The 53,189-nt window shown below is 69.1% G+C and carries 69 protein-coding genes (1 of these 69 only partly in view); 28 read left to right on the top strand and 41 right to left on the bottom strand.

The genetic code is table 11. The features are described 5' to 3' along the window. Both FLW16_RS06785 and FLW16_RS06790 read left to right on the top strand, forming a co-directional pair. On the top strand, positions 1-234 hold the end of the coding sequence (locus tag FLW16_RS06785) for a hypothetical protein (RefSeq protein ID WP_142558749.1). It extends 312 nt beyond the left edge of the window; only the last 234 of its 546 coding nucleotides appear in the window; the start codon falls outside the window, past its left edge; the stop codon is at positions 232-234. Then, positions 231-422 (top strand): hypothetical protein, encoded by a 192-nt coding sequence (locus FLW16_RS06790; protein WP_142558751.1) that lies wholly within the window; start codon positions 231-233, stop codon positions 420-422. The genes FLW16_RS06785 and FLW16_RS06790 overlap by 4 nt, the downstream gene beginning before the upstream one ends. A 300-nt stretch (positions 423-722) precedes the next feature. Here the strand turns inward: FLW16_RS06790 and FLW16_RS06795 are convergent, their stop codons facing one another. The 5 genes from FLW16_RS06795 to FLW16_RS06810 form a co-directional block, all read right to left on the bottom strand. After that, positions 723-1,517 (bottom strand): hypothetical protein, encoded by a 795-nt coding sequence (locus tag FLW16_RS06795; RefSeq protein ID WP_142558753.1) that lies wholly within the window; start codon positions 1,515-1,517, stop codon positions 723-725. Between the two features lie 71 nt (positions 1,518-1,588). Beyond that, a complete protein-coding gene (locus FLW16_RS43470; RefSeq protein WP_185949284.1) occupies positions 1,589-1,762 on the bottom strand; it encodes a hypothetical protein in 174 nt (57 codons plus the stop codon). Then, positions 1,759-2,733: a glycosyltransferase family 4 protein gene (locus FLW16_RS06800; protein ID WP_142558755.1), complete on the bottom strand. Its 975-nt coding sequence runs from the start codon at positions 2,731-2,733 to the stop codon at positions 1,759-1,761. Before FLW16_RS06800 ends, FLW16_RS43470 begins: the two co-directional genes overlap by 4 nt. Next, a complete protein-coding gene (locus FLW16_RS06805) occupies positions 2,730-3,716 on the bottom strand; it encodes an NAD(P)-dependent oxidoreductase (protein ID WP_142558757.1) in 987 nt (328 codons plus the stop codon). Before FLW16_RS06805 ends, FLW16_RS06800 begins: the two co-directional genes overlap by 4 nt. 16 nt (positions 3,717-3,732) lie before the next feature. Then, a complete protein-coding gene (locus FLW16_RS06810) occupies positions 3,733-4,329 on the bottom strand; it encodes a sigma-70 family RNA polymerase sigma factor (protein ID WP_142558759.1) in 597 nt (198 codons plus the stop codon). Between the two features lie 203 nt (positions 4,330-4,532). Between FLW16_RS06810 and FLW16_RS06815 the strand changes: the two genes are divergently transcribed. Both FLW16_RS06815 and FLW16_RS06820 read left to right on the top strand, forming a co-directional pair. Further along, entirely contained in the window at positions 4,533-4,868 is a 336-nt protein-coding gene (locus FLW16_RS06815; protein ID WP_142558761.1) for a hypothetical protein, read from the top strand. A 212-nt stretch (positions 4,869-5,080) separates the two neighbouring features. Then, on the top strand, positions 5,081-5,392 hold the full coding sequence (locus FLW16_RS06820; protein ID WP_142558763.1) for a hypothetical protein: 312 nt from the start codon (positions 5,081-5,083) through the stop codon (positions 5,390-5,392). A gap of 21 nt (positions 5,393-5,413) precedes the next feature. On the opposite strand, the gene FLW16_RS43475 is transcribed toward FLW16_RS06820, so the two are convergent. Beyond that, positions 5,414-5,578, bottom strand: a complete 165-nt coding sequence (locus FLW16_RS43475; RefSeq protein WP_185949285.1) for a hypothetical protein — start codon at positions 5,576-5,578, stop codon at positions 5,414-5,416. A gap of 85 nt (positions 5,579-5,663) precedes the next feature. Here FLW16_RS43475 and FLW16_RS06825 point away from each other — a divergent pair, with 85 nt between their 5' ends. After that, entirely contained in the window at positions 5,664-5,945 is a 282-nt protein-coding gene (locus FLW16_RS06825) for a hypothetical protein (protein ID WP_142558765.1), read from the top strand. Between the two features lie 61 nt (positions 5,946-6,006). Here FLW16_RS06825 and FLW16_RS06830 read toward each other — a convergent pair whose 3' ends face one another. From FLW16_RS06830 to FLW16_RS06890, 19 genes are all read right to left on the bottom strand, one after another. Further along, positions 6,007-6,675, bottom strand: a complete 669-nt coding sequence (locus FLW16_RS06830) for a hypothetical protein (protein ID WP_142558766.1) — start codon at positions 6,673-6,675, stop codon at positions 6,007-6,009. Positions 6,676-6,685: 10 nt separating this feature from the next. After that, the gene (locus tag FLW16_RS06835) at positions 6,686-7,261 is read right to left on the bottom strand and encodes a recombinase family protein (RefSeq protein ID WP_142558768.1); all 576 of its coding nucleotides are present in this window, start codon (positions 7,259-7,261) and stop codon (positions 6,686-6,688) included. Between the two features lie 67 nt (positions 7,262-7,328). Continuing rightward, a complete protein-coding gene (locus FLW16_RS06840) occupies positions 7,329-8,309 on the bottom strand; it encodes a tyrosine-type recombinase/integrase (protein ID WP_142558771.1) in 981 nt (326 codons plus the stop codon). 76 nt (positions 8,310-8,385) lie between these two features. Beyond that, complete coding sequence (locus FLW16_RS06845) at positions 8,386-8,568, bottom strand: hypothetical protein (protein WP_142558773.1); 183 nt, start codon at positions 8,566-8,568, stop codon at positions 8,386-8,388. 480 nt (positions 8,569-9,048) lie between these two features. Continuing rightward, positions 9,049-9,426 (bottom strand): RNase adapter RapZ, encoded by a 378-nt coding sequence (locus FLW16_RS06850; RefSeq protein WP_142558775.1) that lies wholly within the window; start codon positions 9,424-9,426, stop codon positions 9,049-9,051. Next, entirely contained in the window at positions 9,426-9,575 is a 150-nt protein-coding gene (locus FLW16_RS43480; RefSeq protein WP_185949286.1) for a hypothetical protein, read from the bottom strand. The genes FLW16_RS06850 and FLW16_RS43480 overlap by 1 nt, the downstream gene beginning before the upstream one ends. A 66-nt stretch (positions 9,576-9,641) precedes the next feature. Further along, positions 9,642-9,935 (bottom strand): HU family DNA-binding protein, encoded by a 294-nt coding sequence (locus FLW16_RS06855; RefSeq protein WP_142558777.1) that lies wholly within the window; start codon positions 9,933-9,935, stop codon positions 9,642-9,644. 106 nt (positions 9,936-10,041) lie between these two features. Beyond that, complete coding sequence (locus FLW16_RS43485; RefSeq protein ID WP_185949287.1) at positions 10,042-10,185, bottom strand: hypothetical protein; 144 nt, start codon at positions 10,183-10,185, stop codon at positions 10,042-10,044. Between the two features lie 64 nt (positions 10,186-10,249). After that, on the bottom strand, positions 10,250-10,420 hold the full coding sequence (locus tag FLW16_RS43490) for a hypothetical protein (RefSeq protein WP_185949288.1): 171 nt from the start codon (positions 10,418-10,420) through the stop codon (positions 10,250-10,252). 33 nt (positions 10,421-10,453) lie between these two features. Further along, on the bottom strand, positions 10,454-10,594 hold the full coding sequence (locus FLW16_RS43495; protein WP_185949289.1) for a hypothetical protein: 141 nt from the start codon (positions 10,592-10,594) through the stop codon (positions 10,454-10,456). Between the two features lie 150 nt (positions 10,595-10,744). Further along, a complete protein-coding gene (locus FLW16_RS06860) occupies positions 10,745-10,963 on the bottom strand; it encodes a hypothetical protein (protein ID WP_142558779.1) in 219 nt (72 codons plus the stop codon). 163 nt (positions 10,964-11,126) lie between these two features. Beyond that, positions 11,127-13,109 carry an FtsK/SpoIIIE domain-containing protein gene (locus FLW16_RS06865; RefSeq protein WP_142558781.1) on the bottom strand — a complete coding sequence of 661 codons (1,983 nt, stop codon included), beginning with the start codon at positions 13,107-13,109 and terminating at the stop codon, positions 11,127-11,129. Next, a complete protein-coding gene (locus tag FLW16_RS06870; RefSeq protein WP_142558783.1) occupies positions 13,106-13,336 on the bottom strand; it encodes a hypothetical protein in 231 nt (76 codons plus the stop codon). The genes FLW16_RS06865 and FLW16_RS06870 overlap by 4 nt, the downstream gene beginning before the upstream one ends. Then, positions 13,336-14,577, bottom strand: coding sequence for a hypothetical protein (locus FLW16_RS06875; RefSeq protein WP_142558785.1), 1,242 nt, complete (start codon positions 14,575-14,577; stop codon positions 13,336-13,338). The genes FLW16_RS06870 and FLW16_RS06875 overlap by 1 nt, the downstream gene beginning before the upstream one ends. Further along, positions 14,574-14,774 (bottom strand): hypothetical protein, encoded by a 201-nt coding sequence (locus FLW16_RS06880; RefSeq protein ID WP_142558787.1) that lies wholly within the window; start codon positions 14,772-14,774, stop codon positions 14,574-14,576. Before FLW16_RS06880 ends, FLW16_RS06875 begins: the two co-directional genes overlap by 4 nt. Positions 14,775-14,930: 156 nt before the next feature. Then, the gene (locus tag FLW16_RS45000) at positions 14,931-15,065 is read right to left on the bottom strand and encodes a hypothetical protein (RefSeq protein ID WP_260614965.1); all 135 of its coding nucleotides are present in this window, start codon (positions 15,063-15,065) and stop codon (positions 14,931-14,933) included. Further along, positions 15,062-15,199 (bottom strand): hypothetical protein, encoded by a 138-nt coding sequence (locus FLW16_RS43500; protein WP_185949290.1) that lies wholly within the window; start codon positions 15,197-15,199, stop codon positions 15,062-15,064. The genes FLW16_RS45000 and FLW16_RS43500 overlap by 4 nt, the downstream gene beginning before the upstream one ends. Further along, positions 15,196-15,408, bottom strand: coding sequence for a hypothetical protein (locus FLW16_RS06885; protein WP_142558789.1), 213 nt, complete (start codon positions 15,406-15,408; stop codon positions 15,196-15,198). Before FLW16_RS06885 ends, FLW16_RS43500 begins: the two co-directional genes overlap by 4 nt. 57 nt (positions 15,409-15,465) lie before the next feature. Next, entirely contained in the window at positions 15,466-15,705 is a 240-nt protein-coding gene (locus tag FLW16_RS06890; RefSeq protein WP_142558791.1) for a helix-turn-helix domain-containing protein, read from the bottom strand. 225 nt (positions 15,706-15,930) lie between these two features. On the opposite strand from FLW16_RS06890, the gene FLW16_RS06895 reads away from it, so the two are divergent. The 5 genes from FLW16_RS06895 to FLW16_RS06915 all read left to right on the top strand — a co-directional run bounded on the left by FLW16_RS06895 (position 15,931) and on the right by FLW16_RS06915 (position 18,981). Continuing rightward, positions 15,931-16,113: a hypothetical protein gene (locus FLW16_RS06895; RefSeq protein ID WP_142558793.1), complete on the top strand. Its 183-nt coding sequence runs from the start codon at positions 15,931-15,933 to the stop codon at positions 16,111-16,113. Then, positions 16,110-16,682, top strand: coding sequence for a DUF6879 family protein (locus FLW16_RS06900; RefSeq protein WP_142558795.1), 573 nt, complete (start codon positions 16,110-16,112; stop codon positions 16,680-16,682). The genes FLW16_RS06895 and FLW16_RS06900 overlap by 4 nt, the downstream gene beginning before the upstream one ends. A gap of 58 nt (positions 16,683-16,740) precedes the next feature. Then, on the top strand, positions 16,741-17,595 hold the full coding sequence (locus FLW16_RS06905) for a helix-turn-helix transcriptional regulator (RefSeq protein WP_142558797.1): 855 nt from the start codon (positions 16,741-16,743) through the stop codon (positions 17,593-17,595). Beyond that, positions 17,588-17,983, top strand: coding sequence for an NUDIX hydrolase (locus tag FLW16_RS06910; RefSeq protein WP_142558799.1), 396 nt, complete (start codon positions 17,588-17,590; stop codon positions 17,981-17,983). Before FLW16_RS06905 ends, FLW16_RS06910 begins: the two co-directional genes overlap by 8 nt. 215 nt (positions 17,984-18,198) lie before the next feature. After that, on the top strand, positions 18,199-18,981 hold the full coding sequence (locus tag FLW16_RS06915; protein WP_142558801.1) for a phage antirepressor KilAC domain-containing protein: 783 nt from the start codon (positions 18,199-18,201) through the stop codon (positions 18,979-18,981). A gap of 90 nt (positions 18,982-19,071) precedes the next feature. On the opposite strand, the gene FLW16_RS06920 is transcribed toward FLW16_RS06915, so the two are convergent. After that, positions 19,072-19,380: a hypothetical protein gene (locus tag FLW16_RS06920; RefSeq protein WP_142558803.1), complete on the bottom strand. Its 309-nt coding sequence runs from the start codon at positions 19,378-19,380 to the stop codon at positions 19,072-19,074. Positions 19,381-19,565: 185 nt separating this feature from the next. On the opposite strand from FLW16_RS06920, the gene FLW16_RS06925 reads away from it, so the two are divergent. Continuing rightward, complete coding sequence (locus tag FLW16_RS06925) at positions 19,566-22,325, top strand: ComEC/Rec2 family competence protein (protein WP_260614967.1); 2,760 nt, start codon at positions 19,566-19,568, stop codon at positions 22,323-22,325. A gap of 145 nt (positions 22,326-22,470) precedes the next feature. On the opposite strand, the gene FLW16_RS06935 is transcribed toward FLW16_RS06925, so the two are convergent. Then, positions 22,471-23,319 (bottom strand): helix-turn-helix transcriptional regulator, encoded by an 849-nt coding sequence (locus FLW16_RS06935; RefSeq protein ID WP_142558805.1) that lies wholly within the window; start codon positions 23,317-23,319, stop codon positions 22,471-22,473. A gap of 145 nt (positions 23,320-23,464) precedes the next feature. On the opposite strand from FLW16_RS06935, the gene FLW16_RS06940 reads away from it, so the two are divergent. From FLW16_RS06940 to holA, 4 genes are all read left to right on the top strand, one after another. Further along, positions 23,465-23,731 carry an Atu4866 domain-containing protein gene (locus FLW16_RS06940; protein ID WP_142558807.1) on the top strand — a complete coding sequence of 89 codons (267 nt, stop codon included), beginning with the start codon at positions 23,465-23,467 and terminating at the stop codon, positions 23,729-23,731. Positions 23,732-23,829: 98 nt separating this feature from the next. Then, a complete protein-coding gene (locus tag FLW16_RS06945; protein WP_142558809.1) occupies positions 23,830-24,588 on the top strand; it encodes an SDR family NAD(P)-dependent oxidoreductase in 759 nt (252 codons plus the stop codon). Positions 24,589-24,696: 108 nt separating this feature from the next. Continuing rightward, positions 24,697-25,464, top strand: a complete 768-nt coding sequence (locus FLW16_RS06950; protein ID WP_142558811.1) for an SDR family NAD(P)-dependent oxidoreductase — start codon at positions 24,697-24,699, stop codon at positions 25,462-25,464. Positions 25,465-25,602: 138 nt separating this feature from the next. Next, complete coding sequence (gene holA / locus FLW16_RS06955) at positions 25,603-26,568, top strand: DNA polymerase III subunit delta (RefSeq protein WP_142558813.1); 966 nt, start codon at positions 25,603-25,605, stop codon at positions 26,566-26,568. 18 nt (positions 26,569-26,586) lie between these two features. Here holA and FLW16_RS06960 read toward each other — a convergent pair whose 3' ends face one another. Next, complete coding sequence (locus tag FLW16_RS06960) at positions 26,587-27,084, bottom strand: MarR family winged helix-turn-helix transcriptional regulator (RefSeq protein WP_221890930.1); 498 nt, start codon at positions 27,082-27,084, stop codon at positions 26,587-26,589. Between the two features lie 66 nt (positions 27,085-27,150). On the opposite strand from FLW16_RS06960, the gene FLW16_RS06965 reads away from it, so the two are divergent. Beyond that, positions 27,151-28,359, top strand: a complete 1,209-nt coding sequence (locus tag FLW16_RS06965) for an MFS transporter (protein ID WP_142558815.1) — start codon at positions 27,151-27,153, stop codon at positions 28,357-28,359. A gap of 76 nt (positions 28,360-28,435) precedes the next feature. Here FLW16_RS06965 and rpsT read toward each other — a convergent pair whose 3' ends face one another. Together rpsT and FLW16_RS06975 are read right to left on the bottom strand one after the other, a co-directional pair. Beyond that, positions 28,436-28,708 carry a 30S ribosomal protein S20 gene (gene rpsT, locus FLW16_RS06970; RefSeq protein WP_142558817.1) on the bottom strand — a complete coding sequence of 91 codons (273 nt, stop codon included), beginning with the start codon at positions 28,706-28,708 and terminating at the stop codon, positions 28,436-28,438. A 138-nt stretch (positions 28,709-28,846) separates the two neighbouring features. Continuing rightward, positions 28,847-29,923 (bottom strand): hypothetical protein, encoded by a 1,077-nt coding sequence (locus FLW16_RS06975; RefSeq protein ID WP_260614968.1) that lies wholly within the window; start codon positions 29,921-29,923, stop codon positions 28,847-28,849. A gap of 119 nt (positions 29,924-30,042) precedes the next feature. Here FLW16_RS06975 and lepA point away from each other — a divergent pair, with 119 nt between their 5' ends. Beyond that, on the top strand, positions 30,043-31,866 hold the full coding sequence (gene lepA / locus FLW16_RS06980) for a translation elongation factor 4 (RefSeq protein WP_260614969.1): 1,824 nt from the start codon (positions 30,043-30,045) through the stop codon (positions 31,864-31,866). Between the two features lie 68 nt (positions 31,867-31,934). Next, positions 31,935-32,582, top strand: coding sequence for an MOSC domain-containing protein (locus FLW16_RS06985; protein WP_142558821.1), 648 nt, complete (start codon positions 31,935-31,937; stop codon positions 32,580-32,582). Between the two features lie 183 nt (positions 32,583-32,765). Here FLW16_RS06985 and FLW16_RS06990 read toward each other — a convergent pair whose 3' ends face one another. After that, entirely contained in the window at positions 32,766-33,878 is a 1,113-nt protein-coding gene (locus FLW16_RS06990) for a glycoside hydrolase family 18 protein (RefSeq protein WP_221890931.1), read from the bottom strand. Positions 33,879-35,967: 2,089 nt separating this feature from the next. Here FLW16_RS06990 and FLW16_RS06995 point away from each other — a divergent pair. Beyond that, positions 35,968-37,308, top strand: a complete 1,341-nt coding sequence (locus FLW16_RS06995; protein WP_142558823.1) for a PIN-like domain-containing protein — start codon at positions 35,968-35,970, stop codon at positions 37,306-37,308. A 253-nt stretch (positions 37,309-37,561) separates the two neighbouring features. Here FLW16_RS06995 and FLW16_RS07000 read toward each other — a convergent pair whose 3' ends face one another. Both FLW16_RS07000 and FLW16_RS07005 read right to left on the bottom strand, forming a co-directional pair. Next, a complete protein-coding gene (locus tag FLW16_RS07000; protein ID WP_142558825.1) occupies positions 37,562-37,750 on the bottom strand; it encodes a hypothetical protein in 189 nt (62 codons plus the stop codon). 124 nt (positions 37,751-37,874) lie between these two features. Beyond that, the gene (locus FLW16_RS07005) at positions 37,875-38,216 is read right to left on the bottom strand and encodes a hypothetical protein (protein ID WP_142558827.1); all 342 of its coding nucleotides are present in this window, start codon (positions 38,214-38,216) and stop codon (positions 37,875-37,877) included. Positions 38,217-38,347: 131 nt separating this feature from the next. On the opposite strand from FLW16_RS07005, the gene FLW16_RS07010 reads away from it, so the two are divergent. Then, positions 38,348-38,617 carry a GntR family transcriptional regulator gene (locus FLW16_RS07010; protein WP_076437814.1) on the top strand — a complete coding sequence of 90 codons (270 nt, stop codon included), beginning with the start codon at positions 38,348-38,350 and terminating at the stop codon, positions 38,615-38,617. A 203-nt stretch (positions 38,618-38,820) separates the two neighbouring features. On the opposite strand, the gene FLW16_RS07015 is transcribed toward FLW16_RS07010, so the two are convergent. The 4 genes from FLW16_RS07015 to FLW16_RS43510 form a co-directional block, all read right to left on the bottom strand. Continuing rightward, the gene (locus FLW16_RS07015; protein ID WP_185949293.1) at positions 38,821-40,218 is read right to left on the bottom strand and encodes a replication initiator; all 1,398 of its coding nucleotides are present in this window, start codon (positions 40,216-40,218) and stop codon (positions 38,821-38,823) included. Next, positions 40,215-40,370 (bottom strand): hypothetical protein, encoded by a 156-nt coding sequence (locus FLW16_RS43505; protein WP_185949294.1) that lies wholly within the window; start codon positions 40,368-40,370, stop codon positions 40,215-40,217. The genes FLW16_RS07015 and FLW16_RS43505 overlap by 4 nt, the downstream gene beginning before the upstream one ends. A gap of 515 nt (positions 40,371-40,885) precedes the next feature. Further along, positions 40,886-42,397: a recombinase family protein gene (locus tag FLW16_RS07020; RefSeq protein ID WP_142558829.1), complete on the bottom strand. Its 1,512-nt coding sequence runs from the start codon at positions 42,395-42,397 to the stop codon at positions 40,886-40,888. Between the two features lie 36 nt (positions 42,398-42,433). Further along, the gene (locus FLW16_RS43510) at positions 42,434-42,574 is read right to left on the bottom strand and encodes a hypothetical protein (protein WP_185949295.1); all 141 of its coding nucleotides are present in this window, start codon (positions 42,572-42,574) and stop codon (positions 42,434-42,436) included. A 112-nt stretch (positions 42,575-42,686) separates the two neighbouring features. On the opposite strand from FLW16_RS43510, the gene hemW reads away from it, so the two are divergent. After that, the gene (hemW, locus tag FLW16_RS07025) at positions 42,687-43,907 is read left to right on the top strand and encodes a radical SAM family heme chaperone HemW (protein ID WP_142558831.1); all 1,221 of its coding nucleotides are present in this window, start codon (positions 42,687-42,689) and stop codon (positions 43,905-43,907) included. Here the strand turns inward: hemW and FLW16_RS07030 are convergent. Together FLW16_RS07030 and FLW16_RS07035 are read right to left on the bottom strand one after the other, a co-directional pair. Continuing rightward, positions 43,904-44,710: a DUF3097 domain-containing protein gene (locus FLW16_RS07030; protein WP_142558833.1), complete on the bottom strand. Its 807-nt coding sequence runs from the start codon at positions 44,708-44,710 to the stop codon at positions 43,904-43,906. The genes hemW and FLW16_RS07030 overlap by 4 nt on opposite strands. A gap of 18 nt (positions 44,711-44,728) precedes the next feature. Further along, complete coding sequence (locus FLW16_RS07035; RefSeq protein ID WP_142558836.1) at positions 44,729-45,385, bottom strand: hypothetical protein; 657 nt, start codon at positions 45,383-45,385, stop codon at positions 44,729-44,731. A gap of 156 nt (positions 45,386-45,541) precedes the next feature. Between FLW16_RS07035 and hrcA the strand changes: the two genes are divergently transcribed. From hrcA to FLW16_RS07050, 3 genes are read left to right on the top strand one after another with little or no spacing between them, the layout of a single operon-like run. Then, positions 45,542-46,555 (top strand): heat-inducible transcriptional repressor HrcA, encoded by a 1,014-nt coding sequence (hrcA, locus tag FLW16_RS07040; protein ID WP_142558838.1) that lies wholly within the window; start codon positions 45,542-45,544, stop codon positions 46,553-46,555. Further along, positions 46,556-47,692, top strand: a complete 1,137-nt coding sequence (dnaJ, locus tag FLW16_RS07045) for a molecular chaperone DnaJ (RefSeq protein WP_142558840.1) — start codon at positions 46,556-46,558, stop codon at positions 47,690-47,692. Positions 47,693-47,701: 9 nt separating this feature from the next. Continuing rightward, positions 47,702-48,436, top strand: coding sequence for a 16S rRNA (uracil(1498)-N(3))-methyltransferase (locus tag FLW16_RS07050; protein ID WP_142558843.1), 735 nt, complete (start codon positions 47,702-47,704; stop codon positions 48,434-48,436). An 87-nt stretch (positions 48,437-48,523) separates the two neighbouring features. On the opposite strand, the gene FLW16_RS07055 is transcribed toward FLW16_RS07050, so the two are convergent. Both FLW16_RS07055 and FLW16_RS07060 read right to left on the bottom strand, forming a co-directional pair. Further along, complete coding sequence (locus FLW16_RS07055) at positions 48,524-49,192, bottom strand: hypothetical protein (RefSeq protein WP_142558845.1); 669 nt, start codon at positions 49,190-49,192, stop codon at positions 48,524-48,526. Next, a complete protein-coding gene (locus FLW16_RS07060; protein WP_111697223.1) occupies positions 49,189-49,668 on the bottom strand; it encodes a SigE family RNA polymerase sigma factor in 480 nt (159 codons plus the stop codon). Before FLW16_RS07060 ends, FLW16_RS07055 begins: the two co-directional genes overlap by 4 nt. Positions 49,669-49,912: 244 nt before the next feature. On the opposite strand from FLW16_RS07060, the gene FLW16_RS07065 reads away from it, so the two are divergent. Genes FLW16_RS07065 through FLW16_RS07080 form a run of 4 tightly spaced genes read left to right on the top strand, consistent with a single transcriptional unit; the run spans position 49,913 to position 53,128 of the window. After that, complete coding sequence (locus FLW16_RS07065; RefSeq protein WP_260614971.1) at positions 49,913-50,257, top strand: histidine triad nucleotide-binding protein; 345 nt, start codon at positions 49,913-49,915, stop codon at positions 50,255-50,257. 54 nt (positions 50,258-50,311) lie between these two features. Next, positions 50,312-51,334 (top strand): PhoH family protein, encoded by a 1,023-nt coding sequence (locus FLW16_RS07070; RefSeq protein WP_142558849.1) that lies wholly within the window; start codon positions 50,312-50,314, stop codon positions 51,332-51,334. A gap of 28 nt (positions 51,335-51,362) precedes the next feature. Beyond that, the gene (ybeY, locus tag FLW16_RS07075; protein ID WP_142558852.1) at positions 51,363-51,836 is read left to right on the top strand and encodes an rRNA maturation RNase YbeY; all 474 of its coding nucleotides are present in this window, start codon (positions 51,363-51,365) and stop codon (positions 51,834-51,836) included. Beyond that, entirely contained in the window at positions 51,833-53,128 is a 1,296-nt protein-coding gene (locus FLW16_RS07080; RefSeq protein WP_142558854.1) for a hemolysin family protein, read from the top strand. Before ybeY ends, FLW16_RS07080 begins: the two co-directional genes overlap by 4 nt. Positions 53,129-53,189: the final 61 nt, after the last annotated feature.

The following is a 53,189-nucleotide window of genomic DNA, read 5'->3' on the forward strand; positions in this document are numbered from 1 at the left end:
CAGGCCGCTTTGCGGGAGTTGGAGGCGGAGCGGCCGATCAGGCAGGCGGCGGAGCCGCAGGTGACCACCAGGGCAGCGCCGCGCATGCTGGCGGCACGAGGGAAGGCTGCGGCGCCGGACATTCACGCGATCCTCCGGGCGGACATGGAGCAGCGGATGGACCGCGACGCGGTTGAGGAACGCGCCCAGAGGGTGGAGCAGGTTCGGATGGAGAAGATGGGGAGGCAGCGGTGAGCGACGGCGAGCAGCGAGAGACGCTCCGGATCGATGTAGGGGCGTACGCGCGGGAGCTGGAGAAGCAGCGCAACGACCTGCTGCACGAGGCCACTCAGTTGCGCGTGGCGGTGGACCAGCTCATGGCGGAACGGGACGAGCTGCGGCGGCAGTTGGCTGAGGTCAAGGGCGAACCCGCCGCCGCCTGAGTACCATCGGATTGAGGACGCCCGCCTCTGCCACTGGGAAACCGTGGCACCCGCTGTACGGCGGCTGGGAGCGCAGCCCGTTCGAGCCGGGCCGGGCGACGGGCAGTTGTTGAAGGCTCTGCCTTAACAAAACGCTGATGGTGGGGCGACGGCTCGACGTCGGATGCGTACGACCGACGTTCTGGGGTTCGACTCCCCAGGTTCCGCGTAGCCAGCGCACTGCGCTGACGTCTGGAAGTGAGCGCCGGGAGATCCCGCCGGACGGCGGGGCCCGGCGCTCGCGCTTTCGCTTCCTGTGCTTCAGCCGAGGTTGGCGGCGAGTTCCCGGTACCGGTCGAGCAGCCCGGACGCGTCCAGCTCCTTGTGCTGGTGGTAGAACGACCAGTGCGACACCACCGCCGAGTCAACGATGATGTTCGCCATCCCCGCCTGCTTCGGCCGGTGCACGCTGTGCCAGAACTCCTCCTCCGCCCCAAGGTGGCCGGGCGGATCGAGCACCGTGTAGTCGGAGCCCATGGTGGCGAAGCACGACACGGAGAACTGCTGCCGCTCGGCCAACGTCACGGTGTGGTGCATGAACAGGTCCTCCACCGTCCCCGCCTCCACCTTGGACAGCAGCAACTCGTGCAGCTTCACAGCGAAGCCGCCGTCCGCCCACCCCACCGAGTCCATGCAGTACGGCAACTGCACCGACTGCCACCCGTCACCCGAGCAGGGGATACGCCGCTGCTGCTGGAGATGCCACGACACGACGGCGTTGTTGATGATGAGCCCAAACGCGCACAACACGCTGTCCCGCAAGGCGACCTTCGTCCGGGCCAGGTTGGCGATGGCATCGGGGTGCACGTACACGATGTCGTCGTCGAACCTCACATAAACCGCCTCGGGGTCGGTCATGTACCGGTAGGCGTACATGGTGTTTTTCTGCTTAGGGTGCTGGCGAGGGCAGCCCTCCGGCCGCTCCAACACCTTCACCCAGTCGTAGGTGGCGGCGAGCTCATGCGCGTAGGCCAGGTCATCCTCCTGCCCGCTCGGGTCGCAATTCGCGTACAGCCACCACTCGTCCACCACCCCCGCCGCGTGGTCCCGCTTCATGTACTCCGCGAGGATGCTCACGGTGCGGCGTCGGCCGTAGGGAGTCCAAGTAATCACCGGGTGGTTGTCGATCACGGCCAGTTCCCTTCAGCCTTAAGAATGCGAGTCGCGTCGTCACAGTCGATCTCCTCGGCGCCGCAGATCGGGCGGCACCAATCGCAGGTGGCGTAGTGCAGCACCAGGTCATCCGACCAGCCGGTTGCCTCGCGGAACGCGGCCAGCAGCGCCGCTTCCTGCTCTGTCATGGCGTCAACGCCTCCTCCCACAGCGGGGCTATGGCCTCGGTCGTGTGCTCCCGCGCCAGTTCGCGGGCCGCCTTCCCCATCCGCTGGCGCAGGTCGTCGTCGCACAACTCGCGGAGGTAGGCGTCCCACTCGTGGTCCTGTCTCACGAGGAACCCCGTCTCGCCGTGGCGGACGAAACGCCGGTACGGCTCGATGTCGGAGGCGATGATGGGGATCCCCAGCGCCGCCGCCTCAAGGGCCTTCGTCGGGGCCTTCGCCCTGTTGAACGCCGTGCTCCTGTACGGCGCCACCCACACGTCGAAGTCGACCGCCGCGAGGTACGCGTCAGGGTCGTGGATGGGCGGCGTGCACCGCACCCGCGAGTGCTGCAACCGCGCCTCGCGGATCGCCTCGGCCGGCAGGCCCAGCGTGTGCACCTCGACATCGGCACGGCGATCCAGCAGCCGGCGCAGCGGACGCACAGCAAGGGACAGCTCGGCGAGGGTGGACGGCGTGCCAGCCCACCCCACCGTCAGCCGCCCCTCACGGGCGGGCATCGGGCGGTCGAGCAGGTAGGCGGGGACACCGTTGGGCACCACCCGCACGTCGTCATGCAGCGGGGCCAGGACCTCCGCCAACCGCTCCGAGCAGACGGTGACACGGCAGGCCGCGGCGATGTTGTCGCGGATGCGCTGCTGCACCTCAGGCTGATTGAAGAACCGCCCGTTCGGCGCGCCCAGCTCCACGCTGAACAGGTCGTCGTCCAGGTCGTACACAATGTGCCGCCCCTGGCGTGCCCACTCCTGCCAGCTGCCGGTGGGGCCGGGCATGCACGTCCGCTGCGCGAGGACGGTGTCGGCGTCGTCCCACTCGGCCGTGTACCGCACGTCATGCCCCACCGCGTGGCCGCGAGTGGCGAGCTCCTTGAACGGCTCCACGATCCGCCACCACGCGCACCCAGCGCGGTCGGCCTGCCAGCCGAAGAGCCTCACGCGACCGCCTTGGCGTAGGCGGGGAGCCAGTTGCGGGCGTACCACTCCACCGTCAACGCGACACCCTCATGCAGGGGAACGAACTGGTCGGCGTCCAGGCCGATCTGCGCGAGCGTGGTGACGTTCGCGGACACCACAGCGTTGGGCACCTCACCGGGCCGCATCGGCAGATGCTTGATCTCCACAGGGTCGCGGCCGGTCAGGCGCGCCGCCTGCACGGCGACCAGGCGGGCGATGTCGTTCACCGTCACACTGTCCGCGGGGCCCACCTCGATGGGCTTCGCGGGTGCCTTGATGGACGCCCTGGTCTGCTCCAACGCGGTCACGAAGGCCTTGGCGACGTCGGTGACGTACACGCAGTCGCTGATCTGGGTGCCGTCGCCGTACACCTCGATCGGCGTCCCGGTCAGGGCGCGGCACGCCATCGCCGGGAGGATCTTCCTCACCTTCGAGGAGCCGTACGGGGCGGCCACTGACTGCCGGGGCCCGTAGGCATTGACCGGCCGCACGATGCTGATGCGCCCACCGCGGTAGGCGTTGAACATCCGGGCCCAATCCTCCGCCGCCGTCTTGCTGATGGTGTACGACCCGGCGCCGTGGTCACGCATCCAGTGGTTCCCCACGCCGGCGTACACGACCGGGAGCCCGTACTGCGCCGCGGCCTCGAAGACGTTCAGCGACCCGAGGATGTTCGTCTCCGCTGACGGTCGGGGGTTGCCGATCGTCTCCTGCGTCCCCAGCACCGCGGCGAGGTGGATGATGCCATCCACATGCGCCGCCAACTCCGTGACGGCGGTGGAGTCTCGGACGTCGCCGAGCATCACCGTGATGGCGTCCCGGTCGTACGAGTCGAGGCCGAACATGATCTGCGGGTCGATGCGGCCCTGGTGGTCGAACACGGTCACCTGATGCCCTCGGGCGACCAGGGCCTCGATGATGTGGCCGCCGATGAAACCGGCGCCGCCGGTCAGTCCAACACGCACAGTGGGTTCCTCGTTTCTACGCGGTGAGGCGCTCGGGCTGGTTGAGGTGTTCGGCGGCCAGGGTGAGGAGTTGCCACACGCGGGTGCGGGACAGCCCGAAGTCGGCGGCGATCTCCGTGCGGGTGTAGCCGTCGAGGAGCTTGCGGGCGATGTCCGGCAGCCGGGGGTCCACCTGGGCGAGTTGCCGGATCAGTGCCTCAGCGTGGATTTGGGAGTGGGCGGCGTCGATGGGCGACGCCGGGTCCCGGGGGTCGCGCTGCTCATTCGGGTGCCAATCGCCGGACCTGTTGTCGATGCTGCTGAGGTTGGCCTGGCAGCCGCCCAGGGTTTCGGACAGGGAGATGACGGTGGGGCGTTCCCCGCGGCCGGTGCGCTGCCTCAGCCCATCGATCAGGCGGTGCCGGATCCGCACCGCGAGGTACCGGTCCAATGCCCACCGGTCAGGGTCGTAGGACTGGAGTGCCTGCCAGAGGGCGAGCATCCCGTCGGAGATGACGTCGTCCCAGTCAGCGGAGCCGGGTTGCACGAGACGGCGGGCGAGGGAGTGGACGAGTGGGGTGTGCCCGGTGATGGCGGAGTCCATCGTGGCGTGGCAGGGGCAGGGCCCGCTCATGGGTGTGTCTTCTGGTGCATGTAGCCCTTCCCCCGGGGCTAGGTGGCGATTACCTCCAAGTATGTCGATTACATACAAGAAAGACCATTTGAACCGGACCTTTTCTGTAGGTATGCGACAGGAGTTTCATGGACACGCCGAAGCGGCACCACCCGGCGGACACGTCGGCCCACCTGCTCTCGGCTCGCCACGGGATGTGACCAGTGGACCTGGCCGCCATCCCGTGGGTGCAGGGCTCCCTCGTGTCCATCGCCCTCGCCCTCATCTTCGGCGGGGTCGGCATGGTCTTCAAAGGCATGCTGATCCCGCGACGCAACCACGCTGAACTCGTCGCCATCCTCGAAAAACGCATCACGGAGAAGACCGAGGAAGCGCGCGAGTACAAGGCGGCATGGCTCGCCGCGGAGGCCGCAAGACATGAGCAGGACAACCAGTTCGCCGAACTTATGGAGTTCGGCCGTACTACCGACGCCTTCATCCGCTCCCTGGCTTTTGCCGCAGGTCAGCCTGATGAAGGTCCGCGCCATGTGGAGGCGTAGACGGCCGGGCAAATGCAAGCCGCGGCCGGAGGATGCGCCCGCGCTGGACGAGGCACGCAGAGCCCGTGAGGCCAGTGAGGAACGCCTGGCCGCGGTGCGGGAGCGCTGGCCGGAGGTGGCGCAGGTCGCGGCGTCGCTTCGGCGGCATCGGGAACGGAACGGGTTCGCCGAACTCGTCACCAAGGCGTTGGGGGGCGGCGATGGTGACTCAGATGCTGGGTAGCGTCCTGATCGTTTGCACGGCTGTCCTCGCGGACGCCTGCACGCTCGTTTATGGGTTTGGGTTCCGCTGGTGGCGGGACTCGACCGGCCGGCACCTGTTCTCGTTCATGGCGTCGATCGGGCTCGTGGCTTCGTTGTGGGCGGTGCGCCTACTCGCTGGGGACACGCCGTGGTTCGCGGGGGCTCGTCTTGCGGCGTTCGGCCTGGTGCCGTGGGTCCTTGGCTGGCGTCTGCTGATCATCCTGCGGGCGTTGCCGCAGGAGCGGCAGCGGCGAAGACTCTCCCGCGGGGACGGTGCGTAGGGCGTTTGTCGGTGCTGCCGCTTATGCTCGGCGCGGGTCCTGCTCGGTCCCACCGGAAGCGCCGTCTCCCGTCGCGCGAGGCGGTGAGGCGGCGCTTTCCTCATGTCCCCAGTCCCGGCGCCGGCGCTGCTCCCGCACCCGGCGGACGAGCAGATCGGCGAGGCGGTCGTCAGCGGTCTCCCTCATGCCGCCCATGGTGACGCCCCCGCGTGGGGCCACGCCACCCGCTCCGTAGGATCACCCCCGAACCACCAACACCCCGGGGGACCGCATGGCCGACTACGACTTCAAGCCCGAACTCATCGCAGCCCAACGCGACTTCCTCACCGCCGAGGCCCGCGTCGCCGAAATCAACGCACTGATGCCAAGGCCTACCGCCATCGCCGCCGGCGAGGCGAGCATCCCCGACGAGCTACGCCAGGCCCGCGAGCAGGCGTGGGCGGAGCAGGACCGCGCCATCGCCGTCCTGTACGACCAGCAGGCGTGGGAGGGCATCCCGCAGGCGGAGCGGTTCAAGGCGCGCATGCAGCTCAAGCAGGCCGCGAAGTCCTGACAACGCGAAGCGCCCCCATCCTGCGTCGTGCAGGGTGGGGGCGCTTTCGCCATGCCCGGGATCAGACGGCCGGCGGCTCGAGTATGTCCTTCGTCCAGTACGGCTCGAGGTTCACGAACAGCGTGAGCCAGTCGGCGCCGTACGGCCAGCGCGCCACAGCGCCATCCTCCACGAGATGAAGCAAGGTCCGGGACGGCGGACTCGATCCGATCTCGAGCGGGACCGACCATGGGTCAACGGTCACCGGGAGCATGACCGGCTTCATTCCAGCTCGAGAGCACGGAGCCAGGAACGAGACGCCAGAGGCCCGCTCCACACGTATCGGCTCATGCCAGGAGAGCGTCCCGTCTTCGTCGGCCTGGTTCTGCTCGAGGTCGACGTCCGCCCGGAACGGCCCGTACAGCTCAGACAGCCTCGAGGCGTTGCGCTCGCGGTCCGCATCACGGCCAGGCCCACCCTCGAGGCTGGGCCCGCCGACGCGAATCACGGCGAAGACGCCGGCCACCAAACCCGCATGCACTCGAGCGAGGGCGGCGACCTGCTCCATCGGCCACTGCTGCGGCGGGGACATGTGGACTTGGCCGATCGCGTCGATGTACCACTGCTCGAGGTCGCGGGGATCGTCTGCGGTCGAGATCCAGTCCTGCACCTTCGCCAGGGTGGCGGTTGCGTCAACGTCGCGGATGATGCGCTTGAGGGCGTCACGGGCGAGGGATTCGTGGACTGACATGAGGGCTCCGTCAGGGGCGCTGAAGCGCTCGGTAGATGGCGGGTCGGCTCACGCCGAAGGTGTCGGCGATCTCCTGGACGGTGTGCATCCGCTTGCCGTCGTCGCCTCGAGCTTCGTACATCATCCGGGCCTGGGCGGTACGGGTCGGGGTCATCTTGGTTCGCCGGCCGCCGACGCGTCCTCGAGCTCGAGCGGCCTCGAGCCCGTCGAGCGTGCGCTCCACGATCATGTCGTGCTCAAACTCCGCGTAGGCGGCGATGATCCGGAAGAACAGCCGGCCTGCGGGGGTAGAGGTGTCGATGCCCTGGCCGATCACGCGGAAGTGAACGTCTCGAGCCTTGAGGACCTCGAGCACGATTTCGTGGAGTTGCTTCGCGGACCGGGCCAACCGGTCCAGCTTCGTGATGACGAACGTGTCGCCGGGGCGAAGCACGAGAAGCGCGGTGTCCAACTCGGGCCGGCGCTCGAGCTTGCCCGACATCTTGTCGATGAAGATCTGCTCGCATCCGGCGGCAGCGAGTGCGTCCCGTTGGGCCTCCGGGTGTTGATCCCGTCGAGAGACGCGGCCGTACCCGATCAGTGCCATGTGTCCACCCGGTGATTGTGTATCGGAAACGTTGCTGGCGTTACGTAGTTTTCGTCCACGGGTTTCGTTACAGGTCGCTCCTGGGGATTCGCCCTCGCGACTGTGCCGTCTCAGATTCGATCGTTTCCGTACGGCGCATGTAGCGGTCAGACGTCGCCGGCGTCCCCGACCCGATCGCGTCCCGCAGTTGAGCGATCGGCGCGACGCTCTCCTCGGCCAGAGCAGCAGTGGTCTGCCGTAGCGACTGCGGCGTCACACGCTCAGGCTGCTCGAGACCAGCCTCCCGGGCGATCCGCTGCACCAGGCCGAAGAGATAGCGGCGATCCACCCGGCGCCCCGTCGCCGTGGCGAACAGCGGACCCTCGAGCTCTGCAACCGGCACGCCGGCATCCCGGGCCCGATCCTCGAGATAGCGGTCAACCGCGGCGGCTGTGGCGGCGGGCAGCCTGCGCGCCCGCCCTCGCCGGTTCTGCGCTGCGAGCCGCACAACGCGGAACCCTCGCTCCGTCTCGAGCGAGGACACATCGAGATCGGGCACGTCCGACACTCGAGGGCCGACAGTCAACGCGAGCCGGATCACAGCGGATGTCCGCAGGGCTGCCTGCCCATAGTCGGCGTCCGCCCAGGCAACCATTGCTCGAGCCTCATCCGCGCTCAAGCAGGCCGCCTCGAGGTAAGCACCGCCGCGGCGAGGGCGGTCGGTCGCGGCAAAGCTCGAGGCCGTGATCGCGCCGTTACTGGCCAGGTAGCCGTACCAGTTGGAGACGGCGGCCAGCTTCGCCGCCACCGTCGTGGGCTTGCTGTTGCGGGGCGGCACCTCGAGCCACCGCGCCCACAGGTTGCCATCCCCTCGAGTCGCGGCCAGCGGATCGATCCCTGCGGCGGCCGCGAACGCCAGCCACTGAGAGAGGTGAACGCGGTACGCCCGGCGGGTCGCCGCTGAGCGGAACGACAGCAGCCACTCCATCGTCAGCCGCTGGATCCGGTCCGGTAGCGGGGAGGGCAGCTCGAGGTCTCCGGCGGCCGCGCGCTCGAGTGCGTGGGTCACGGTGCTCCTTCTTGGTCGCGGGAATCGGCATTCTCATAGCCCAGCCCGACGCGGGGCACGGAATGGTGAACTGACTTCACGCGCCGAGCTTGCCGAGATCGATCAGGGCCGTCGTCTCGTAGGCGAAGTCGAGCAGGCGGGGGTCGTTCTCGTAGGCGTAGAACGCGGCGACGATCCCACGGAGTAGGCCCGCCTGCTGGGCGGGGGTGAACTTCGCGAGCTCGGTCGCGGCCTGCTCATGGTGAGCGTCAGTGATCACGGGGTGTTCCTCTCAGAGAGGCGTCCCGCCCACCCGAGGCGAGCGGGACGCGGGGGGTCAGCGGGCGATCACGACCGCTATCTGTCCGGTGCCGTTGCATGGACCGCATGGACGCTGCTCGCGGCTGCCTTCGTTTCGAGTGAGGACCGATGCCTGGCCGGTCCCGTTGCACTGGCCGCAGACTCGTGTTTCGCGCTTCATCTTGGTTCCCTTTCGTTGGTTGTCCCGCCCACCGTGGCGGACGGGACGCAGGGGCGGGGGGACTTCAGGGGGCAGGACTGTGGACTGCGTCAGGTGACGGTGATGTTGAAGTTGATCTGCCGGCCGCACCGACACTTGATGCCCATGAGGTACGAACCGGCTTCCGTACCGGCGGGCACGGTCACGGAATGGTCCCGCCCGCATTCGCACCTCACGCCGTGGGTAACCGGAGATGTCGTCTTCCTGGTAGCCATGACGGTGCTCCTTCGTGTGGTGGGGTTACTTCTGGATGACGGGGCGGTGGACGTCCCGGTGGGTGACGGTCGCCTTGACGCCGTCGCTGCGGAGCGTGGCCGCGATCTCTTCGGAGATGGCGACGGACCTGTGACGGCCGCCGACGCAGCCGACCGCTACGGTGACCGGCGCGCGGGTCTGCGCGTGGAGGTCGGCCGCGAGGACGGCTGTGTTGTGGATCAGGCGGGCGGCTCCTGGGGTGGTGAGGACGTGCTGGCGCACTGCCTCGTCCAGGCCGGTCAGTTCGCGCATGGCGGGGTCCGCGTGGGGGTTGCGGAGGTGGCGGCGGGCGTCAACGGTGAGGTCCGCCTCGGGGGCGGGGCCGTGCCCGTACCCGAAGCTGGTGACGTGGACCTGGCCCATTAGCTTGCCCGTCTCCGCATGTCGGCCAGGATCTCGGCGCCCTGACCCTCGGTGACCTTGTTGCCGTCCTGGTCCACCGGCCCGTCGTAGCCGGAGTCGCGCAGGGCCTTGAGCTTCTGGTAGGCGGGGTCGTCGTCGAACAGGCCCATCGTGGGGATCCTCTCTCGGTGGGGGTTGGGCGGGCGGCCCGCGGTGGCCGCCCGCACGGGGGATGGTCAGGCGTCGGCGGGCACCCGGCCGTTGACGGCGGTCTTGAACGCGCCCGCCGGCTTGAACACGGGGACGTCCTTCGCCGCCACCTCGACCGGGTCGCCGGTCTGCGGGTTGCGGGCCGTGCGGGCGGGCTTGTGGACCCGCTCGAAGGTGCCGAAGCCGTGCAGGGTCACGGTGTCCCCGGCGGCGGTCGCTGCGACGATCGCGCCGAGCGTGGTGTTGACGATGTCCAGCGCGGTCGTCTTGGACAGGTTGTGGGCCTCGGCGATGGCGGCGGCGAGCTCGGGCTTGTTCATGTGTTCTCCCTTGTCGGAGTTGGGGTGGAGCTGACCTGCTCCGGCAGTCCCCGCCCGAACGGGCGGGCGGGAACCCGCAACGGTCAGGCACATCCGCTTTCGCGGGTCACCTAACCCGGTACTTGAACACGGATGTGGCGTTGCCCTGGGCGGCCGCGGCCTCCGCCTCCTTCTTGGAAGTGGTCGTCTGCACGGTCACCCAGCCGGAGCAACTGGGCTGGTACATCTGCACCTGGTACGTCTTGGCCATGTCCTTGTCCTTGTCTCTCGTGATCGGTTGGGGTCGGGGGTGGCAGCGCAACCGCAACGACCGCTCACCGCCTCCCGTGACGCCGGTCGAGCAGCTTGAAGTACGCCTCGCTGCCGAACTCGGGGCACTCGCACGGCGCCTTCGTGCACAGGGCGCACCGCACCTGCGTGAGGTCCTTCTTGCCGGTCGCGTAGTCACCGAGGTCCGGCGACACACGCACGCTGTTCCTGGGCATCAGGGGTCTCCTCCGTGGTTGGTGGCGGGGTGGTTAGCGCTTCTTCTTGCGCAGCGACGCGGCCGGGCTGATCTCGGTCCAGGGGACGACGCAGACGTGCTTGAGGTGGTTGTTGTGGCCGACCTTGCAGTGTTTGCAGGTGAACAGGGTGACGCTGACGTTGATCTTCGGCATGACGGTCTCCTTCTCGGGTTAGCGGTTGCTGGTGGCCGCGGCGACCCACGACGGCTCGTGGTGGTCGGGGTGCTGGCAGTTGCGGGTCTCGCACTCCGGGCACATGTCCGGATCGTTGATCAGGCCCATCACGGGGCTCCCTTCGGGTGGTTAGTCCTCGCCGCGGCCGATGATCTTCGCGCCGGCGCGGCGCTTGCGGCCCGTCCCCTTGCAGCGCCAGCAGTCGCCGTACGCGCCCTCGAACGAGGTGGAGTAGAGCTGCTTGTTGCCCTTGCATCGGCCGCAGGCGATGTAGGGGTGGAGCGCGCAGGAGATCAGGTAGGCACCACCCCAGAGGGCGAGGCCGATGATGATGACGAGGACTGTCATCAGTGCTCCATTTCGGTCGATTTGTCCGGGTCGAGAGGGGGTCGAGAACTTGAGGGCGAGGGTCGAGAATCTGGGGTTTCAGGTCGAGAACTTGAGCCCCCGTCCAGAGTTCTTGAGGGGTCTCTCGACACCGCTGACCTGCACTCTTGAGGGGCTCGACGGGTCAGCGGCGCCTCTCAAGAGCAGCCACCAGATCGGCCCTGGTGTAGCCGTTCCGGGACCGCTTCGTGCCGTCGCTGTCGGCCAGCCACAACGCGGTCGGAGTGACCTCTGGCTGGCACTCCCGAAGCCGCCGGGCGAGCTCCACATCGTCGAGGCCGGCGAACTCGGGAACCTTGTGGACGCGAGGCAGCAGGTCCTGAGTCCACATGCGGTCGGCCTCGCCCATCGCTTCCAGGCACGCCCGCAGTAGGCGCCGCTGCGGGGAGTCCTCCGACAGCGGCAGCGTGCCGGCCTCCGCCCGCAGCTTGTATGCAACGCGGGTCAGGCGGGTCACGTCGTCGTCGTCGAGGTATCCGGTGCGTCCGGTGATTGGGCGGGACCCCTCGGCGTACAGCAGGCCTGAGCCGCGCTGCAAGGGATCGATGAGCTGGGCGTTGTATCCACGCTTGGCCCACCCCTGGCCGAGGATCATGTCGGACGCCTGCGGCGTCGTGCAGCGCATGGCGAGGCGGATCGAGAACAGGTCGCGCCAGCCGGTGTCGACAACATCCGAGCCGGGCCGCTGCGTGGCAGCAGAGGAGTAGATGCCGACGAATCGTCCTCGCGAGGTTAGGTCACGACCCGCGTCCTCAATCTTCTTGCCGAGCTCTGACTTGGTGAAATACGCCAGTTCATCGATGTGGAAGACCAGCATTGACCAGCCGAGATCCTGCGCGAGGGCTTTGGTCAGCTTCTTCACCCTCAGTTTCTGGAGTTCCGCGCCGCGGCGTTCCATCTCCTCGCGCGCCTCGTTGATCAGGTCGAGCACGGCCTGAGGGTCGGGGCGGAGCACTGCACGATCGGCGAGGTCCTCGTAATCGAGCAGGTCAACACCCTTTCCATCAACCAGCCACAGCTTGACGTGCGGGTCCAAGGCGGCGAAGCAAAGCAGGATGTTGCAGGCCACGGACTTACCCGCCTCCGGCTCGCCCCCCACCAGCCACGACCTGCCGGGCATGGAGAACCCCATCTGCTCCCCGCGGACGCTCAGGCCGAGCGGAACCCGCTCAGTCCACACGTCAACGGCGGTGGTGCGGCCCTTGAGGTCGCAGTCGACCTTCGGCGCAGACAGCGGGTCGCGGTCCGGGGACCACAAGCGGACACGTCCCTCGTGGTCGTCCACTGGGTCCATGTACAGGCGGGAGATCCCCACCCCTGCTGATGCCGCCAGCTTGGGCCGCTTGGGCAGGGCCTCGTCGTAGGTCGTCCCGTCGGGGAGCTCGACCACGCACGTCCACGCAGGCGGGTTGTTCTCTCTCATCACACCCGGTGCCACGACCCGCACCTCGTCGATCGTCTTGGCGAGCTTCCCGGCGACGAAGAGACGGCGGACGGCCTTGCTGTTCGGGTGGGTGCCGATCGCGCGGCGCGTGTCGTCACCGTCGGTGGCCTTCGCCGCGGCGATGGACTCGACGATCCCGCCCACGGTGAGCACGCCAAGCACGAGCCCGGCGGGCGGCATCCACGGCGCCCACCAGTCGTGCGCCCATCCCCACAGGTCACCCGCACCGAGGGCACCCGCCGACCAGAGGGCGACCTTGCGGCGGCGCTCGCGGATGGCCTCGACGAACTCGCCCTTCCCCATGCTCAGGGCTTGGGCGTGGTCGGCTGCGGTGAGCCACCGCCACCAGGCGCCCAGGATCCTCGCCGAACCCAGGGTGCTGTGGCGGGCGGCGGCTTTCGCGATCGGCACGGCGCGGGAGTTGCGGACGCGGTCGGTGCGGAGGGCGAGGTCGCCGCGGGTGCGGGTGACGACGGCGAGGACCTCGCGGGGGCCCTTGGGCTTGGGCGGGGTGGGCCGGTCGACGTCCTGGTGGGGGCGGTTGGCCGGCAGGCGGTGCGGCGGTTCCTGCGCGGTGGGCTCGTCGTCGTCCTCGGGGAGGAGTACGACCTGGGGCCGCTCTTCGTCGGCGCCGCCGGGGATCAGGTGGAACGGCCTGGTCATCGCATGCCTCCCAAGCTGGTGAGCAGCGTCGCAAGGGACAAGGGGAACGCCGTGGCGATGAGCAGGATCACGATGATGACTGCCAGCGCGACTTTCCCAGTGGAGCGGGCGATGCCCATCTGCCGGGCGGCAGCGAGGACCTCACCCGGGGTGCGGGCGTCGTCCTCAACCTCGTGCAGCGAGCACACGATGAGCAGCAGCAGGGTCACAGGGATCAGGTAGGACATCACGACACCTCCGTCAGGTCGAGGTCGTCAGCGAGCGGGGTGTGGTGGCCATTCACGGGCTCCTGGAATGTGGCGGACGGCGCCTTTGGGGCGTCGTCGCGCACCGCGGGCGGCCAGATCCGGACGAGGTCTTCGAGGTACGACTGGATGCGGTCCGCCTTGGGCTGGCCCACGCGGAGGTCGGCCTTGATGCGCTTGACGCCGGGAACCTTGCCCTCGGAAAGCTCGTCGGCGTACCTGCTCGCGGCGACCGGGTACAGCGGGTCGGGTACGGGTCCGTTGGGCAGCGTCGGCGCAGGCTGCTCCGCGGGTACCCCGGGTACCTCGGGCTCGTCGGTTGGGTCGTCGGCGGCGTCGGGGGTACCCGGGCGGGTACCGGTACCCGCCGCTGTGGTGAGCGGGTGGTCAAGGGCCGCCCAGGGGGCCACTGCGGGCAGGGTGCGGAGGTCGCCGGCGGAGAAGATGGCGCCGATCTGGTCGAGCATCTGCCGCATCCGGGCCTCGTCGGAGGCGAGGGCGGCGTGCTCGACGGCCCGCTCGACGGCCCGGTCCAACCGGGCGAGGGCGCGGGTCAGCTTGCCCTTGCGGGCGCCGGCCTGCTCCAGCATGCGGGCGCGCTTCGCGGCCTTCGCGACCCTCGTGAGGCGGCGGTGCGCGTCGACATCGCTCGCGGTCCGGTCGGACGACTCCGCGAGGCCCAGCCGCACGAGGATCCGCTCGGGGGTGAGGCGCCAGTTGATGCGCTTCCTGCCGGTTAGGCGGCGCCGCTCGATCGACATGCCGCGTTCCCACAGCCACGCCGCGACGAGCGGCGCGGTGAGGCGGAACACGAACTCGGCGGGCGACTCGGCTTCCAGGCTGGAAAGGACCGCAGACAACGAGGTGAGGACCCAGACGGCGGTGCCGTCGATGCCGGCGGCGTGGTGGTCTCGCATGTTGCGGCGGGCCCGCACAGCGGACGCCAGGACGGCGATCTCGATGAACGCGAACAGCGCGACTCGAAACTCCGTGGTGACGGCGGGGAACACCTTCTCGAAGAAGTGCCACATGCCGGACATGGACACGCCGGTCGCGATGCCCGCGGCGAGGTAGGTCAGCAGGTCGGCGGGGTTCGCGGTCCGCAGGGCGCGCACGGCGGGGCGGAGGATCGCGAGAGCCACGCCGGCGGCGAGGACGGCGCCACCGGTCCACCACACGAAGGTGGGAACGACGGCCAGCAGGTTGAGCAGGGTGTCCATCACGACACCGCCTCGGCGGCCTCGGCCAGAAGGTCATCGAAGATGTCCGCCGCGGCGTCACGGCGTGCTCGCAGGGACTCCCAGCACTCACCTGGGAGGATCACCGCGTGCAGGTCGGGGATCATGTGGTGCAGGGCGTAGGCCAGGGGGCGGACGTCGAGGTCCGGCCGCTGGTCTGTGTCGGTCATCGGGGTGGTCATCGGTTCACTCCTGATCAAGGGTGGTCGGGCGTTATGTGTCCGTCCGGTGTTCGCATCCCGGGCCCCGGCTGGCGTTGCGCCTCCGGTGGGACTGGTCCTGTGGTCTTCTGGGGGTGGTTCTCGGGCCTGGGATCCGGGACCCAGGCCCGGGGACCGTCACTTCTCGGGGTCGCGGCACTCGTGGTGGTCGCCGGTGTAGACGGCGCCGCACTTCTTCCGCTTGCAGGTGCGCACCTGCTTGCCGGTCTTCTGCGTGTCGGCGCCGGCGGGCCACTGGGTGGCGGTTCTCATCGGGTCACCGCCGGGCGGAACTCGTTGGGCACGTCCGCCGCGTACACGTCGTGACCCAGGGGGCAGGTGAACACGACCGGGCCGCCGAACAAGACCGCGGTGTTGTGGGCGGGGCGGGGGCAGGTGTGCTTCACGACGCCGCCCCCATCTCGTCGTCCTGGTCCAGCTCGATCTCCCGGCAGGCCAGGAACAGGACGGCCTCGGGGGAGCGGAGGAACTCGATAGCGGCACGCTCCTCCGCTTCCGTCAGCGAGTTGAGGAACTCCGCGAGGTTGGAACGGGGGCCGGCGTCGTCGGAGATGACGAGCGACTCGACTCGGTGGTGGGCGATAGGCTGGGACATCAGATCGTTCTCCTGTGTGAGCAGGGCGGGCGGTTCAGAGGGTCTGTTGGTGGTGGCTCACCGGCAGGCCCTCGTTGCGTTCTCGGGCAGTTCGTCGGACTCGTCGCCGATCACCGAGAGCAAGTCGTCGACATCGGCGGGGCGGAACCGGTACTGACCGCCCGGGGTCCGGATGTAGGGCAAGCGGCCCTTCCTGGCCCAACCGATCACGGTCTTGGGCTCGTAGCCGAACATGTCGGCGACGTCCTTCGGATTGAGAAGCCGCTCACGGCGAGGCTCGGCGCGGTTCCGGGGCACCCGTCTCCCCTCCTTTCAAATCGGACACCTTGGCGGTACGTCGTCTGTATCAAGCTGAATCAACTGTGAATCAAACTGTATCGCCCGTCAAGTGGGTTCCCGGAGAAGTGACGGTGTTGTTCCGCGCGAGCAGCGTCTTTGTGGCGACCTTGACACCTGGCCGCCATGGGGGACCATGGGACTAGAACTGAATGACCTAGAATCGCTGAATCAGAAGGAGCGATCATGAAGCAGGTCGCCGGCTGCGACGACGGCAACTGCCCGAAGTGGTTCGAGGACTCGGACCACTACGTCATCCAGGGCTACACCGTCGATCCGGCTGAGCTGGGCGGACTCCCGCACGGCGAGAGCGCCGTCCGCATCCCGCGCTCCCTCGTGGAGGAGTTCCTGAGGAAGGAGGGCCAGTGACCCCCGAAGAGTTCGACGCGTGCTTCGAGCGGTTCCAGCGCTCTGCCTTCCGTCTGGAGACGCTCCAGCGGTACACCGTCGACAGCGAGACCGAGCGCATCAAGGCGTTCCTCCGCGGTGAGCCGCGGCCGGATAGGTCCGTCCGCACCTCGCCGTGGCTGCGCCGCGTCGCGCTCACCACTGCGGCGGGCAAGCACTGGTCGCGTGTCCACATCGTGGACCTGCCGCTCACCGACTACCTGCGGTACCAGCTCGTCGGCAAGGTCGAGTCCGCCGCCGCCGGGGAGGAGATCCGGATCGCGCTGCGCCGGGAGCACCCCGAGCTCAACGAGATCCGCGGGGACTTCTGGCTGTTCGACGCCGAGACACCCGACGCCTACGCCATCGCCATGCGGTTCGACGACATGGGCCGCCCCCTCGGTCACGAACTCGTGACCGACCCCGACCGGACCGACCCCGACCGGATCGACGCCTACCGTCGCGCTCGTGAGATCGCATGGGCAGCGTCGATGCCGCTCAACGAGTTCACCGCAGGCAGCGCCCGGCATTGGAGGGCGCAGAGCGCGTGATGTCCCACCTGGCCGGTCGGCGCTCGCGCAGCCTCAATCACCCGAAGGAACAGGTGAGATGACCAGCGAGACGCACACGCAACGGATCTACCTCGGGCGTGAGCTGCGACGGCTGCGCGATGCGGCCGGCCTTAGCGGGCGTGACGTGGCACCACAGGTGGGCGTGTCCCAGCCCACGATCTCCCGGTGGGAGAAGGGCGAGAAGGTCCCTTCCATGCCCGAGGCGAGGGCCTTCGCCGATGCTGTCGGCGCATCACATGAGACCAGGGAGCACCTGCTGCAGCTCGTTGAGGCGGCGCGCTCTGAGGTGGTGGCGTGGCGTGCAGCCCTGCGTGAGAAGGGGCACCTGCAGGACGAGGTGCGCGAGCTGGAGGCGACGGCGCGCCGTCTGCGGAACTACCAGCCGGTCCTCATCCCGGGCCTGCTGCAGACCGCCGAGTACGCCCGTCGGGTCTTCCCGCTCGTGGACCGCACAGGCCGACAGGACTACGCGGCGGCGGTCGCGGCCCGCATGCAGCGGCAGGAGATCCTCTACGACCCAGTCCGGCGCTTCGACTTCCTCATCACTGAGACGGCGCTCAGGTTGCGCCTGGGTGGCCCGGAAGTGCTTCGCCCGCAGCTCGACCGGATCGCACAGGTGAGCACGCTGGAGAACGTCACGATCGGTGTCATCCCGCTCGACGCCCCACCGTCGGCGATCGGCTGGCACCCGTTCGTCATCTACGAGGACGTGGCCGACGCCGACCCGTTCGTCCGGGTCGAGATGGTCCACGGGATGGTACCGCCGATCGACCGGCCCGAGGACGTGGCGGTGTATCAGTCCCTCGCAGACAACCTCGCCAGGGACGCTGTGTACGGCGCCGACGCGCGGGCCCTGCTCGACCGGATCGCTCAGGATCAGGCCCATGAGTGACCAGTCCGCTATCGCCGCCGCCGTCATCGTGGACGATGGGCGACTCCTACTCGTCCGCCGCCGCTTGGCCGAAGGGTCCCTGTCGTGGCAGTTCCCGGCCGGCGCGGTCGAGCTCGGGGAGACGGGGGAGCAGGCCGCCGTGCGCGAAACGTGGGAGGAGACCGGCCTCACAGTCGCCCCCATCAGGCATCTCGGCGAGCGTATCCACCCCAACACCGGCAGGCACATGCTCTACGTCGCGTGCGAGGTCATCGCCGGAGAGGCGCACGTGGCCGACGCGGACGAGCTCGCGGAGGTCGAGTGGTGCGACCGGGCCCGCGTCGGCGTCCACGTTCCCTACCCGTTCTATGCGCCTGTACAGGCATACCTGGACGCGGCCCTGATTTAGGGCAGCTCTTACACTCGGGTCCCAAATTCTCCGCCTGGCCGTAATTCCTCTACACCTGTCAGGTGAGTCCGTCTAGGCGCATTCGTGGGCTTGGTAAGGAAATGGATCGTTCCGTCATGGAATCGTGACATCATGGGACGCGGTTCAATGCGAAAACCCCGGCGACGGAGGCGAACCGTCCCGGGGTGCGGCCAACCCTTCATGGGAGGATTGACGTGTCCGAAACTACCACCCTCGTTCCTCCGCCCCCTGGTGGGGGTGGCGGCTCCCCCTTCGACGCCATCAGGCGCGAGGACGAGAGCGGTAACGAGTACTGGCTCGCCCGGGAACTCCAACCCGTTATGGGCTATGAGAAGTGGGAGCGGTTCGAGGGTGTCATCGAGCGGGCTATCCGCTCCGCCGAGAATACGGCTACCTACTCCGACCAGGCTTTTTCCCGGGTCCGGGAAAAAGGTACCGGTGGTGCTCCCCGTGTCGACTACCGCCTGAGCCGCTACGCGGCCTATCTCGTGGCGATGAATGGCGACCCGGACAAGCCTCGGGTGGCCTCCGCGCAGGCGTACTTCGCGGTCCGTACCCGCGAGGCCGAGGCGGCCACGTCCAAGCCGATGACCGAGCTGGAGATGGCCAAGCGGTACGTGGCCGCTCTGGAGCGCGAGCAGGCACTCACCAAGGAGCTGGAGGTGGCCAAGCCGAAGGCCACCAAGTGGGACCGGTTCTGCGACGCCGACGGATTGATCGGCATGACGAGCCTCGCGGACATCCTCAAGACCAACGTGAGGACCCTCACGAGCTGGCTCGTCGAGGTCGGCCTGTTCCGCCGGGAGGTGCCCCGCAGCGGCGGCGCGCGTAACCTGCCTCGTCGGCCCTATCAGGCGTCGGGGCACTTCGAGGTGAAGATCGAGACGGCGAACGGCGTCTCCTTCTCGGTCGCGTACGCCACCCCGCGCGGCGTTGACCTGGTGGTGGACATGTGGGGACGCCGCACCGAGGCGTAGATCGCAACGCGTAAGGGCCGCTCCCGCAGGGATGGGGGCGGCCCTTCTGCATGTGTGACGCCCGACCGGCGGGCGTGGTTCACCCTCAGGTCAGTACGGCTTGGTGACCGTCTTCGACCGGGTGAGCAGCCAGTGCAGGAACCACACGATGCCCCACACCCCGCACGTGCAGATCGTCAGGATCAGGTGGATCGTGTGCGCGGTGCCGGTGATCCGGGTCTTCGACACCATCGGCTGCGCGTAGGGCGGACCGTACGGCTGCTGCGGGTAGCCGGGCGGCGGGTACATCGGCTGCCCGTACTGCTGCGGCTGCGGTCCACCAGGCCCCGGGTACGGGTACGGCTGCTGCGGGTACTGGCGGGGGTCCGGCTGCTGGCCGGCCGGGGGGTGCTCGGTCACGGTGGAACTCCGGGTGTGGTTGAAGCTTGGACGGTGTTGGGACGGATGATCCACCCGCGTGGGTTACCCGTACACCCATGCGTTGATCGAATCGTTAGCCCTGCTGTTGACCTGCTACGTCATACACGTGACACGTTCACTTTCGGGGACAGGAAGTTCGCCGAGATGCGCGACAAGGTCTCCGTGTGACCACCGCCGGCTTTCCCCACGACCTCCCCGAGGGCCGCGACGAGCCGGGGCAGGATGAGCATGGGCAGGATGAGCGGGGGCGTGAAGAATCGGGCCGCGACGAGCAGGGGCGCGGCAGGGCGGTCTCCGGTCCGGCGGCTCTGGCCGCTCCAGCGGTGGCCTCCTGGCTCACGGCGCTCGTGCTGCTCGGCTGCCCCGCCGTCGCCGGAGCCGCCGTTGCGCTGGCCGCGGCTGTCGCGTGCGCCGTCACCTGGGCCCTGGCACGGCACCGCAGCCAGGTGGCGGACCTCAACCAGGTAGCCGACCCCGACCAGGTAGCCGACCCCGGCCAGGCTCCGGCAGGAGAGCGCCCCGCCGTCGCGGGCGGGGGATGGGCAGGTGTGGCACCCCGGCACCGCTCGGGAGAGCAGCAGTGGTGGACGGGCGGGACTGCCGCAAGGATCGCACTGGCGGTGCTGGCGTCCGTGGCCGTTACGGCCGCGGTGACGGCGTTCACGGTTCACGGGGTGACGACCGGGCCGGTGCCGGACCTGGCCCGCCGGGACGTCATGGTGACCGCCGAGGCCGAGATCACCGACGATCCGCGCATCCGGCCGCACCAGGGCGGGGTGTCCCGGCGGGAGACGGCGATCGTCCGGGCCCGGATGCTGCTGGTGTCGGCCGCTCAGGAGCGGTACGCCGTGGACGTGCCCGTCGTGCTGCTCGGTCCCGCCGACGGCTGGCGTCCGCTGCTGCCGAGCCAGCGGGTCAGGGTGCGCGGGCGGTTGCGCCCGGCCGAGCAGGGTGAGCCCGTCGCGGCCGTGATGCTCGTGCGGGGGCAGCCCGAGCCGATCGGCGCGCCTTCGGCCGTGCAACGTGCGGCCGGAGTGCTGCGCGCGGGGCTGCGCGAGGCGAGCGACGTGCTGCCCGACGATCAGCGCGGGCTGCTGCCCGGCCTGGTCGTCGGAGACGTGTCGCGCCTGGACGAGGAGGTCCGGCTCGACCTGGCGACGGCGGGGCTCGGCCACCTCACCGCCGTATCCGGCACCAACCTCGCGGTCGTGGCGGGCGCGGTGCTGCTGCTCGGGCGCTTCGCCGGGCTGCCACTGGCCATCCGGGCCGTCGTCGCGGTCCTCGCGATGATCGCGTTCTCGGTCGTGGCGAGGCCGTCGCCGAGCGTGCTGCGAGCCCTCGTCATGGGAACTGTCGCCGCCGTGGCCCTCGGCACCGGCCGCACCCGGGACGGCGTGGCCGCCCTGTCGGCGACCGTGCTGGGGCTGGTCGTGTTCGACCCCGGGCTGGCCCGGCAGTGGGGCTTCGCGCTGTCGGTGTTCGCGACCGGCGGCATCCTGGTCCTCGCGCCCCGGTGGCGTGACCGTCTGACGGCGCGCCGGGTGCCCCGTCTGCTCGCTGAGGCCCTGGCCGTGACCGCCGCGGCGCAGGCGGCGGTCACGCCCCTGCTGGTGCTGATGTCCGGGCGCCTCGACCTGGCGGCGGTCCCGGCCAACCTGCTGGCGGAGCCCGCGGTGGCGCCCGCGACGGTGCTGGGGTTCGGGGCCGCCGTGATCGCCCCGGTGAGCATGGACCTGGCCAGACTGCTGGTGCGCCCCGCGGGGTGGGCCGTGGGGTGGATCATCGCGGTGGCACAACGGGCTGCCGACCTTCCGTTCGCCTCGGCGCAGTGGTTCGGGGGAGTGGCGGGCGTCGCCGCGCTCGCGGCGGCGGCCGTCGGGGGATGGCTCGTCCTGCGGGGCCGTGCGCGAAGACGCGTGGTGGTGGCGCTCGCGGCGGGAGCGCTGCTCGCCGCCCTCGTGGCCATGCCGGTGGTGTCGCCCTGGCCGCCGCCGGGATGGCTGCTGGTCGTGTGCGACGTCGGCCAGGGGGACGCCCTGGCGCTGGCGGCAGGTCCCGGCCGGGCCGTGGTGGTCGACGCCGGACCGCAGCCGGGCCCCGCCGATCGGTGCCTGCGCGCTCTCGGAGTGCGGCAGGTGCCGCTCGTGGTCCTCACCCACCCCCACCTCGACCACGTCGGCGGGCTGCCGGGCGTGCTGCGCCGCCGCGCGGTGGGGGCGGTCGTCGTGAGCCCGAGCCGCGTGCCGGAGGGCGAGGCAGGTCGCGTCTCCACGCGACTCAGGACGGCGCGGATCCCGGAATGGCAGGCGGTCCCCGGGATGCGGTGGCGGTTCGGGCCGAGCGAGATCACCGTGCTCGCCCCCGAGCCCGGTGCGGCGCCGCAGGGCACCGGGGAGGGGGCGACGGCCAACAACGCCAGCGTCGTCCTGCTGGTCCGCTGGTTCGGGCCCCGCACCGCACCACCCGACCCGCCCGTGGCACCACTCAACCGGCCTGCGGCACCGCCCAACCCAGGCGACCCGTCCGCGGCACATGGCGCAGCCGCGGCGCCCGGAGCGGCGGCAGGGGCGGCGGCAGGGGCCGGAGCATCGGCGCCGGGGCCGGTTCTGGGGGCGGCCCTGCTCGCCGGAGATCTGGAGACGGAGGCGCAGGAAGCCCTGGTGCGGCGCGGCCTGCCACGGGTCGACGTGCTGAAAGTGCCCCATCACGGGTCGTCCCGGCAGGCACCGGCCTTCCTTGCCGCCACGGGCGCGCGGGCCGCCCTCATCAGCGTCGGCGCCGTCAACGACTACGGGCATCCCGCCGCGCTGACGCTGCGGCGCCTGCGCTGGCTCGGCATGCGCCCCTACCGCACCGACCTGTCGGGGGACATCGCCGTCGTCGCCGCCCACAACGGTCTCGCCGTCGTCGTACGAGGCAAGTGAGCGGGTGGAGCCGTGCACGAAGATCAGAGCGGAACGTTGGTTTCCGCGCCCAGCGCGGGCACGTGCGCCTCGCTCGGCAGCGGCCTGTTCGCACGGAATACCGGGGTGGCGGACCCTGGCCGTGGAAGTGCTCCTGACCTGCCGATCAACGGTGCGGATGTGGTTCGGCCCGGCGCCGGGTGGCGTGGATGGAGCCGAGGAGATCGAGGGCCTGGGCGCTGGCGCTGCCTGGTTCGGCATGGTAGATCACAAGCTGCTGCCCGGGGGCGTCGCGTACGTCGAAGGCCTGGTAGGTGAGCGTGAGGGGTCCAACGTCGGGGTGGAGGAAGTGCTTGGCGTCCTGGGTCTTGCCGCGTACGGTGTGAGCGTCCCAGAGGCGGGCGAAGTCCACACTGTGCTCGGTGAGGGTGCGGACGAGTTCGCGTAGCCGCGGGTTGTCCAGATCGAAGCCTGCTGCCTGGCGCAGATTGGCGACGGTGGCCTGGGCCGCTCGGTCCCAGTCTGTGTAGAAGCCTCGGCCCGCGGGGTCGAGGAAGGTCATGCGGGCCAGGTTGTCCGCCGGATCGAACGGGGTGTAAAGGGCGTCGGCCAGGGAGTTGGTGGCGAGGATGTCCAGGGTCCGGCTCATGACGAATGCCGGAGTGCTGGGGTAGCCGTCCATCAACTGGCGCAGCGCCGGGCTGACCCGGTCGGCGACGTGGGCGGAGGGCCGGTAGCCCGGCGCTGTCCCGGCCAGCAGGTGCAGGTGCGCTCGGGCATCCGCGTCGAGGCGCAGCGCGCGGCTGAGGGCGTCGAGCACCTGGGGTGAGGGGTTGCGCTCGCGCCCTTGTTCCAGGCGGGTGTAGTAGTCGGCGTTCACTCCGGCCAGGACGGCGACCTCCTCACGGCGCAGCCCGGCGACTCTGCGGGCCCCGTAGCTCGCCATGCCGACGTCCTCCGGCTGCAGCCCGGCACGGCGGGCGCGCAGGAAGTCCCCCAGATGGTTGCCGTCCATGTGTTCAGGCTATGCGGCGCTCCGCCGTGCTGCCTGGGTGTGCCGCACCCAGGCAGCACACGTCCTGGTTGATGCCTCCTGACCTGCGCAGACTCGGTGGAGCAAGTCAGAACCGCGTGGAGTGCGCAAAGGAAAGGAGCCCGCCATGTCCCAGATCGCCGATGACGACGACGTCGACGTGATCGGAACGTGGGTGACAGCGGACGGTTACATCCGCCAGGAGTTGCTGCCGGACGGCCGCTACGACGAGGCCCGCGGCGAGCGGCGCAGCGCGTACACCGGCCGGTACACGGTGATCGGCAGCCACCTCGACTACGTCGACGACACCGGGTTCACCGCGACGGGTGACATCAGGGACGGGGTCCTCTATCACGAGCACCTCGTGCTGTACCGGGAGGAGCGGCCGTCATGACCGAGGTCGCCGGCGGCTTCACCGGCATATGACCGAAGCTCGCAACGCCACAAGACCCGACCCAGCGATCGGCACAACGAGACACAGGGGGATTTCCCATGACAGGGCAACGACTCGCCGGCAAGGTCGCGCTGATCACCGGCGCGACCGGCGGCATCGGCACGGCGACCACCGAACTCTTCGCCGACGAAGGCGCCCGGCTGGTGATCACCGATGTCGCCGAAGGGCCCCTGCGCGACCTGGCCCACCGGATCGAGGCGCGTGGCGCGGAGGTCGTTGCCGCTCGCCTCGACGTCTCCTCCGCGTGGGAGTGGGACGACGTGATCGGCGTCGTGCGCGACCGGTTCGGCAGGCTGGACGTGCTGGTGAACCTCGCCGGCATCGTGGACTGGCCGGGCATCGAGGACACGCGGGAGGACGCCTGGGACCGCGTCATCGACGTGAACCAGAAAGGCACCTGGCTCGGTATGAAGGCGGCGATGTCGCTCCTGCGCGCGAGTGGCAACGCGTCAGTGATCAATACGTCATCGGTGCTCGGGCTTGTGGGAAGCGGCGCCGCCGCGGCCTACCAGGCGTCCAAGGGCGCGGTGCGCCTGTTGAGCAAGACCGCCGCGGTCGAGTACGCGCGGCAGGGAGTGCGGGTCAACTCCGTGCATCCCGGGGTCATCGCGACGCCGATGATCCAGGATCTCCTGGACGAGCAGGGCGATCAACAACCGGACATCCAGCGCACCCCGATGCGCCGGGCCGGCCGTGCCGACGAGATCGCACCCGCTTTTCTCTTTCTCGCCTGCGACGACTCCTCGTTCGTCACCGGCTCGGAGCTCGTCGTGGACGGCGGGCTCACCGCTTACTGAGCAGCGACCCGCAGGACGGCGCGCGGAAAAGTCTGCCGCCGTGTCATCGCGGGGCGATTCAGGCGCCTCGCAACCGGCGTCTGACCCTCACCACCCAAGGAATGGACAATGACACCTGCGAATCCGTCCGTCGAGACCGCCGAGTTCGCCGGAAAGGTCGCCCTCGTCACCGGGGCCGCGCGCGGCGTGGGCAAGGAGACTGTCCGGCTGCTGCACCACCGTGGTGCACAGATCGTCGCCGTCGATCAACGCCCCGCGGTGAAGGAGCTGCCCACCGAGTTTCCCGGCGTGCACCCCCTTGTCGGCGATGTCACCGATGAGGCGACCGCCCACCTCGCGGTACGGGAGGCCGTCGATGTCTTCGGCGGTCTCGACATCCTGGTCAACAATGCCGGGCGCACCCTCAACAAGCCGATCACAGAGACGACGGCGCAGGACTGGGACGCCGTGATGGCGGTCAACGCCCGGGGCTCTTTCTTCTTCGCCCGCGAGGCGTTCCGTGCGATGCGGAACCTTGGTGGTGGAGCCATCGTGAGCACGGGCTCCTACGTCTGCACGATCGCCCTGCCCGAGGGCGCCGCCTACAGCGCGTCCAAGGGGGCACTGGCCCAGTTGACCAAGGTCCTCGCCGTCGAGGGCGGGCCCTTGGGCATCCGGGCGAACATCGTGGCCGCGGGCGTCATCGAGACGGACTTCCTCGACACCTTCCGCTCCGACAGCCGTGCGTACCTGGCGTCCTTCGCCGGCGCCCAGCCGCTCGGCCGGGTGGCCAAGCCGGAAGAGATCGCCGAGGTGCTCTGTTTCCTCGCATCGCCGCGTTCGAGCTTCATCACGGGCGCCGTGGTCGCGGCGGACGGCGGGTTCACCGCGATTTGAGCGGCAGACCCGTACCCCCGCAGCACGGTAGGCGGCAGCCGGCGTCGTCCGGTCGAACTCGGCTGTGGGCGCCGGGATCCGTGGCGGAGGCGGAAGGCGGATGTGCCGTGGCCGCCTGGGCGTGGCATGCTGCGTGACATGGCGAACCCAGCACCTGTGACCCTGGTCGTCGGCGACGAGGAGTTCCTGGCCGATCGCGCCGTCGGCTCCATCGTGGCGGCGGTGCGCGCCGAGGATCCGGGGGCGGAGCTGCACGACCTTCAGGGGAGCAAGGTGGAGCAGGGGGAGCTGACCGGGCTCGCTTCCCCCTCGTTGTTCGGTGACCGGTCGGTCATCGTGATCCGCGGGGCGCAGGACCTCTCGAAGGACGTCGTCGCCGAGATCGTGAAGTACGCCGCCCATCCGGCCGACGACACGGTGCTCGTGCTGGCCCACCCCGGCGGGGTCAAGGGGAAGGCCCTGGTGGACGGCGTGAAGAAGGCGGGCGCCGACGTCGTCACCGTGGCCAAGCCGACCAAGGCGGGGGAGCGGCTCGACTTCATCAAGGCCGAGGTCCGCAGGGAGGGCCGCTCGATCTCGGCCGCCGCCGCGCAGGCGCTGCTCGACGCCGTGGGCAGCGACCTGCGCGAACTGGCGGCCGCCTGCAATCAGCTCGCCTTCGACACCGAGGGCAAGAACATCGACGAGGCGGCGGTCGCGAAGTACTACCGGGGACGCGCGGAGGTCAGCGGCTTCACCATCGCCGATCTGGCGATCGAGGGCCGCCTGGGTGAGGCGCTGGAACAGGTCCGGTGGGCCCTCGCCACGGGCGTGGCGCCGGTGCTGATCGTCAGCGCGCTGGCGGGAGGCCTGCGCTCGCTCGCCAAGGTGGGCGGGGCACCCCGCAACCTGCGCGGCGGCCAGCTCGCGAGCCATGTGGGCATGCCGCCCTGGAAGATCGACCGGGTGAAGCGCCAGCTGGCCGGCTGGGGGCCGGAGGGGATCTCCGCCGCCCTGCAGGCCGTGGCCACCACCGACGAGCAGGTCAAGGGCGGCGGCACCGACCCGGCGTACGCCCTGGAGAAGGCCGTGCACACGATCGTGGCCAGCCGGAACAAACGCTGAGCCGCTTCCGCCGCCGGCTCAGGCGTGGCCGGGGTTCTCCACGCGGAGCAGCATCCGCTTGAGCAGCGCGGCGAGAACGTCCTGGTCGTCCGGCCCCAGGACGCCCACCATCGCGTCCTCGACCTCGCCGCGCAGGTCCATCGCCTTGAGCCAGATCGCGCGGCCCTCGCTCGTCAGCTCCACGTCCACCCGGCGACGGTCCTCCGCACTGCGGATGCGCCGGACGAGCCCCGCCTTCTCCAGGGTGTCCAGGCGGCCCGTCATGCCGGCGGGAGAGACCTTCAACTCGGCGGCGAGCTCCGACGGGGTGGCCCGGCCGCCTTCCCCCCGGGCGCCGAGCCAGTGAAGCGTCTCGTACTCGAAGTCCTGCAGGCCCACCGCGGCCAGCGCGGTGTCCTTCGCCTGGGCCAGGTGCTTCACCAGGAACTGCATGCGCGTGACGATCGCCTCCACGCGTTCGTCGAAGGGCGCCTTGCCGCGCCACCGCGCGATGTGCCGGTCCACCGAGTCGTCCACGGCATAATCATACGCCAGATAAAAATACGTTGACGAAAGCTTCGCTAGCGAAATATCTTCCCTCGCATGATTGCACGTCTGGTCGCCGGGCGGACGGTCGCGGCGCTCGCCACCGCCCTCATCCCCACCGGGCTCACCCTCGCCGTCATCAGGGTGACCGGCTCCGCCCTCGATCTCGGTGTCGTCCTCGCCGCCGAGATGCTGCCCATGCTCCTGCTGCTCCCGGTCGGCGGAGTGATCGCGGACCGCTTCCCGCCGAGGCGGGTGATCCTCGTGGCCGACCTGGTCCGCTGCGCCGCCCAGGTGACGCTGGGGTCGCTGCTCCTCCTCGGGCGCCCCGGCATCGCCGTGATGGCGGGACTCGCGGCGCTTACCGGAGCCGCGGTGGCCTTCGGCGTCCCGGCGGTCTCACCGCTGGTCATCGGAGTGGTCCCGGCGGAGCGCCGGCTGCGGGTGAACGCCCACATCGGGGTGGCCGGCGGCCTCGCCCAGATCGCCGGCCCCGCGCTCGCCGGAGGCATGACGCTGTGGCTCGGCCCGGGCTGGTCCTTCCTGCTGACCGGGGCCCTGTTCGCGGGCTCCGCGGTCACGCTGGGCGGTCTGGTCACGGCTCCCCGGCCGGCGACCGGACGTGATCGCTTCCTCGATGACCTGCGGGAAGGGTGGCGCGAGGCACGGCGGCACCGCTGGTTCCTGATCAGCGTGGCCGGGCACGGCGTCTGGCACCTCGGGGCGGGCGTCCTGCTGACCCTCGGCCCGGTCATCGCCGTACGCAGCCTGGGCGGGGAACCGGTCTGGGTGGTCGTCGCGCAGGCGGGAACGGTGGCGGCGGTGCTCGGCGTCTTCGTGGCCCCCAGGCTGCCGATCCGGCGGCCCCTCGCCGTGGCGGCCGCCGGGGCGGCGGTCTACGCGTGCCCGCTCGTCGCCTTCGCGTTCCCGACGGCGTTTCCCGCGCCGGCCGTGCTCGTCACCGCCGCGTACGTCGTCGCCATGCTGGGCGTGGGAATGCTGACGCCGCTGTGGGAGACGGTCGTGCAGCAGCGTGTGGAGCCTCAGGCCCTCGGCCGGGTGGACTCGTTCGACGCGCTCATCTCCTACGCGGCCCGGCCGCTCGGACTCGCGGCGGCCGCGCCGATCGCCGCCTGGGCCGGAACCGCCGCTCCGCTGCTCACGGCGGCCGCGCTGGTGGCCGCGGTCAACCTGGCCGTGCTCGCCCTGCCCGAGGTCCGGCGGCGCACGACGGAGGAGGCGGCGCAGCCGCCCGTGCCCGTCTGACGCCCGCGGCGACGGCGGGCACGCGAAAACGCCGCATCCCCCCGCGAGAGGAGATGCGGCGTGCGCTCTGCGTGAACTACTTGGCGGCCTGCAGGGCGGCGGCGCGCTGGGCGATCGCCGACTTCCGGTTGGCAGCCTGGTTCTTGTGAATGACGCCCTTGCTGACGGCCTTGTCGAGCTGCCGGGACGCGGCCTTGAGCGCGACGAGGGCCTCGTCGACGTTGCCCTGGTCGGCGGCCTCGCGGAACTTGCGGACCGCGGTCTTCAGGGACGACTTGACGGCCTTGTTGCGCAGCCGGCGCTTCTCGTTCTGCCGGTTGCGCTTGATCTGGGACTTGATGTTCGCCACGAAGAAAGCCTCAGTGTTAAGTCTTGGTCGGATGGGGCGCGCGGGCTCGTGAGAGGGCGCGCCACACGCAGTTGGACAGCATACCAACAGCCCGGGCCGCCGCTCAAATTCACGACGACAGGACCGCCCCCGCTCATGCTATCGCGGCGCGGCCACCGCGATCCGCACATCGGCCCGCCCGCCCGACGACTCCACGCTCCCTCCGGCGCCGCCGCGCACCCAGGCCCGCTCGTACTCCCTCCAGTCCTCCTCCGTGGCCGCGAAGTCGACGTACAGGGCCAGACCGAACTCGGTGCGCGGGCCGTGCCCGCTGAGCGCGAGCCGCGCGCCCTCGGCCGCGGCCTCGACGCTCTCGGCGTAGTCGAGGTACGCCACGCCGTGGTCGTGGTAGGCCGGAGCCCCGATGAGGAGGGTCTTGTCCTCGGGCACGAGGTCCAGGGCGAGCGAGGTCTGCCGCGCGACGTAGCCGCCGTACAGGGACGGCAGGGGCGTCCCCGAGTCGTACGTCATGATCGCGACCTGGTCGGTCAGGCCGACGACCTGGCGGAAGTAGTCCGGCGTCCAGTACTTGTCGTGGCCGATCGCCAGGGCGGTGGGGCCGCGCAGGCCGGGCAGCGGCTCGATCTGCTGGGTGGCGACCGACAGGAGCCGGGCGCCGATCGCCGCCCGTGTCTCCCGCAGCACGCCGAGGAACGGCCCGTCCCCGTCGGACACCGGCTCGAAGTCGTAGTGGATCCCGTCGAACCCGGCGGCGACCAGGTCACGCGCGCCGGCCACGATCCGGGCTCGCGCGGCCGGGTCGCCCAGGCTCAGGTGGGGCTTGCCGTTGTCGTTGACGGTCTGGCCGAGCCAGGCCGACACTCGGACACCGGGCACGTTCTTGCGCCACCATTTCAGGAAATTTCCGGCGTTGGCGTATCGGTCGGGGGGCAGGGTCCCGTCGTACTTGAACGGCCCGCTGTGGACGTACACGTCCTTGATCCCGCTCGCGCGCAGCCGTACGGCGAGGGCCCGCACGTCGGCCTCGGTGCGGCGGCCGTCCACCCACGCGTGGCCCATCCACAGGGCGTCGTGGCCGGTGGTCCTGGCCCACCCGGCGGGCGTACCGGCGAACTGCAGGCGCAGCGCGGCGGCGCCGGCCAGGGCGAGCGCGAGCGGCACGGCCACGACGACGGCGGTTATTCGCAGAACACGTCTGGTGGTCAAGGCAAGCACCCGGACATGCCACCATGGAGGGTGGCTGGTCCGCCAGCCTCGGGAGGGCCCGCCGAGCGCGAGGCGAGGCGGACGGCCCGCCCGATCAGCAGTCAATCATCTTGTCGAAACGGACCTCGGTGCGCACTCAGCCTGGCCAGACCGACCCCGCGTTGATCCGCAACTTCTGCATCATCGCGCATATCGACCATGGCAAGTCGACACTCGCCGACCGGATGCTGCAGCTCACCGGTGTGGTGGACGACAGGTCGATGCGCGCACAGTACCTCGACCGCATGGACATCGAGCGGGAACGGGGCATCACCATCAAGTCGCAGGCCGTGCGGCTCCCGTGGAACGGCCACGTCCTCAACATGATCGACACGCCCGGCCACGTGGACTTCACCTACGAGGTGTCCCGGTCGCTCGAGGCGTGCGAGGGCGCGATCCTGCTGGTCGACGCGGCGCAGGGCATCGAGGCCCAGACGCTGGCCAACCTCTACCTGGCCATGAACGCCGACCTCCACATCATCCCGGTGCTCAACAAGATCGACCTGCCCGCCGCGCAGCCGGACAAGTACGCCGAGGAGATCGCGGGCCTGATCGGCTGCGACCCCGGCGACGTGATGCGCGTGTCCGGCAAGACCGGCGTGGGGGTCAAGGAGCTGCTCGACCACGTCGTGGAGCACGTCCCGGCGCCCGTCGGGAACGCCGACGTCCCCGCCCGCGCGCTGATCTTCGACTCGGTGTACGACACCTACCGGGGCGTCGTGACGTACGTCAGGGTGGTCGACGGGCATCTGTCCAAGCGCGAGCGCGTGCTGATGATGTCCACCGGCGCGCAGCACGAGCTGCTGGAGATCGGCGTCATCTCGCCCGAGCCCATGCCGTCCGACCGGGGGCTCGGCGTCGGCGAGGTGGGCTACCTGATCACCGGTGTGAAGGACGTGCGTCAGTCCCGCGTGGGTGACACGGTCACCAACGCGGCCAAGCCCGCCGCGCAGGCCCTGGGCGGCTACGAGCACCCCAAGCCGATGGTCTACTCCGGGCTCTATCCGATCGACGGCGACGACTACCCCGAGCTGCGCGAGGCCCTCGACAAGCTGCGGCTGAACGACGCCGCGCTCGTGTACGAGCCGGAGACGTCGGCGGCGCTCGGCTTCGGCTTCCGCTGCGGCTTCCTCGGCCTGCTGCACATGGAGATCGTCCGGGAGCGGCTGGAGCGCGAGTTCAACCTGTCGCTGATCTCGACCTCGCCCAACGTCATCTACCGGGTGATCATGGAGGATGGCAAGGAGCACGTCGTCACCAACCCGTCGGAGTTCCCGGCCGGGAAGATCGGCCAGATCTTCGAGCCGGTGGTGAAGGCCACGGTGCTCGCGCCGGCCGAGTTCATCGGCGCGATCATGGAGCTGTGCCAGGGCCGCCGCGGGCAGCTCCAGGGCATGGACTACCTGTCGGAGGACCGGGTCGAGATCCGCTACACGCTCCCGCTCGGCGAGATCATCTTCGACTTCTTCGACCAGCTGAAGTCGAAGACCCGCGGGTACGCCTCGCTCGACTACGAGCCGTCCGGTGAGCAGGAGGCCGACCTGGTCAAGGTGGACATCCTGCTGCAGGGCGAGACCGTGGACGCGTTCAGCGCGATCGTCCACCGCGAGAAGGCGTACGCCTACGGCGTGGAGATGGCCAAGAAGCTCAAGGAGCTCATCCCGCGGCAGCAGTTCGAGGTGCCCATCCAGGCCGCGATCGGCGCCCGCGTCATCGCCCGGGAGAACATCCGCGCCATCCGCAAGGACGTCCTCGCCAAGTGCTACGGCGGTGACATCAGCCGTAAGCGCAAGCTGCTGGAGAAGCAGAAGGAGGGCAAGAAGCGGATGAAGATGGTCGGCCGGGTTGAGGTCCCCCAGGAGGCCTTCGTCGCCGCCCTCTCGTCCGAGGCCCCGGACAAGAACAAGAAGTAGGCGTCCCTGGTTTGACCAGAACTTAATTGCAATCGCGGAGAAACATGACCATCGGTTAACGTTTGGTCATGCGCATCCTCTCTGTGAACGTGGGCCGGGCCGTGGACGCCGAGTGGGCCGGCAACCTGCGGCGCACCGCCATCGACAAGCGGAAGATCGAGGGCCGGATCGCCGTACGCGAGAACGGCCTGGCGGGCGACGAGCGCGCCGACGTCGCCAACCACGGCCACCCGGACCAGGCGGTGTACGCCTACGCGCGGGAGGACTACGACTGGTGGGAGCCCCGCATGGGCCGCGACCTGCGTGACGGCCAGTTCGGGGAGAACCTCACGACGTCCGGGGCCGACGTGACCGGCGCGGTCCTCGGGGAGCGGTGGCGGGTCGGCACGGCCGTCCTGGAGGTCACCGCCCCCCGCGTCCCCTGCGTGGTGTTCCGCAACTGGCTGGACGAGCGCGGCTGGGTGAAGCGCTTCACCGACGCGAACCGCACCGGGGCGTACTTCCGGGTGGTCGAGCAGGGCGAGCTCGGCGTCGGCGACGAGATCGAGGTGCTCCACCGGCCCTCCGGCAGCGTGACGATCGCCGAGTCGTTCCGGGCCTACCACGGCGACCGGGACCTGATGCTGCAGATCCTCAGCATTCCCGGCCACAGCGACAAGTGGGACCGGATCGCCGAGCGCGTGCTCGGAGACCGCGGCGGCGTCGTCGCATCCTGATCACGAACTGCCCGCGCGGTCCCGAGAAGTTCGATCGCGGCACGGGCAGGGCCCGGATCAGGTGAACCGGACGAGGAGCCGGTCGAGCATCCGCTGCCTGGCGGGCCAAGGGAAGGCCGGGACACGCGCTGCCGTCGTGCCACGTGGTGCGGTGGAGGCCCCCGGCCCCCACCGCACGGCCGGTCAGCGCAGGACGGAGTACAGGGCGGTGATGAGGGAGGCCTTGGCGTCGTCCTGGTCGATGGACCAGAGCATGGAGCCGCCGAGGCCCTTGAGGCGGATGTAGGCGGCCTTCTGCAGCATGACGGCGGGGTCGTCGTAGGACCAGAACTCGTTGCCGTCGTAGAGCCACAGGGTGCCGGTGAGCAGGTCGCGGTAGCGCTTGCCGGGCTTGTTGACGAGGTTCTTGTAGTCGTCGCTGCCGGCGGCCCAGGTGCCGGGGGCGGGGCCGGTGGCGGTGGCGTACCGGCCGTCGCCGCCGGAGGTGACGCCCGTCCAGCCCTGGCCGTAGGCGGGGACGCCGATGACGATCTTCTGCTTGGGGGCGCCGCGTCCGACGTAGTCGCGTACGGTCTGGTCGACGCTGAACTTCACGTCGTTGGGGTCGCGCCGGTCGGTGAGCAGGTTGGCCTGGTGGCCGGTGCGGTTCTCCCAGGGGCCGTGCAGGTCGTAGCCCTGGACGGTGGCGAAGTCGAGCTGGTCGAAGACCTTGCGCACCTCGAAGCCGGCGTCGATCTTGGCGGCCGCGGCGGGGAGGAAGGCGGTCAGTTCGTCGCGCCGGTCGTGGGCCTTCATCTGGCGGCGTAGTTCGGCGAGGAACAGGGTGAAGTTCTGCTTGTCCTCGGGGCGGATGACGTTGCCGTCGTTTCCGGCGGAGCCGGGCCATTCCCAGTCGAGGTCGATGCCGTCGAACACGCCGGCGGCTGCGCCGGGGGGCAGGCCGGGCAGGTCGCCCTTGAGCCACAGGCCGACGCAGGAGGCGGCGAGCTTGGCCCGGGACTCGGGGGTGAGGACGGCGTCGGAGAAGTATGTGGAGCCGGTCCAGCCGCCGAGGGAGATCAGGACCTTGAGGCCGGGGTGGCGGGCCTTGAGCTTCTTGAGCTGGCCGAGGTTGCCCTTGAGCGGCTGGTCGTCGGTGTCGGCGACGCCGTCGACGCTCTGCTCGGCGGGCACGGGGCGCTGCCAGTCGGCCCAGGGGTCGGCGGAGTAGCAGGTGCCGTCGGGGCCGACGAATCCGAAGGCGTAGTTGAGGTGGGTCAGCTTCCCGGCGGCGCCGCTGGCCTCCACGTCCTTCACGTGGAAGTTCCGTCCCTAGTACCGCCCTTAGCGCAACATGTCATCCTTGGAAGGTCAGCCCAGGGCTTGGTGACCACCATCCAGCGCGATTTCCCGCCTGACGTGCTCCGATGCCGTCATGCCGCCCGTATCTCGCGCCGTCAGCACTTACCGCTAAGCCCGAACACAGCGACAAACGACCGCGTATCGGCGAGGACTTTCTCTACAGGGTCAAGGCGAGCCGCCTGCGGCGGCTCGCAGCGCGCCGGGCGGCCAGCGGGCCGGGCGTGCGGCTCTCCGGCCGGTCCCGGCCCGCGCCGCCCGCGCGCCACGAAACCGATCCTCGATGCTTCAACTGCGAAGGGGTGCACCTATCACGCTAGAACGTTAGCGCCTCACCCACCATTCGATCGCTTGGTTAACTGCGCGCACTGCTAGTTGGAATAGCGTAGCTAAGGTTGGAGCGAATCTTAGGATTTTCTTTGTTATGCGAGGATCGTGTTTGGAGTCATTAGATTTGTTCTGTGAAACGTCTTGGCCATTCTGTGAGGCACTCTCGGGATTACTGCTCTTCTTTGGCCATAAGCGAAATTTCACGTGCTACTCTTCCGGTGACCGATGATATGTTCATGGGGTAGATCGCGGTGTTGCGTGTCGTGTGGGAAAGGGTGAAGGCTTCAATTGGGAACGGGAGGCGGTAGGCGTGGCAGAGGGTGTTTTAGGGGTAGCCACTGCTGGAGAGGGGGAGGGTGTAGGAGGGGCAGCTCCTGTATACGCCTTAGAAACGTAACCGGACCCCAGCGGTAGAATCGCAACCGCTAGAACGATCGCGGACGCTCGCATCAGCTTATATTTGCGACCGATGCGTCGTTCATCGGTCACGTAAAGGTGAATCCTTGTATCCAGGACTGTTTCTGCGACATCTGGAAGGTCGCGGTCTCGATAGTGGTCTCGAAGCAACTCTGGGTCGATGGTGGCGCTTGGGCGCGGAAGTAACGTTAGAAGGGCGAAGAGTGCAGAAAGCACTAATAGGCTGAATGTTATTGTTAGCCAAAGAGCTGGGAGGTCTCGAGATATGCCGACCAAGACCCCGCTAGATCCGAGAAAGAGGCCAGCTTTAGTGTTGACCGAATCTTCGCGACGCTCTTGAAGTTCTACTGCGAGGTCCAGCTCTGCCCGTAGGAGCTCAATCCGAGGGTCGATATCGGTCGGTTCTGCTGCAGATTCAATGTTTTTTGGCGTCAAATAGGCAAGAATGGATGCACGAATTCCACTTTTGTTTGTTGGTTGTTTCATTTCGCCCCATCCGATCTACGAGACAACTCCGACTATACCTGGCAGATCGATAGGCGTGCAGGTTGGGTGATATGGCGTATCTTGTCGCCTATTGCTGCATTTGGTCAGTATGTCCATAATCGATTCTTGACCCGATGTGGGCGTGGGTTGTATCGCTCGGCAGCGAGCTGAGACGCGCCTATTAGGTGCCGCCCCCGCTGCTCGATTGTTCGTGGCCCTTGGTCGGCGTCAATGCCGTCTGTGCGGGTTGGGCGTGGGGTTGCGGTGTACGTTGTTGGTGGACGGACACGCGAAGACGGCATTGACACCTCGGTCGGGCCACTGATGTCGGCAGCTATCGGGGGCGGGGGAGGAGTGGCGCGGGTCGCAGACACAGGTGCCGCCCCGCCCGAGTGGGCAGGGCCGCGTGTGGGCTGGACCGTCTATCGCATCTCGCCGAGCAGTAGGGCATGCCATACCCGCCTCCTCGATGGGCCAGCGGTGTGTCTCCTCGACCTCGGTATCGGTTCAGCCTGGGTCGGCTTGCGGATAAACGCCCACCCGCCGGCAGGGGAGTAAAACTCGTAGACGACAGTGCGGCAGCCGCAGGCCCAGGCGAGACTGCGGCGGCTCGCGGTCCAGCGGGCAGGGTGTGCGGCTCTCCGGCCGGTCCCGGCCCGCCCCGCCCGTCTATCAGCAGCAATTCAGGCATCGGATGAGCCCGGGCAGATTGTAACCGCACCCTGATTGAGGCTAATAGCCCCATTGGGGGCGGTGCTGGGCTACTCTTCTCGGTTGAAGAGCTGTGCACCTTTAGCCTTGAAGGAGACCCATTATGGCGAACCTGACTACTGAGTACGGTGCCTACTATCCTCCGGGCGAGGACCTGCTGAAGCATGTATTCGATAATGGCTTGATCGTTCTCGATGCCAACGTGCTACTCAATTTATATAGGTATCTCCCCTCATCGAGGGATGAACTGCTGAAGGTACTGGAGAGATTAAATGATAATCTCTGGGTGCCTCATCAGGTTGGCCTTGAGTTTTCCCGTCGGCGACTCGCTGCCATCCGGGATCATCAGTCCGCTTTCGAGACGCTCGATGCGCGACTGGAGGGATCACTGGAGGCCGCTAAATCTGAGATCAATGCGTTTGCAAATCGAATTTCGTTGGACGGTTCAACAAGAACTGCGATAACCAAGCTGCTCAATGACGCCTACGGGGCGGTTCGCTCCGCGATTGGGAAGATTTCGCCGAACGATCAAGAATCGGGCGGTGTGGGTATTGATGTGGACTCCGTAATAAACCGCCTCAACAAGTTGCTCCAGGATAGGATTGGCCCATCCTTGAGCAAGGATGAAGTCGAAAAGGTAAAAGCAGAGGCGAATCGAAGAGCGGAGCATGGCATTCCCCCCGGATATAAAGATAAGGGAAAGGGTGACCCTACGGGGGATTACATTCTTTGGTACCAGATTTTGGCCGAAGCAGCTCACCGAAAGGTCGCCGTCCTACTGGTTACTGATGATGTGAAGGAGGATTGGTGGCGCAGGGAGCAGGGGCGAACGCTAGGGCCGAGGCCCGAACTGTACGAGGAGATGAAGGAGAAGGCTGGAGTTCCTTTCCTCCTGATGACCACTAGTGGATTCCTTCGCAACGCAAACAAATACCTCGATGCAAGAGTCAGTACGCAGACGATCGAGGCTGCTCAGGAGGCGGTCGAGAACACTCATCAATCCGTTAGTGATGAAATAGAGTCTATGTTGGAGACAATGGAGGTCAATTCCTCGAGTCGTGGCATTCTTCGACAGGCGAGCTACAGGAAGTCGGTTCGGGATCTCTTACGGGAACTTCCAGTGAAAGTAGAGGAAGCGCCCGGCGGGTTAGACGTAATCCTCACGCTTGCGAACGAGCGACGCATCTTGGTCATTCCGTTATATTTCAATAAAGTGTCGCGAGAGGCTCCGGGGCCGAGATTGATATCCGCCATAGATCGCAGGTTCTCGCAGAAGTATTCCGAGGAAATAGCGGGCGTAGTGGTCGTCACCAACATTGATATTCCAGAACCCGTGTTGACGCGATATGGCCTCTTTGGCTCCATTGAGGTCGTCAAATGGGATGGCAACTCGAAAGAGACCGTAAGTGTTATTGAAACTCTTGGGAGGATTGGATCCGAGTAATTCGTGGCCACATCCGCCCACACCCCCGCTGCTCGATTGTTCGTGGCCCTTGGTCGGTGTCAACGCCGTCTGTGCGGGTTGGGCGTGGGGTTGCGGTGTACGTCGTTGGTGGACGGACACGCGAAGACGGCATTGACACCTCGGTCGGGCCACTGATGTCGGCAGCTATCGGGGGCGGGGGAGGAGTGGCGCGGAGCGCAGACACAGGTGCGGCCCCGCCCGAGCGAGCGGGGCCGCGTGTGCGCTGGACCGTCTATCGCATCTCGCCGAGCAGCAGGGCATGCCATACCCTGCGCGCCTCCTCGATGGGCCAGCGGTGTGTCTCCTCGACCTTCGGTGTCGGTTCGGCCTGGGTGGTCTTGCGGATGAACGCCTGCCCGCCGGACTGGAGTAGTTCGTAGACGACGGCCCGGCAGTCGCACGTCCAGGCGAGAACGCGCACGCGCCCCACCCCCTCGAATGGCTTGTGCCACACGAGCTTCACGTGATCTTTTCGGCCCATCTTCCAGTGCGGACTCAGGCACTCGTCCGGGTCCACAACGGAGGTCGCCATCAGAACCGCCGCCTCATCGTGCTCCGCCGTTGGCCCAGCCGACGACCCACCGCACGGCGGACTGCGGTTGGTCGACCGAGGACAGTGGTACGACGGTCCCGGACTTCGGCAGCTTGATCAGGAAACGACGCGGCTTGCTCTCCTGGTCGATGGTGACCGTCGCGACCTGCCCGCCCAGGCCGTAGATGTCCAGCTCTGAGGCCGCCTTCTCCCAGACTGGGAACCCGGTCATGCGCACCGTGATGTGCCGGATGAGTCGTGTGCGGACCCCTTGGGATCGGAGTAGGTCGCCGAGGGCGGCCAGGATGCCCGCCTGCTGGTTGGCGGTCCGGTTGCCGTTCGTGATCTGACGCATGGCTCTCCCATCTGTCTCGCTGACGGGTTGAGCGTACGCCAACCTTCCTACTCCTACCTAGCCCTTCTCCTAGGTACCTCTAGGTACCTGTGGTAACGACATGGAACGCTTTCGTTCCTACTCTTGAGCCCGTGATCGAGTTCCGGCCTGACCAGCTCAAATGGGAAGCCGTCCTCGAAGAGATACGACGGCGTATCCGGACGGGCGAATACCAGGTGGGTCACCCCATCCCTGGTGAACCCCGCATGGCCGAGGAGTTCGGCATTGCCAAGGGCACCGCACGCCGCGTCATCAACGAATTGCTCAAGGCCGGAGACGTCTACACCGTGCTCGGCAAGGGAACCTTCGTCGCCGACCCCGAAACCGGCGGCCCGCCCCGACGAGACACCGAAGACGAGTGAAGTGAAGGCCCCCGAACGAATCGGGGGCCTTCAGCCTTCTATCGGTTGTCAGCGAGACGACGGAAGGCGCACCAAGCGTAGAGCCCACGGGCCGAGGGCAGTAGCGTTCCGCCGTGGCGCCGCCGGCCCAACCGCTTCGCGGCCCTTCGGGTGCCTACGGCATTGCGCCGGCCGCACCACTCCCGCAGTCACATTCGGCGAGGTCAGGCTGACTCTTCCCGTTCACGGGCGATCCGGCGAGCGGTGGCGATGCGTTGCCGGATCAGCTCGGCCCACAGATGTTCACCGTTCCGGTAGCCGCTCCCGGCGAAGCGCCACTGACCGACCGTCACCGTCTCCCGCTCATCACGAGGAGACAGGCCCCGCCGTTCCCGAGCTCGCTCGGCCTGGTGATCGGCTCGCACCTGACGCAGCGCGCCGAGCGTGGTCGAGTAGTGGCGGCTCTTGGTCGAGAAGTGGCCCCGGTAGCCGAGCATGTGCGCCCACTGCCGCAACGGGATCAGCCGGTAGGCCGGATTGTTCGCCAGCGCGAAGCAGGTGTAGATCATGCGCCGGGCATGCTCGGTGACGTCGAGCCGCGCGACATCGGTGACCTCTCGGATAGGCCGGTCCACGGTCCCGGCTGACTCGGCCCCCTTCGTTGCGTACTTCGCGATATAGGCCGCCACCCGCTGATCCGCGATCCCTTCCAGCGTGGTCGCGACGTAGATGGGGTCCACGTCGAGCTGCGTCCCCCACCGGCCGACGAACGATGGGGCCTCGTCCGGCACGGGTACCGAGACCGCAGCCGCGGTTTCCCGAATCGCCTCCTGGAGCACGGGCACGGTCGCCCAGTCCGGCGGACGATCGGACGGCCCGTCCGGACCGTCGAGACGGATCACGGCGTGGAAGTGGACCAAGCCTCGCGCCTGATACTCGGCCACCTTGGCGTACGACAGCCGCAGCCACCGCCGAAGCTCTGCCCGCGAGACGCCCAGGTGCCGGGCGAACGTCGCCGGTAGCGCCTGGGTGAAGCGCCGCCACAGCCCACCGGCATGGGCGTTCCACAGCACCGCGCCCCGGTAGTCGTAGCAGTCCACACAGACCGGCTGCCCGACCTGGGAGTCATCCTCGCTGTGCCGGGCCCCGCAGCCTTCCGGCCTGCCGTGCTCGCACACCGGGTTGTCCCGCCGAGGACGGCACGGCAGCACCTTGTCCCCCTTCATCCGGCGCGCGTGGACCGCACCGAACGAGGGGGCCGTAAAGGTGGCGAAGACGCGAGGATGCGCGCTGACGTCCTCGGGTACGCCCTTGCCGCCGCGCAGGCCGGACAGGATCAGGTGGTAGGTGTCGTCGCGGTAGACCTCCGAGCAGGCCGGGCACCGGGACGCGCGCCGGTTGCCGCACGCGGTCAGCAGGTAGCCGGTCGGCTCGTCGGCCGTCCGGTAGACGTCCAGCACTTCCAACCCGGCATCGAAGGTGATCCGGCGTCCCTGGAGCCGGATCGGCTGGGCGCAGCCGCCCGTCGCGCGCACCATTTCCTGCCACCGGGCGAAGTCCGGCATGGCGGCGCGCTGGGCAGCGGCCAGAACATCGGGGGAGAGGGGAGGGAGTTCGCTCACGCGGCATCCCTCCCGCTGTCGGAGGCGGTGTCGTGCGCGTCGCCGACGTACTCGGCACCGTGGATGGCGGCGAACCGCCGCCACTTGTTGACGCCCCACCGGGGCGAGCGTTCGAGCTGCCGCTTGCACCACTCCTCAGCCAGCGCAGCCATTGGACCCAGTTCCTCGGGTACCAGCGGAGACCTCCTTTCCTCGTAGGAAGCCCCCTCGCGCGAACCCGGGAAAGACAAAGCACCAGCGCAGAGCAGACCGAAGGCAGGTCTGTAGTGCGGTGGTGCTTCAGCGAGACGATATGTGGAGTGTTTTGTGCGACGGTGAACCGGTGAGCACGTCCAGGGGGCCTACCGCTGGGCCGGGTCCCTCCAGCGGAACGGCTTATCTGTTGTGTTGTTTGCCCGGTGGTTCCCCTGTGCTCGAATCTGTCGCGGCCGGTAGCTCGCTGTTGTGAATGTCTTTCCGCCCTGTCGCGGACGGAGCCCTTGCTCTTTCAGATGTACCACTCGGAGAACGTATTTAGCCAGGTCAGCGTTCCGCGCATGGCTCGTCTCGGAACTGTCCACCGTTGTTTGCTGGCGTTCACTGGCGTTCACTGGCGTTCATTGGCGTCCGCTGACGTATGTCTGCGTAGGGAGGAGGGGAAGGCACATGTCACGCCAAGGTAAGGGTGTCAGTCCTCCCGCCAGACGGGTTCGAGCGCGTTCGGGTCGAAGTTGCCCCACGACCCCATGCCCTTGCCGACGGGATGGACGATCACCGCGTGGAACGCCTCCATGACCATCGCGCGCTTCGTGCCCATGGAGAGGCCGCCCTGGTCCTCGGGCAGGTACCAGCGCCGCCGTATGTCGGCCGCGTCAACGATGCGCCGAGCCCGCTTGCGCTCCTTGGCCGCCGTGTACGCCTGGCCCTCCCGCCGCAACTCGTTGATCCGCTGCTCAAGTGACGGGACGAGCATGAAGAACAGTTCGTTGCTGATCGTGCGCGCGTTCCACTGCCGGGTGAGTTCGGCGAGCTGTTCCTTCTTGTCTTTCAGCTCTTGCTCACCGGCCCACGGGACGTCCTCCGTGTCCGCGTCGGGGGACTCGTCGAGCTTCGCCAGGACCAGCTCGGATATGAACACGTCCACCCGGTCGCCGCGCCGCCCGACGCCCCCGCATCCGCCGTCGCTCGGGGCGGGACAGACGTAGAGGTGAACCCCTCCGCGTGCCGGCCGAACCCGTAGGGGTGCGTTGCAGATGCCGGTCCCATCGGCCTTGGGCTTGCCGCACCGGAGGATGCCCGACAGGAGATAGCGGTGCTCCCGCTGATCGAAGCGCATCCCCAGGACCGCGTACTGATCGGCCTTCTCCCGCGAGGTGCGCTCGAAGGCGGCCCGCACGGCAAGCAGTTCGTCGGGTGTGATCAGGGCTTCCCACTTGCCCACCACCGGATTGCCATCCGCGTCGCGGACCAACTCGCCGTTGATCTCCCGCCACCCGCAGAGCCGGGGGCTACACAGGGTGGCCCGCAGGGAACGGCGTGACCACTCGTTCCCCCGCGTCGTACGCACCCCGAGCTGCTGCCACTTCATCACGATCGCGCGGAGAGAGCCCCCGGCGATGATGGCGTCTACCGCCTCGCGCAGCAGCGGCCCCTCTTCGGGATGGATGGTGACTCGATCGGCCAGCCAGCCGAACGGACGAGGGCCGCCCACCGGTACGCCCTGCTCGGCCCGCGCCCGGTGAGAGCGGCGCATGCGCCGCTGCATCTTCCGTATTTCCATCTTCGAGATCACGGCCCCGAACAGGCCCATGCTCTCGGTGTCCTCGCTGTAGAGGTCCTTCGGTCCGCGTGCGTCGGCGAAGACCCGCCCGTCGCGATAGGTGAAGGCTTCCACGAAGCGTTCGTAGTCGCCGGGACGGCGTGCCAGCCGGTCCTCAGCGACGATCACCACACCTTCTATAGGTGTCCCGTCCGCGAGGCGTCCGGCGCGCAGCGCCTTGACCATCGCCTCGAAGGCGTCGCGTACGACGTTGGCCTTGGCGGCGGACTTGTCGTTGTCGGTGAACTCGTGGACGATCGTCCAGCCGAGTCGCCCGGCGGTCTCCCGGTTGACCTTGTGCTGATCCTGTACGCCGTGCTCGTCTCCACGGCCGTCGGACGAGATACGCGCGTACGAGACGACAGGGACAACCTCTGCCATGGGGGCCTCCTTGAAGTTTGCACTCCAAGGAAGGTTCTAACCGTAGATGCCCCACTGGATGAAGTAGGCGACCCGCTTGTAGCGGTCCCCGCCGGTGCCGGCCTGGGCCGCTGCCGGCGCCAGCCCGGCCGCCAGGGTGGCGGCGACCGCCACGGCGAGGGTCCTTCTCATGAGCACGCCGGCCTCCCGAGCGCTTTTTTATAGGAAAGTTTCCTGTAAATTGCCGCGATCGTAGACCGCCGTGATCAGGGCGTCAATGGCAGGGCGCGAGTGACGGCAGACTGGAGAGGTGCCTTCAGTGCTTCCCGACGGCGACCCCGTCCCCCCGAGCGGCGAGCTGCCGTCCGAGGCCCTCGACGGGCTCGGCTCCCGTCCGTTCGGCTTCTACGTCCACGTGCCGTTCTGCGCGACGCGCTGCGGTTACTGCGACTTCAACACCTACACGGCGGCCGAGCTGGGCCCCGGCGCCGCGCAGCGCGACTACGCCGCCACCGCGGTCGAGGAGATACGGCTGGCCCGGCGCGTGCTGGGGGACGCCGCGCCGCCCGTGGAGACCGTCTTCTTCGGCGGCGGCACGCCGACCCTGCTGCCCGCCGCCGACCTCGTACGGATCCTCGACGCCATCGGCGAGGAGTTCGGCCTGCGGCCGGACGCCGAGGTGACGACCGAGGCCAACCCCGAGTCCGTGGACCCGGCCTACCTGAAGGAGCTGCGGGCGGGCGGGTTCACCCGCGTGAGCTTCGGCATGCAGAGCGCGGGCGAGCACGTCCTCGCCGTGCTGGACCGGCGGCACACCCCCGGCCGGCCCGCGGAGGCCGTACGGGAGGCCCGCGCGGCCGGGTTCGAGCACGTCAACCTCGACCTGATCTACGGCACGCCGGGGGAGAGCGACGACGACTGGCGGGCCTCCCTGGAGGCCGCGCTGGCCGCCGGGCCCGACCACGTCTCGGCGTACTCCCTGATCGTCGAGGACGGCACCCGGCTCGCCGCCCGGATCCGTCGCGGCGAGCTGCCGATGCCGGACGACGACGTGGCGGCCGACCGCTACCTGATCGCCGAGGAGCTGCTGACGGCCGCGGGCCTGAGCTGGTACGAGATCTCCAACTGGGCGGCGGGAGACGAGGCCCGCTGCCGCCACAACCTGCTGTACTGGACCGGCGGCGACTGGTGGGGGGCCGGACCGGGGGCGCACAGCCACGTCGGCGGCACCCGCTGGTGGAACGTCAAGCACCCCGCGGCCTACGCCGCCCGCCTGGCGGCCGGGACCTCGCCCGCGCACGCCCGTGAGGTGCTGTCGGCGGAGGACAGGGCCGTCGAGCGGGTCATGCTGGAGCTGCGCCTCGCCTCGGGCTTCCCGCTCGCCGACCTCGCCCCCCAGGCGCGTACGGCGTGCGCGCGGGCGCTGGCGGACGGGCTGCTGGAGGTGGAGGCGTTCAAGGCGGGCCTGGCCGTGCTCACGCTGCGCGGCAGGCTGCTCGCCGACGCCCTGGTGCTGGACCTGACCGCCTAAGCCGGAGCCGTCACGAAGTCGATCAGTTCTTCCACGCGGCCGAGCAGCTCGGGCTCCAGGTCGGCGAAGGTCGTGACCCGGCCCAGGATGTGCCGCCACGCCTCCTGGGGGTCCATCCGCCAGCCGAGGGCCGCGATCACGCCCTCCTTCCAGGGCACGCCGCGCGGCACGTCCGGCCAGGCGGGGATGCCGAGCGCCCGGGGCTTGACCGCCTGCCAGATGTCCACGAACGGATGCCCGACGACGAGCACGTCGTCGCCGGACACCCGGGCGGCGATCCGGCTCTCCTTCGAGCCGGGCACCAGGTGGTCCACGAGCACGCCGAGCCGCCTGCCCGGCTCGGGGCCGAACTCCTCGACGATGGCCGGGAGGTCGTCCACGCCCTCCAGGTATTCGACGACGACCCCCTCAACCCGCAGGTCGTGTCCCCAGATCTTCTCCACGAGCGAGGCGTCGTGGACGCCCTCGACGTAGATGCGGCTCTCCCTGGCGACCTGCGCGCGCAGGCCCTCGACCGCGATCGACCCCGAGGCGCTCCGCAGCGGCCCCTTCGGGCCGCCCTGGGGGCGCACCAGCGTCACCGGTTCGCCGTCGAGGAGGAATCCGGCGGGCGTCAGCGGGAACACCCGCCGCCGGCCGAACCGGTCCTCCAGCGTCACGGCCTCCTTGTCGCAGGCCACCACGGCGCCGCAGAAGCGGCCCTCGGCGTCCTCGACCACGAGATCGGGCTCGGCCGGGATCTCGGGGATCTGCCCCCGCCGTGGCCGCCGCCAGTCTCCGGAAAGCACGTCCCGCCCGTACATGCGGGGAACGCTAGCAAATCACGCCAGGCGACGGCGGGCCGCGGAGCGGCGCGCGAGCACGACGACGGTCACGATCAGCGCGGCCAGGAAGCCGACGGTGGGCAGCGCCAGCAGCGCGACGGCGCCCCCCACCAGCATGCCGGCCGCGCCGGTGAGCTGCTTGCCGACGCCGAACCGCACCCCGTCGCCCTCGCAGGCGAGCGGGTAGGTGCCCGCCTCGGGGACGCCGGCCTCGAACAGCAGCTCCCAGGTCGTGCCGTTCAGCGTGACGGTCTGGGAGACGGCCGGCCGGGTCAGCCGCACCCGCGGGTCGGCGCCGTCCCCGAGCTGACAGCGGACGTCGGTGGGCTGGTCGACGGCCGCGTAGATCGCCGGCTTGTCCGCGGGATCGAGGGCGACGTTCACCGACTGCCCGCCGGAGAAGATCGTGGTGGGTGCGGCGTCGCCGAGCGTGGAGAACAGGCCGCCGGCGAACCCGCCGACGCCCGCCACCAGCAGGACGACGAAGAGCGCCCAGGCAAGGAAGATCCACAGCAGCCGGGGCCGGATCGGCCGGGGGCCGGCGTACGGCGGGGGAAAGGGGTGCGGCATCCGCAGGGTAACGTCGGCCGGGGGCATGGGGCGGGGCACCCGCATGGTCACGTCGGCCGGCGAGGAGTTCTGGTTCTCGTGCATGGGTGAAGAGTCGACCATGCGGCTTGTGGTCGATTTGCAGCTCGCTTGTCCTGGTGCCCGCCGCGTTATCGCACCACGTGGGGTGGTAGCCGTACACTTGGCACTCGGGAACACAGAGTGCCAGAGTCGGTGTTTCCAGGCACAGGGAGGTGACGATTGCTCGACGACCGCAAGCTCGCCGTCCTGCGCGCCATCGTCGAGGACTACGTGTCCACCAACGAGCCGGTGGGATCCAAAGCCCTGGTGGACAGGCACAACCTCGGCGTCTCCCCGGCGACGATCCGCAACGACATGGCGGCGCTGGAGGAGCAGGGATACATCACCCAGCCGCACACCAGTGCCGGCAGGGTGCCGACCGACAAGGGATATCGCCTGTTCGTCGATCGGCTGTCGCAGATCAAGCCGCTGTCCGGCGCGGAGCGCAGGGCCATCGAGACCTTTCTCGCCGGGGCGGTGGACCTCGACGAGATCGTCATGCGTACGGTGCGGCTGCTCGCGCAGCTCACCCGGCAGGTGGCGGTGGTCCAGTACCCCTCGCTCACCAGGTCGTCGGTCCGTCACGTGGAGATCGTCCCGGTCGCGGAGCGCCGCGTCATGCTGGTGCTGATCACGAACACCGGGCGGGTCGAGCAGCGTGTGGTCGAGCTGCCGGAGGCCATCGCCGACGACCGGATCGCGAACCTGCGCGCCGTGCTCAACGCCTGCCTGGACGGCTGCGGCCTGTCCCAGGTGCCGGAGACCGTGGCCGACGTTCCCGAACGCCTGCCCCCGGAGGACAGGCCGGTGGCGGCCACGATCCTGTCCGTGCTGCTCGAGACGCTCGTCGAGCGGCACGAGGAGAAGATCGTTTTTGGTGGGACGGCCAACCTCGCCGCCGCCGACCTCAGCATCGGCCTGCGGGACGTGCTGGAGGCGCTGGAGGAGCAGGTCGTCCTCATCCGCCTGCTGGGAGAGACCGGCGGGCTGTCCGAACTGACCGTTCGCATCGGATCCGAGAACCCCTACAGCGGGCTGCGCGGCACCTCTATCGTGGCCGCGGGATACGGTTCGGGCGACAGAGAACTGGCCCGGCTCGGAGTGCTGGGCCCGACACGAATGGACTATCCGGTGACGATGGGTGCGGTGCGCGCGGTGGCGCGTTACGTCGGCCAGATCCTGGCGGGGTCATAAGTGTCCAACGACTACTACGCGACCCTTGGCGTACGGCGCGACGCCAGCCAGGAAGAGATCAAGAAGGCATACCGCCGTCTCGCCCGTGAGCTGCACCCGGACGTCAACCCGGATCCGGAGACCCAGGAGCGGTTCAAGGAGATCAACCAGGCGTACGAGGTGCTGTCCGACGCGGGCAAGCGCCGCATGTACGACATGGGCGCCGACCCGTTCGGCGGCGCCGCGGCCGGGGCCGGGGCCGGCGGCTTCGGCGCGGGCTTCCCGTTCAGCGACATCATGGACGCCTTCTTCGGCTCGGCGGGCGCCGCGCGGGGGCCCCGCTCCCGCGCCCGCCGGGGCCGCAACGCCACCATCAGGGTGGAGCTCGACCTGTCGGAGGCGGCCTTCGGCACGACCCGCGAGATCGTGGTCGACACGGCCGTGGTCTGCGAGGTCTGCCAGGGCTCCGGGGCGGCGTCCGGCACCCACCCCGACACCTGCGACATGTGCCACGGGCGCGGCGAGGTCTCGCAGGTGACCCGTTCGTTCCTCGGCCAGGTCATGACCTCCCGTCCCTGCCCCCAGTGCGGCGGGTACGGCAGCGTCATCCGGCACCCCTGCATGGAGTGCTCGGGCGAGGGACGGGTCAGGACTCGGCGCACGATCAAGGTCAGGATCCCGGCCGGCGTCGAGGACGGCACGCACATCCAGCTCGCCGGCGAGGGCGAGGTCGGCCCCGGCGGCGGGCCTCCCGGCGACCTGTTCCTGGAGATCGTCGAGCGGCCGCACCAGATCTTCGAGCGGCGCGGCGACGACCTGCACTGCACGGTCCACATCCCGATGACCGCCGCCGCGCTCGGCACCTCGATCACGATCGAGACCCTCGACGGACCCGAGGAGATCGACGTGCGGCCCGGCACCCAGGCCGGCCAGGTCATCCCCCTGTACGGCAAGGGCGTCCAGCGGCTCAACGAGACCGGCAGGGGCGACCTGCTGATCCACGTGAACGTCGAGACGCCGACCAAGCTCGACCCGCAGCAGGAGGAACTGCTGCGCGAGCTGTCGAAACTGCGCGGGGAGGAGCGGCCGCCGGGCAAGTTCTCCCCGGGTCAGCAGGGCTTCTTCTCCCGCCTGCGGGACGCCTTCAACGGCCGCTGAGCTGATCGCATGAGTGTTCCCGTGTTCCTGTCGGACGCGGCCGGCCAGGCGGCGGACACGATCGTCCTCGACGGGCCGGAGGGGCGGCACGCCGCCGCCGTACGCCGCCTGCGGCCGGGGGAGCGGATCGACCTGACCGACGGCGCGGGACGGGTGGCCGAGTGCACGGTCACGGCGGCCGGCAAGGACTCGCTGACCGCCGAGGTGCTGCGCCGGTTCGAGGTCCCGCCGCCCCGGCCGCGGCTGGTGGTCGTCCAGGGCCTGCCCAAGGGCGACCGGGGCGAGCTCGCGGTCGAGATGATGACCGAGGCGGGGGTCGACGTGATCGTCCCCTGGGCCGCCTCCCGTTGCGTGACCCAGTGGAAGGGCGACCGGGCCGCCAAGGCCCTCGCCCGCTGGCGCGGCACGGCCCGCGAGGCGGCCAAGCAGGCCAGGCGCTTCCACCTGCCCGAGGTGACCGAGCTGGCCACGACCGCGGCCGTCGGCTCGCTCGTCTCGGCGGCGGCGCTCGCGGTCGTCCTGCACGAGGAGGCCGCCGAGCCGCTGAGCCGCCTGCCCCTGCCGGAGGAGCCGGGCGACATCGTGATGATCGTCGGCCCGGAGGGCGGCGTCACCGACGAGGAGATCGCCACATTGCGCGCCGCGGGAGCCACACCGGCCCTGCTGGGGCCGACGGTGCTGCGCACCTCGACGGCGGGTGTGGCCGCGGCGGCCGTCCTGCTGTCCCGCTGCGGCCGCTGGTGAGAGCCGGGTCGCGTCCCCAGCCGAGGAAGCTGACCCCGGGGAACGGGCGCCCCTGCGCGCGGTTGGCGGGGTACGGGCCGGGCCGGGTCAGGGAGCGGGCGTCTCGGCCGTCGGGCTGGGCGTGGCCGTCTCCGTGGGCGCCGTGGTCGTCGGGGTGACCGCGGGCGCGGACGTCGCGGGCGGAGCCGTCGAAGGACGGCGCGAGGCCGAGGGCGTCACCGCGGGCGGCTGCGTCACCGACGTCGGCGAGCACGTCGGCGGCAGGGCCGCGTCGGGCTCGACCACCCCGGGCTGGGGGGTGGGCGTGACGCAGGGATCGGACGGCGACGGCGACGGCCTGGTGGTCGCGCCCACCTTGTGGGTCGGGGACGGGGCGGGCCGTCCGCGGGACGGGCTCGGGGTGACGGGCACGATCACGACCGGTCGTGAGGGCGCCAGGTTGGGCGGCCGGGTCACCGACGAGGTGTCCGTCTGGTCCTCGCGCTCGTCGCCGGCGTTCGAGATGCCCGTGGTCTGCGCCACCTGGTCGCGCAGGCCGGGGACGACCATCACGACCGTGCCCGCGACGAGCACGGCCCCCGCGGCGGCCGCTCCGATGCGCCACCACAGCATGTTCCGCAGACCACGCAGACCGCGCTGGTCGATCCGTCCGCGGATGATTTCGAGTCCTTCGGGAGACGGCACGACCGAGTCCGCCTCCGCGCGCAGGGCACGGCGGAGCAACTCGCCGTACTCGTCGTCGGGCGGGAAGGTCATGAGAACTGCTCCAGTGCCATGCGTAGTGCGGCCATGCCGCGGGCCGTGTGACTCTTCACCGCGCCCTTGCTGATCCCCATCGCGTGTGCGATCTCGGCCTCCGACAGGTCGCCGTAGTATCGCAGCACCAGCGCCTCGCGCTGGCGGGTGGGTAAGCCGCGGAGCGCCTCGATGACGGCAGAACGCTCGAGTTCACCGATAGCGCCGTTCTCCGCGCTCGGCGCGTCCGGCAGCCCCTTGGGCGCGTACTTCTCGACGACCGCGCGGTGCCGCAGCACGGAACGCGATCGGTTCACGACCGATTGGCGAAGGTAGGCCAGTGCCTTGTCGGTGTCTCTCAGCCTGCGCCAGGCGCCATGAAGGGCGACGAACGCGTCCTGAACGACCTCTTCCGCGCTGGCCACGTCACGCACCAGCAGCACGGCGAGACGCACCAGTGACCGATAGTGAGCGCTGTAGAGCGCCGTCACGGCCATGTCGGCATCCCACCCGACGGGCACCGTCCCCAACGACCTGTCGGCCACGAGGGTCTCGGTGGTCACATCAATAGGACGCTCGTCATCCCCGGGGGGTTTACGTTCTTCCGAATCATTAGGGGGCATGGCCCAGCGGTGTCCTCGCCCGACACTAGGGGGGTTTTCTGGTGCAGTCTCGCACACTCACACTAGCCGGGGGGATCATTGCAGTCATCAACTACCGCCAACGGCTAGGCTTTCGCGCGTGAGCGACTGCCTCTTCTGCAAGATCGTGGCCAAGGAGGTCCCGGCGGACATCGTCCTGGAGGCCGGGCGGACGCTGGCCTTCCGCGACATCAATCCGCAGGCCCCCACCCACGTTCTCGTCGTGCCCAAGGCCCACCACGAGAACGCCGCCGTGCTGGCGGCGGCCGACGACGGCCTCGCCGACGACCTGCTCAAGGCCTGCCACGCGGTGGCCGTGCAGGAGGGTGTGGCCGAGACCGGTTACCGGATCGTGTTCAACACCGGAGCGGGGGCCGGGCAGACGGTTCTCCACGTCCACGCGCACGTCCTCGGCGGCCGAGGCCTCACCTGGCCCCCCGGCTGAGCGACTAAAGTGGGGAGGGAACTAGGGAGGCGATCAGGGCCGCAAGGGCCGCCCATGTCCGAGTCACAGCACATCCACAAGACCCAGGCCAAGGTAGTCATCCCCGAGGGGCAGCCGATGGTCAGCCTCCTCGGGTCGGGTGACGAGCTGCTGCGGGTCATCGAAGGCGCCTTCAGCGCCGACATACACGTGCGGGGCAACGAGATCACGATCACCGGCAGTCCCGAGGAGAGCGGCGTCGTCGTCCGCCTCTTCGAGGAGCTGGTGGAGCTGGTCGGCTCGGGTGCCGAGCTGTCCCCAGACGCGGTCGAGCGCAGCATCCACATGCTGCGGCAGGCCACCGACCGTCCGGCCGAGGTCCTGTCCCTGGACATCCTGTCCACCCGGGGACGCACCATCCGCCCGAAGACGGTCAACCAGAAGCGGTACGTCGACGCGATCGACAGGCACACCATCGTCTTCGGCATCGGCCCCGCCGGCACCGGCAAGACGTACCTGGCGATGGCGAAGGCCGTGAAGGCCCTGCAGAACAAGCGGGTCAACCGGATCATCCTCACCCGCCCCGCCGTCGAGGCGGGGGAGCGGCTCGGCTTCCTGCCCGGCACGCTCTACGAGAAGATCGACCCGTACCTGCGGCCGCTGTACGACGCGCTGCACGACATGCTCGACCCCGAATCGATCCCCCGCCTGATGTCGGCCGGGACGATCGAGGTCGCGCCGCTCGCCTACATGCGCGGCCGGACGCTCAACGACGCCTTCATCATCCTGGACGAGGCGCAGAACACCTCGCCCGAGCAGATGAAGATGTTCCTGACCAGGCTCGGGTTCAACTCGAAGATCGTGGTCACCGGCGACGTGACCCAGATCGACCTGCCCGGCGGGCAGGACAGCGGCCTGAAGGTCGTCCAGCACATCCTCGAGGGCATCGAGGACATCCATTTCAGCAGGCTGACCAGCGCCGACGTGGTGCGGCACAAGCTGGTGAGCGACATCGTCGACGCCTACGGCCGTTACGACGCCGCGATGGCGTCGGAGCCGCGCGCGATCAACAAGCGGCCGCGGAACAACCGGCGATGAGCGCGACCATGACGGGTGAGGAGACCCCGTGAGCATCGAGGTGGCCAACGAGTCCGGCGTCGAGGTCGACGAGTCGGCGCTGGTCGAGCTGGCCGGGCACGTCCTCGGCCGGATGGGGATCAACCCGCTGGCCGAGCTGTCGATCCTGGTGATCGACGAGGCGGCGATGGCCGAGCTGCACGAGCAGTGGATGGGGGAGCCGGGCCCGACCGACGTGCTGGCCTTCCCCATGGACGAGCTGCGGCCCAACGTCGGCGGCCGGGACGAGGACGCGTCCCCCGACCCGGCGCTGCTCGGCGACGTGGTGCTGTGCCCCCAGGTGGCGGCCAAACAGGCCGCCGAGGCCGGGCACGGCGCGCAGGACGAGCTGGAGCTGCTGTGCACGCACGGCATCCTGCACCTGCTCGGCTACGACCACGCCGAGCCCGAGGAGCACGCCGAGATGTTCGGGCTGCAGGACGAACTGCTCGGCGCCTGGCGGGAGGTGCGGCGTAAGCCGTGAGCAACGGCTGGCTGCTCTCCGCCGTCTTCCTGATCGTGGCCGGCGGTCTGCTGGCGAGCGCGGAGACGGCGCTGACCCGCATCTCCAGGGTGCGCGCGGAGGAGTTCGTCAAGGAGGGCCGGCGCGGCGCGGTGCGGTTGCAGGCGATCGTCGCCGACCCGCCGCGCTATCTCAACCTGGTGCTCCTGCTGCGTCTGAGCTGTGAGCTCGTCGCGACGGTGATCACGACGCTGCTGTTCATCGACTGGCTCGGCGACCGCGGGCAGGCGTACGCCCTGGCGGCCGTGGTGATGATCCTGGTGAGCTACGTCATCGTCGGGGTCATGCCGCGTACGCTCGGCCGCCAGCACGCCGAGCCGGTGGCGCTGGCGAGCGCGCCCATCGTGTACGGCCTGACCCGGATCTTCGGCCCGCTGCCCGAGCTGCTGATCCTGCTGGGCAACGCGCTCACTCCGGGCAAGGGCTTCCGCGAGGGCCCGTTCACCTCGGAGGCCGAGCTGCGCGACCTCGTCGACCTGGCCGAGCAGCGCCGGGTCATCGAGCCCGACGAGCGGGAGATGATCCACTCGGTCTTCGAGCTCGGCGACACGCTGGTGCGCGAGGTCATGGTGCCCCGCACCGACATGGTCTTCATCGAGCGCGGCAAGACGCTGCACCAGGCGCTCTCGCTGGCCCTGCGCAGCGGGTTCTCCCGCATCCCCGTGGTGGGGGAGAACGAGGACGACGTGGTGGGCATCGCCTACCTCAAGGACATCGTCCGCCGCATCCAGGACACCGGCGACGGCGGCGTGCGGGTGGACGAGCTCATGCGCCCCGCGACGTACGTGCCGGAGAGCAAGCCGATCGACGAACTGCTGCGCGAGATGCAGGCGCGGCAGATCCACCTCGCCATCGTCATCGACGAGTACGGCGGCACCGCCGGCCTCGTCACCATCGAGGACGTCATCGAGGAGATCGTCGGCGAGATCGCCGACGAGTACGACCAGGAGGCCCCGCGGGTCGAATGGCTGGACGACGGGGCGGTGCGGGTGACCGCGCGGCTCCCGGTCGACGAGCTCGGCGAGCTGTTCGACGCCGAGATCGAGGTCGAGGACGTCGACACGGTCGGCGGCCTGCTGGCGCACGCCCTGGGCCGGGTGCCGATCGCGGGGTCGGAGGCGGTGGTCGGCGGCCTGCGCCTGACCGCCGAGAACCTGGCGGGACGCCGCAACCGGATCAGCACGGTCGTCGTGCGCCGCGAGGAGCCCGCGGCGGACGACGAGGTCGTGGCCGCCGGCGCCGACCACGAGTGACCTGTCGCCGTCCGGGACTGCAAGCGTCTTTCAACCGAGCTGCAAGCGGGCCCGGCCACTG

The organism is Microbispora sp. KK1-11, assembly GCF_006874435.1.
In the GTDB taxonomy this organism is placed as follows: Bacteria; Actinomycetota; Actinomycetes; order Streptosporangiales; family Streptosporangiaceae; genus Microbispora; species Microbispora catharanthi.

Coding starts and splice junctions, on each gene's coding strand:
- FLW16_RS06795 (WP_142558753.1), bottom strand. CDS start 1,517: ATGAAGCGGGACCACGCGGCGGGGGTGGTGGACGAGTGGTGGCTGTAC.
- FLW16_RS43470 (WP_185949284.1), bottom strand. CDS start 1,762: ATGACAGAGCAGGAAGCGGCGCTGCTGGCCGCGTTCCGCGAGGCAACC.
- FLW16_RS06810 (WP_142558759.1), bottom strand. CDS start 4,329: ATGAGCGGGCCCTGCCCCTGCCACGCCACGATGGACTCCGCCATCACC.
- FLW16_RS06820 (WP_142558763.1), top strand. CDS start 5,081: ATGCTGGGTAGCGTCCTGATCGTTTGCACGGCTGTCCTCGCGGACGCC.
- FLW16_RS43475 (WP_185949285.1), bottom strand. CDS start 5,578: ATGAGGGAGACCGCTGACGACCGCCTCGCCGATCTGCTCGTCCGCCGG.
- FLW16_RS06825 (WP_142558765.1), top strand. CDS start 5,664: ATGGCCGACTACGACTTCAAGCCCGAACTCATCGCAGCCCAACGCGAC.
- FLW16_RS06830 (WP_142558766.1), bottom strand. CDS start 6,675: ATGTCAGTCCACGAATCCCTCGCCCGTGACGCCCTCAAGCGCATCATC.
- FLW16_RS06835 (WP_142558768.1), bottom strand. CDS start 7,261: ATGGCACTGATCGGGTACGGCCGCGTCTCTCGACGGGATCAACACCCG.
- FLW16_RS06850 (WP_142558775.1), bottom strand. CDS start 9,426: ATGGGCCAGGTCCACGTCACCAGCTTCGGGTACGGGCACGGCCCCGCC.
- FLW16_RS43480 (WP_185949286.1), bottom strand. CDS start 9,575: ATGGGCCTGTTCGACGACGACCCCGCCTACCAGAAGCTCAAGGCCCTG.
- FLW16_RS06855 (WP_142558777.1), bottom strand. CDS start 9,935: ATGAACAAGCCCGAGCTCGCCGCCGCCATCGCCGAGGCCCACAACCTG.
- FLW16_RS43485 (WP_185949287.1), bottom strand. CDS start 10,185: ATGGCCAAGACGTACCAGGTGCAGATGTACCAGCCCAGTTGCTCCGGC.
- FLW16_RS43490 (WP_185949288.1), bottom strand. CDS start 10,420: ATGCCCAGGAACAGCGTGCGTGTGTCGCCGGACCTCGGTGACTACGCG.
- FLW16_RS43495 (WP_185949289.1), bottom strand. CDS start 10,594: ATGCCGAAGATCAACGTCAGCGTCACCCTGTTCACCTGCAAACACTGC.
- FLW16_RS06860 (WP_142558779.1), bottom strand. CDS start 10,963: ATGACAGTCCTCGTCATCATCATCGGCCTCGCCCTCTGGGGTGGTGCC.
- FLW16_RS06865 (WP_142558781.1), bottom strand. CDS start 13,109: ATGACCAGGCCGTTCCACCTGATCCCCGGCGGCGCCGACGAAGAGCGG.
- FLW16_RS06870 (WP_142558783.1), bottom strand. CDS start 13,336: ATGTCCTACCTGATCCCTGTGACCCTGCTGCTGCTCATCGTGTGCTCG.
- FLW16_RS06880 (WP_142558787.1), bottom strand. CDS start 14,774: ATGACCACCCCGATGACCGACACAGACCAGCGGCCGGACCTCGACGTC.
- FLW16_RS45000 (WP_260614965.1), bottom strand. CDS start 15,065: ATGAGAACCGCCACCCAGTGGCCCGCCGGCGCCGACACGCAGAAGACC.
- FLW16_RS06885 (WP_142558789.1), bottom strand. CDS start 15,408: ATGTCCCAGCCTATCGCCCACCACCGAGTCGAGTCGCTCGTCATCTCC.
- FLW16_RS06895 (WP_142558793.1), top strand. CDS start 15,931: ATGAAGCAGGTCGCCGGCTGCGACGACGGCAACTGCCCGAAGTGGTTC.
- FLW16_RS06905 (WP_142558797.1), top strand. CDS start 16,741: ATGACCAGCGAGACGCACACGCAACGGATCTACCTCGGGCGTGAGCTG.
- FLW16_RS06910 (WP_142558799.1), top strand. CDS start 17,588: ATGAGTGACCAGTCCGCTATCGCCGCCGCCGTCATCGTGGACGATGGG.
- FLW16_RS06935 (WP_142558805.1), bottom strand. CDS start 23,319: ATGGACGGCAACCATCTGGGGGACTTCCTGCGCGCCCGCCGTGCCGGG.
- FLW16_RS06940 (WP_142558807.1), top strand. CDS start 23,465: ATGTCCCAGATCGCCGATGACGACGACGTCGACGTGATCGGAACGTGG.
- FLW16_RS06945 (WP_142558809.1), top strand. CDS start 23,830: ATGACAGGGCAACGACTCGCCGGCAAGGTCGCGCTGATCACCGGCGCG.
- FLW16_RS06950 (WP_142558811.1), top strand. CDS start 24,697: ATGACACCTGCGAATCCGTCCGTCGAGACCGCCGAGTTCGCCGGAAAG.
- holA (WP_142558813.1), top strand. CDS start 25,603: ATGGCGAACCCAGCACCTGTGACCCTGGTCGTCGGCGACGAGGAGTTC.
- FLW16_RS06965 (WP_142558815.1), top strand. CDS start 27,151: ATGATTGCACGTCTGGTCGCCGGGCGGACGGTCGCGGCGCTCGCCACC.
- FLW16_RS06985 (WP_142558821.1), top strand. CDS start 31,935: ATGCGCATCCTCTCTGTGAACGTGGGCCGGGCCGTGGACGCCGAGTGG.
- FLW16_RS06995 (WP_142558823.1), top strand. CDS start 35,968: ATGGCGAACCTGACTACTGAGTACGGTGCCTACTATCCTCCGGGCGAG.
- FLW16_RS07005 (WP_142558827.1), bottom strand. CDS start 38,216: ATGCGTCAGATCACGAACGGCAACCGGACCGCCAACCAGCAGGCGGGC.
- FLW16_RS43505 (WP_185949294.1), bottom strand. CDS start 40,370: ATGGCTGCGCTGGCTGAGGAGTGGTGCAAGCGGCAGCTCGAACGCTCG.
- FLW16_RS07020 (WP_142558829.1), bottom strand. CDS start 42,397: ATGGCAGAGGTTGTCCCTGTCGTCTCGTACGCGCGTATCTCGTCCGAC.
- FLW16_RS07030 (WP_142558833.1), bottom strand. CDS start 44,710: ATGTACGGGCGGGACGTGCTTTCCGGAGACTGGCGGCGGCCACGGCGG.
- FLW16_RS07035 (WP_142558836.1), bottom strand. CDS start 45,385: ATGCACGAGAACCAGAACTCCTCGCCGGCCGACGTGACCATGCGGGTG.
- FLW16_RS07050 (WP_142558843.1), top strand. CDS start 47,702: ATGAGTGTTCCCGTGTTCCTGTCGGACGCGGCCGGCCAGGCGGCGGAC.
- FLW16_RS07055 (WP_142558845.1), bottom strand. CDS start 49,192: ATGACCTTCCCGCCCGACGACGAGTACGGCGAGTTGCTCCGCCGTGCC.
- FLW16_RS07060 (WP_111697223.1), bottom strand. CDS start 49,668: ATGGCCGTGACGGCGCTCTACAGCGCTCACTATCGGTCACTGGTGCGT.
- FLW16_RS07070 (WP_142558849.1), top strand. CDS start 50,312: ATGTCCGAGTCACAGCACATCCACAAGACCCAGGCCAAGGTAGTCATC.